Consider the following 56,606-nt stretch of genomic DNA (forward strand, 5'->3'; position numbering starts at 1 on the left):
ATCCGTTGAAGCATGAATYKWAGTGGCCAAGCTGGGTACGACCCTGACGCCCATGGGCTCGCAGAAGGAAGGCAACGCCGACGGCAGCATCCCGGCCTGGACCGGCGGCATCTCCCGCACCGCCGGCAAACTCGACGGCAAGGGCTTCCTTTCCAACCCCTTCGCCGACGAGAAGCCGCTGTTCACCATCACCGCGCAGAACGCCGATCAGTACAAGGACAAGCTCTCCGCCGGCCAGTTGGCGATGTTCAAGCGCTACCCGGATACCTACAAGATCCCGGTGTACAAGACCCACCGCACCTTCGCGCTGCCCGACGACATCTACGCCGCCATCAAACGCAGCGCCGAGTTCGTCCAGCCGATCAACGATGGCAACGGCCTGGAGAACTTCGAGAAGAGCCGCTACTACGCCTTCCCGTTGCCGCAGAACGGCGTGCAAGCGCTGTGGAACCATCTGACCCGTTACCACGGCGGTAACATTTCCCGCACGGTAGTACAGGTGGTGCCGCAGACCAACGGCAGCTACACGCCGATCCGCTTCGAAGAATCGATCGCGGTGCCGCAGAGCATGACTGACCAGGACGCCGGCAAGACCGGCAACATCCTCACCTACTTCAAGCAGCAGGTAACGGCGCCGGCACGCCTGGCCGGTAACGTCCTGCTGGTGCACGAGACCCTGGACCAGGTGAAGGAACCTCGCCTGGCGTGGATCTACAACGCCGGCCAGCGCCGTGTTCGCCGTGCACCGCAGGTGGCCTACGACGGTCCGGGTACCGCCTCCGATGGCATGCGCACCTCGGACAACTACGACATGTTCTCCGGCGCGCCGGATCGTTACGACTGGAAACTGGTCGGCAAGCGCGAGATGTACATCCCGTACAACAGCTACCGTCTGAACTCGCCGGACCTCAAGTACGACGACATCGTCAAGCCGGGTCACATCAACCAGGACCTGACCCGTTACGAACTGCACCGCGTGTGGGAAGTGGTCGGCACCCTGAAGTCCGGCGAGCGCAACATCTACGGCCAGCGGCATTTCTACCTCGACGAGGACAGCTGGCAGATCGCCGTGTCCGAGCTGTATGACGGCCGCGGCCAGCTATGGCGCGTCGGTGAAGGCCACGAGATGACCTTCTACACCGAACTCGCCACCGGCTACGCCGCTGAGTCGCTCTACGACATCCTCGCCGGCCGCTACGTGACCTTCGGCCTGAACAACGAAGAGAAGCGCGGCTATCAGTTCGGCCAGAAGGCCAGCATGGCCGACTTCACCCCCGCAGCGCTGCGTAACGCCGGCGTTCGCTGATCCCGCAGTCCGCTCCTTGGCCCCGGCATTCCAGGTGGATGCCGGGTTTCTTTTTTTGCGCTGCGGCCCAGCGGCGCGCCCTCTACTTCGGGCCTGGGCGCAGTCTGCGCTATACCGTCCCATGAGTCTGGCTGATGGTCCTTTGCCCGCTCTGCCCACGGGCATAGTCTGGCCTGCAAATGGCCGGAAGAAGCCCATGTCGACAATCGCCCAGCACAGCGCGGCGCTGCCTCGCCTGCCCCGCCAGCACCTGCCCCGCGAACGGCTGCACGCCAGCCTGAGTGCCACCGAGTGCCGCTTGCGCCTGCTGGTGGCGCCGCCCGGTTGCGGCAAGACGGTGCTGATGAGCGAATGCGCGCGCCTGGTACCGACCGGAACTCGCGTGGTCTGGCTGGGGCTGGGAGGGAGGGCGTTGCAGCCGGAGCAGTTCTGCGAGCGCCTGGGCGAGGCACTGGGCGTGCCCTGGGCCGGCGAGGCGGCACTGGCGAGCTGGCTGGAGAACGCCAGCGAGCCGGTCTGGCTGATGCTCGATGACTATCCCCGCGCGCCCGATCCCGCTCTCGACGACTGCTTCGACCGCCTGCTTGCCGTCGCTTCTCCGCTGATCGGCTGGTGGCTGGCCAGCCGTCGTCGCCCGGCCTGCAACCTGACCCGCCTGCTGCTCGAAGGCGAGCTGCTGGAGCTGGGTGCCAGCAGCCTGGCCCTGACCCAGGGCGAGCTGGACGCCTACCTGCAGACCGCCGGCCTGGAGTGGCCCCAGGCCCAGCGCCAGGCGCTGCAGGACGCGACCCATGGCTGGTTCGCCGGCGTGCGCCTTCGCCTGCTCAGCCTGGGCAATGAGCCCATCGCGCCCTGCGCTACACTGGTCGCCGAGACCGGCAACGGCCTGCTGCAGGATTACCTGCAACGCGAAGTCCTGGCGAGCCTGCCGGCGGAGCTGGCGGAGACGCTTTGCGGCCTCGCGCAGATTGCCCGCTTCAACCGCGAGCTCTGCGATTACCTGTTCGATGAGCCCGGTCTTGGCCTGGACGGCTTGCAAGCCTGGGGAGTGCTGATCGAAGCGGTGGACAACACCCAGCACTGGTTCCAGGTGGCACCCATGCTCGCGACGGCGCTGGCCAGCCTGTCACGCTGGCCGGCGGCGACCCTGCATCGGCGCGCCTGCCAGTGGTTCACCCAGTGCGGTGAGATCCACTCGGCTTTCGAGCATTCTCTGTACGCCGAGCAGCCGGATGTTTCTGCCAGCCTGCTGCAACGCCTGACCGAAGAGCAGCTCTTGCACGGTCGCAATGTCGAGCGTGTGCTGCAACTGCGCGAATCGCTGCCCGAGGAGTTGCTGTGCAGCACTCCGCGCCTGCTCATCCTCAACGCCTGGACCTTGTTGTTCGTCGGTCGCCTGGATGACGTGGAAGCGCTGCTGGCCGGCTTCGATCGTTTCCTGCCGATGCCCGGCGAGCACCGCCAGCGTGCGCTGATCGCTCAGTGGCAAGGGCTCAACGGCATGCTTACCCATGCCCGTGGCCTGCGTGGCTCCCGCGAGCAACTGCGCGAGGCATTGGCGTACCTGCCGGAGGAGGCCTGGGCGCAGACCCTGATCTGCCTGTCCGCGCTGACCCAGCAGGCCCAGGCCGAAGGGCGCCTGGCCGAGGCACGGCTGATCAACCGCGAGGCGCTGCGGCGAGCGCGCCTGCAAGGCAGCACCACATTCGAAGCGCTGCTGGAACTGGATCGTGCCCAGTGGCTGGAGCAACGCGGCGAACTGCAGCGGGCCGATGCGCTGCTGGCGCGGGTGCAGGAATACCTTGATGAGATGCGCATCACCTGCAATGCCATGGCCGGCCGTGTTGCTCTGCGCCGCGGCTGGCTGTGCCTTCGCCAGGGGCGTGACGACGAGGCCCGCGAACTGTTCATTGCCGGGTTGAACGAAACCCGCCGCAGCCACGACCCGAGCTCGATCTATGGCTTCACCGGTATGGCCTGGCTGGATGCGCTGGACGGCGACACCGACGGCGCCTTCAGTCGCCTGCTCGAGGTCGAGCGGCTGATGCAGCTGCAGCATGTCCCGGAACCCATCTACCGTGGGCCGCTGCTGCTCGCCAGCGGCGCGTTGAACCTGCGGCAGAACCGGGCGGGGCCGGCGCGGGAGGTCCTGCAACGCGTGGCCGCGCGCTACCGTAGCGACTCTCTCTGCCCGCCAGCGGCGGCGCCGGACCAGATCCTGCGGGTCGAACACCATCTGGCGCTGGCCGAGCTCTACGACGGCGACGTGGATGCCGCGCAGCAGAGGCTGCTGGCAATGTTGCCTGACCTGCTGCGTCAGGGACGCAACACCCTGGCCTGCGACGTCTGGCTGGCGCTGGCCGAAGCACATTTCATCGCCGGTAGCCTGGACGAGGCGCGCAGCGCGCTGGACGAGGGCGTTGCTCTGGCCCAGCGTTTCGGCCTGGTCTCCACCCTGCGCGACACCCAGCGCAGGCAGCCGGGCCTGTTCGGTCTGCGCCCGCATGCCGGCGAGATGGCCCCGCACAACCTGCTGAGCCTGCGTGAGCTGTCGGTGCTGGAATTGATCGCCCGAGGGTGTTCGAACCTGGAAATCGGCGAGCGACTGTACATCTCCCTGCACACGGTGAAGACCCATGCGCGCCGGATCAACGGCAAGCTCGGCGTGGAGCGACGCACCCAGGCGGTGGCGCGGGCGAAGGAATTGGGGTTGCTGAAGGTCTGAGGCGTCAGTGCAGTGCCTTGGGCGGCACGCTGATGTCGGCCAGGCGCTGGGCCAGGCGCATCTGCTCGGCGGCGTCGTCGCTGAGCAGCATGGCCCGTTCGAGGTCGTAGCGTTCCGCCTGCGGGCAGTCCAGCACGTGGTAGAGGTCGGCGCGCGCGAGGTGGTCGCTGGCGCTGGGCGGCCCCAGTTCCAGCACGCGCTGGGCATCTTTCAATGCCGCCAGCGGTTCCCCGGCGGCGAGGTGCAGTTGACGCAGATTGCGTGACAGGCGCTGGAGCATGTCGGTGGCGCTGGCCGTCCGCAGGTGCTCGGCGGACAGCTCGACGTTGGTTCCCATCTGGCGCGCCAGCAGGTCGCGGCAGTCGCGGGTATAAAGACGGCGGCCGGTGGTCGGGTCGAGCAGGTGGTCGGCACCGGGCACCCGCAGGAGGAAGCGGCCAGGGAAATTCACGCCGACCAGGGTGATGCCGTTGCGGCGCGCCATCTCCAGGGCGATCAGCGCCAATGACAGCGGTTGGCCGTGGCGGCGTTGCAAGACCTGTGGGAGCAGGGCGGCGCGCGGGTGCAAGGGGTACTCGTCATCCTCGGCAAAGCCCAGTTCGCTCAACCGGCGCAGCAGGAACTGCGCGCGCTCCGCATCGCCGGTACCCTGCGGCAGCGCCACTGCGACCTGGTGCGCGAGCGAGTCGAAGAGCCGCAGCGCATGCTCCGGCGGCAGGTGCGGCTCGTGCTCGGTGGCGATCCACAGAGCGGCTTCGAACAGGGCGGGCGGGTCCTGGGCAAGGCAGGCAAGGCAGGCTTGACGCGGGTCCATGGCGTTCTCCGGCTGACTTTGCGGTTGTAACCGGAGCAATGGGCACTCGTCCAGTGGTGCGGTCGTCGCCCGTGAAGGTGATGTGACAGGCGCTGCCTATACTCAGGAGGGTCCTTCGACGGACCGTTGTCCACCCACAGCAAGGGAGCGCCGCCATGTTCGACATGATGGAAGCCACCCGGCTCGAGTCGCTGCATCTCTTCCAGGACCCGGCCACGGGACTCAAGGCCATCATCGCCATCCACAACTCCCGGCTCGGGCCGGCCCTGGGGGGCTGTCGCTACCTGCCCTATCCGAGTCAGGATGCCGCACTGCGCGACGCCGCACGCCTGGCCCAGGGCATGAGCTACAAGGCGGCGCTGGCCGGCCTGCGCCAGGGGGGCGGCAAGGCGGTGATACTGCGCGCGCCTCACGTCAACAACCGTGGCGAACTCTTCGAGGCTTTCGGCCGCATGATCGACACCCTCGGCGGCGCCTACATCACGGCGGTGGACAGTGGCACCTCCAGCGCCGATATGGACTGCATTGCCCAGTTCACCCGTCATGTCACCAGCACCACCAGCGGTGGCGATCCTTCCCCGCATACCGCACTGGGCGTTTTCGCCGGCATTCGTGCCAGCGCCCAGGCGCGCCTGGGCAGTGATGATCTCGATGGGCTGCGTGTAGCGATTCAGGGGCTGGGGAACGTGGGCTATGCGCTGGCCGAACATCTGTCGGCCGCAGGGGCGGAACTGCTGGTCAGCGACATCGACGCAGGCAAGGTCCAATTGGCCGTGCAACAACTGGGCGCACGGCCGGTGCCCAACGAAGCGCTGCTCACCACGCCATGCGACATCCTTGCGCCCTGTGGGTTGGGCGGTGTGCTGACGTCGCAGGTGGTCGGCCACCTGCGCTGCGCTGCCGTCGCCGGGGCGGCCAATAATCAGCTGGCGCACCCTGAGGTGTCGGATGAACTGGAGGGCAGGGGCATCCTCTACGCGCCGGACTACGTGATCAACTCCGGTGGCTTGATCTACGTGGCCCTGCAGCACCAGGGCGAGTCACTGCCGACCATTACCGCGCACCTGTCTCGTATCGCCGAGCGCCTGACCGAAGTCTATGCCCACGCACAGGCCGATCATCTGTCGCCGGCCCGGGTAGCCGACAAGCTGGCTGAGCGGATTCTCTACGGGGAATATTCGGGGCACTGAGCTTCGTGCCGCCGTACGTCACTCCTCGGCGGCGCCCTCGCTGAAGATGTCGTTGAGCGCATCGGGCTGGTTCTTGAAGGCCCGGGCGAAGGCGTCGCGATTCTTGGCCATGAAGATGCCGATCTCCTCGAGCTGATCTTCCTTGAGCGAAGGCACCGCCTTCTCCAGTACCTCGGCCAGCGTTTCCGCCAGTTCCAGCATCTTGTCGTGCCGGTCGGCTTCTGCCTTATCCATGAACAGGCGCTCCGGATCGCGGCTGCTGCGGTACACCACTTCGACGGCCATTCATCACCTCTGTGCCTTCTCTTTGATTGGGGGGAGCAAATTTACTGGTTGTTTATACAGTAAATTGATTGCGCAATGCTACTGCTGGTGTGCGAATCGTTGTCAGCAGCGTAGACGCAGGAAGGGGAGGTGCCTGTATCTGGCCACCATCGGTGGGCGGCCCAAAGCGGTGCGCACGCCCTGTGGGCGCGCGCCAGCGAGCCAGGTGACTGGCGCAATGAATCGTCAGTCAGATGGCTCTGAGGGAAGCAATTCTTGCAGAGGGGAACGTCAGGACGCGATCGGCAGGCCTTTATCGCCGCGCGTCATGGCTGCCAGCAGCTGCGGCGCTGTGCCGCCTTGCTCGATGGCGATGCCGAACCGGATGCTCTGGATAAAGCGCTGGAGTTGCTCCGGGTCCTGCAGCTGGGGATTGCGGATCAGGCGGCGCGCGGTCACACCCTCTTCGGTGGAGAGGGTAAGGACGATGCTGCCGTCGGGCCGTTCAACGCTGAAGTTGACGCGGTATTGGTCCTGAAAGGCGTCGGTCAGCGTCTGAAAGGGACTATCCATCACTCGTTCCTGCCTGTTGTGGGGCGTGCCTCTGGATGGACCGGGGCGCAGCCGAAAAAGTTCGCAGTCATATTCGCGCAGTCGATCTGTGCCATGACTGTGCAAGATCAATGGCGTAGCACTTGCAGGCTTCACGCCAACCAAGCCTTGTATTGCGGAGAACCGACGAATGAAACAGAACTGGGCCGAGCGCCTGAGCGAACGGATGCACGGCTGTGCCGAATCCCTGGGCAATCTGCTGGTGGAGGGCTTCCACTACCTGGCGCTGTTCGCCATCGGGGGCACGGTGTTCTGGTCGGCGGCGGTGGCCTTCGGCGAGATGGTCGGCAAGGGCCATGCGAGCATCGACGACATCCTGCTGCTGTTCATCTACCTCGAACTGGGTGCGATGGTCGGCATCTACTTCAAGACCAACCACATGCCGGTGCGCTTCCTGATCTACGTGGCGATGACCGCGCTGACCCGCCTGATGATCGCCGACATCCAGCACAACCACGTGCCCGACGACGGCATCATCCTGGTTTCGGTGGCATTGTTGCTGCTGGCGCTGGCGATCCTCGTGGTGCGTTACGCCTCCTCGCGCTTTCCCTCGCCGAGTTCCTCGCAACGGGGGGGCGGTGAGCGCGATCTGATCAGCGACGACGAGCGCTGATCGCCCGCCGGCTTGATCCAGAGCCGCCGCTCGGGCGGCGGATGCACTACCATCGGTGCATCCGCCGCCTGAGAAGACCACTCCATGAAGGGATGGAAGCTGTTCGCACCCCTGCTGATCCTGGTGATCATCGCCATCACCCTTTACCTGCGCCTGCACACCCAGCCGCTGTTGCTGCAGGGTGAAGCGGACGCCACCAACGTCATTGTCGCCTCCAAGGCCAAGGGTCGGGTCGAAGTGCTGCATGTGCGGCGTGGCGACGACGTGAAGCAGGGCCAGGTGCTGATTTCCCTCAGCAGTCCGGAGCTAGAGGCCCAGCTGGATTCCCTGCGCGCTGCACGTAACCAGGTGCAGGCCAATCTCGACGAATCTCTCCATGGCACCCGCGAGGAAACCCTGCGCGCCCTGCAGGCCAGCCTGTCCCAGGCCCAGGCCGAGCTGCGCAATGCCGAGCTGGAGTACCAGCGCAATGAGGAACTGGCCGGGCGCGGCTTCGTTTCCCAGGCGCAGATGGACCTTTCCCGCCGCGGCCGCGACGTGGCGCGCAACCGCGTCGCCGAGGCCCAGGCCAATCTCGACCAGGGCAACCAGGGCGACCGCGAGGAGCGCCGGCAGGCGCTGGAAGCTGCCGTGCGCCGGGCCGACGCGCAAATCCTCGAGCTGCAGGCCCAGACCGACGACCTCAACGTGGTGGCACCGGTCGACGGCGAGGTCGGGCCGATCCCGGCGGAGCAGGGCGAACTGGTCAATGCCTACAGCCCGTTGCTCACGCTGGTGCGCCTGTCCGACAGTTATTTCGTCTTCAACCTGCGGGAAGACATCCTCGCGGATGTGAAGAAAGGCGATGAAGTGGCCATCCAGGTTCCGGCATTGAAGGGCGCCGAGGTGAAGGCCAAGGTCAGCTATATCGCACCTTTGGGCGACTTCGCGACCAAGCGTGCCACCCGTGCCACCGGTGACTTCGACCTGAAGACCTTCGAGGTCCGCCTTTATCCGGAGCAACCGGTGCCAGGCCTGCGACCCGGGATGAGCGCGCTGTGGCAGTGGAAGCAGTAAGAAGCAACCTGCGGCGCTTCGCCCAGGCCTTCGGTAGCGAGACGCGGGTCGCCCTGCGCAGCTGGACCATCCACTGGCTCGGCTGGCTCTGGCCGTTGCTGCTGTTCGTGGTGATCAGCGGCGTGTACCAGGCGGGCACGTTGCTGGACATGCCGGTGGCGGTGGTCGATGCCGACCACAGCAGCCTGTCGCGACGCATCGTTCGTGAGCTGGATGCCGGCTCCCACGCCAAGGTCGAGGTGCTCGGCGGCGGCCTGCAGGAAGGCCTGCGCCGCCTGCGCATGGCCGACGACTATGCGCTGCTGTATATCCCCCGCGACTTCGAGGCGGATGCGCTGTCGGGTCGCCAGCCGGTTGCCGAGCTCTACTACAACTCGCTGTTCTATTCCGCCGGCTTCTACTCGACCCAGGATTTCAGCGGCCTGATGAGCTCGGTCAACGCCGAGTTGCACCCACGCCTGGCCGTGGGCATGGATCGCAGCATGCCGGCGCTGGCCAGTATCAGCGTGTCCTATGAAAGCCTGTTCAATGCCAGCGGCAACTACATCTACTTCCAGCAGTTCGCCGCCATCGTGCATCTGCTGCAGCTGTTCGTGATCGTTGCCACGGTGCATGTGCTGGCCCGGGAGGCACCGGAGCTGCGCGCGTCCTCGCCACACATCCTGCGGGCCAAGGCCCTTGGGGCGCGTCTACTGGGCAAGATGGCGCCCTACACGTTGCTGTTCAGTACGTTGCTGATGGTCGAGCTGTTCCTGCTGGTGGAGATCAATGGCGCGCGGATCAATGGCAATCCGTGGTGGATGCTGGCGATCACCGTCTGCTATGTGGCAGCGGCGCAGAGCGTGGGGCTGATGCTGTTCATCTTTACTGCCAACCGCTTCAGCGCCTATTCGCTGATCGGCCTGCTGATCGGTGTGGCGCAGACCTATTCCGGCGTGTTGCTGCCGGAGCTGGCGATGCCGCAGATCGCCCGCATCATCTCCGAGGCCGAGCCGCTGACCCATACCCTGCACGGCCTGTTCGACCAGTTCCTGCGCAGGGCGCCGGCCGAGTCCGGGCTCTATACCTGCTGCAAGCTGCTGCTCTACCCGCTGATCGCCTACATGATCGCCAAGATGCGCCTGCGCCGGCGCCTCGACCTGAGCCCGGCGTAAGGTACCGCCATGCAGAACTTCTGGACCGTCTTCCGCCAGTCCCTGGGCAACATGCTCGGCAAGCCGCTGTGGCTGTTGATGGTGTTGTCGGTGACGCTGACCACCCTGCCATACGCCCATCGCACCATGGACGACCTGCCGGTGGCGGTGATCGACATGGATCGCAGCTCGGTGTCCCGCGAGCTGATCCGCCAGCTCGACGCCGCGCCGAAGATCGCCGTGCGTGCCTACGACCAATTGCCTGAAGCCCAACGCGATCTCGCCTGGCGCGAGCTGTTCGGGATCGTGGTGATTCCCGTGGACTTCGAGAAGCGCGTGCTGCGTGGCGAGGCGGTCACCGTGCCGATCTTCGGCGATGCCACCAACCGCATGGCCAACGGGCAGATCCAGCAGGATATCAGTGCCACCTACACCGAACTGTCGCTGCGCTACAACCGCGAACGGCTGATGCGCGGGGGCTTCTCCGAGCAGCAGTCGAACGTCCTGCTGCAACCGGCCATCGGCCAGCTCACCGACCTGTTCAACCCTGGCACCAGCTTCGCGGCCATTGTGCTGCCGGGGCTGGTGACGCTGATCCTGCAGCACAGCCTGTTGCTTTCCTGCACGCGGGTGAATCTCAACCTGCGCGGCGGCACGCCGCGTTCGCTGCGCCAGCCGGCGTCCACGCGCTTTGGCCGGTACGCCGCCCAGCTGTCGATCTGGACGGTGCTGGCGATGCTCTTCTATGTGATCTGGCCGTGGATGATGGGTTACCGGCAGACCGCGTCGTTCTTCATGCTGATGGGGCTGGTGTTGCCGTTCCTGCTGGCGGTGATCGCCATGAGCGAATTCATCGCCGAGGTGCTGCCCTCGGAAGAGGCGGTCTACCTGACCATGACCTTCATCACCCTGCCACTGTTCTACATGGCCGGCTTCACCTGGCCGCCCCAGGCCATGCCGCAGTGGGTGCAACTGCTGGCCGACGCGATACCGTCCACCTGGGCGATTCGCGCGGTGGTGGAAATGAACCAGATGAACCTGCCGCTCTCTGCCGTTGCCGACAGGATTCTCATCCTGTTCGCCATGGCGGCGGCCTACGGTTTACTGGGTACTCTGGTCTACCAGTACCGCAACTGGCGCTGGGACCAGCTCAAGGGCTGGTAGGCGGCCACTTTCGTTATCGAGAGGGAGTTTCGATATGGCGATGTCTCGTTCCTGGCCTTGCCTTGCACCCTGTATCGACAGAAGCGCGACGGCAGCATCGAGCTTCGGTAAGACTGCGCCGGACCCAGGGAGATGAACGAATGCTGACTCGTCTGTTCACAACGCTGATCCTCACTACTGCCATTGCCGGGTGCGGCTCGGTCAGGACGCTGGACAGCGATGCCCATGAGAGCGTGAAAGAGCTGAAACTGGGCAGGACCTATTGCACCGAGATTCCTCGTATCTACAGCGGCGTTGCCTATAACTTCTGCGCGCTGCATGGTGATCCGGGAGGCAGCTACCAGCGCAGTGCAGGCCTTTCCCCGCCGTTGCCGGACGCTCCGCTGGGGCTTTACTGGCCCTTGTTCGACGGCGTGCTCAGTGCCGCTACCGATACCCTGGCACTGCCGTATACGGTCTATCGCCAACAGCGCGACGGCAATATCGAGCTGACGCGCGACTGATCCGTCTAGAGTGAGAGTTCCTACCTCTGCGGGAGCTCTGTGATGAATGCATTGAACGGCAAGGTTGCAGTGGTCACCGGCGCGGCCAGTGGCATCGGCAGGCAGATTGCGCTGACGCTGGCACAGGCGGGCGCGGCCGTGGCCATTGCCGACCTGCAGCAGGGCGCCGCCCAGCGTGTGGTGGATGAGATCGGGGCATCCGGCGGAAAGGCCCTGGCGGTGGTCATGGACGTCACCGACGAGCAGGCCGTGGACAGCGGCATCGATCAGGTGGCCGCCACTTTCGGCGGCATCGATATCCTGGTCTCCAACGCCGGCATCCAGATCGTCAACCCGATCCAGGACTTTGCCTTCACTGACTGGAAGAAGATGCTCGCCATCCACCTGGACGGCGCCTTCCTCACCACCCGCGCCGTGCTGCGCCATATGTACCCGGCCAAGCGCGGCGGCGTGGTGATCTACATGGGCTCGGTGCATTCCCATGAAGCTTCGCCGCTGAAATCCGCCTACGTCACCGCCAAGCACGGCCTGCTCGGGCTGGCCCGTACCCTGGCCAAGGAGGGCGGGCCCCAGGGAGTGCGCTCCCATGTGGTCTGCCCCGGCTTCGTGCGCACGCCGCTGGTGGAGAAGCAGATTCCCGAGCAGGCGAAGGAACTGGGCATCAGCGAGGAAGCTGTGGTCAAGCAGGTGATGCTCGGCGGCACCGTGGATGGCGAGTTCACCACCGTGGAGGATGTGGCGCAGACGGTACTGTTCCTGGCCAGCTTCCCCTCGGCGGCGCTCACCGGGCAGTCGGTGCTGGTCAGCCATGGCTGGGGGATGCGCTGAAGCGCAGGTGTAGCGCCAGAAAAAAGCCCCGGCTCAATCGATAGGCGAGCCAGGGCTTGGGGACAACATCTGCGCCGGCAAGCGCTCCGGTTCTGCTGGAATTTCTGCCTGTTCCGGGGTCGGGGCTGGTTGATTCGGCGCAGCAGTAGATTCCCCTGGATCGGGGCCGAGCGATGTAGTGGGTTTACCGTTCGGCCTGTCAGGCAATTCTCCATCGGCTGGCACGTCCGATTTGCCGTCGGGCGATTGCCGCTGGCTCGTCGTCCCCGGTGACGACAAATGGCACTTCCGTCCCTGCCGATGATCGTCACGACACACATGGTGCTTGCCGTGGCGGGGCCGCCATGGCGCATCGTTTTCAAACAATAATATTTCGTATTTAAGATGAAAAGCCTGCTGCTGCTCGCCGGTACCGCGGCGGTGGTGGGCAGTGGCAGCCTGGGCCTGCGCGACTCGCCCTGGCTGGTGCAGCAGCGCACCTCGGTGGGCGAGCGCCGGCGCATCGCCCTGCCGGATGGTGGCTGGCTGCAACTCAACACCGACAGCGCCGTGGATATAGCCTACGACGCCCACACTCGACGCGTGCGTCTGTACGCTGGCGAGATGCTGGTACAGACCGCTCCGGACAGCGCCGGCCGTTCCTTCTGGGTCGATACGCCGCTGGGGCGTCTGCAGGCGCTGGGCACGCGATTCGCCGTGCGCCTGGACGGCAGCGATGCGCGGCTTTCGGTGCAGGAAGGCGCGGTAGCGGTCATGCCGGCGCTGCGCCATGAGTCGGCCGGTGTCATCGAGGCCGGCCGCCAGGCCCGTTTCGACCGCAAGGGGCTGTACGGTGAAACGACGCTGGAGGCCGATTCGCTGGCGTGGAGCGAGGGTTACCTGGTGGCGCGGCAATGGACGCTCGGCCGCCTGTGTGCCGAACTGGCGCGCTATCGCCCCGGCGTGCTGCGCTGCGATCCGGCGGTCGCCAACCTGGCCATTTCTGGCGTGTTCCCCCTGGACCAGCCCGAGCAGGCCATTGCCGCGCTGCAACGCAGCCTGCCAGTGCGCGCGCAGTACCGTACGCGCTGGTGGGTGACGCTGGTGCCGTTGGCCTGAGGCCAATGTCCAAGGCTCCCGAGGCGTTTTCCGCAGGAGCCTGTTCGTTTGCGCAACGCTCCGCTGGCAATCACACCGCCTTGGGCAGCGGTGCGAAAAGTGCGTCGATATCCGCGTCGTCCAGTTGCCAGTCGGCGCCGGTACCTTCGAGGATGCCGGCGGCCAGCGCGGCCTTGTCGCGCTGCAGCCGCTGGATCTTCTCTTCCACCGTGCCGCGGGCGATCAGCTTGTAGACGAATACCGGCTTGTCCTGACCGATGCGGTAGGCACGGTCGCTGGCCTGGTTTTCCGCGGCCGGGTTCCACCAGGGGTCGTAGTGGATCACGGTATCGGCGGCGGTAAGGTTCAGGCCCACACCACCGGCCTTCAGGCTGATCAGGAACAGCGGCACGCGACCTTCCTGGAAATCCTTCACCGGCGCGCGGCGGTCGCGGGTGTCGCCGGTGAGCAGGGCGTATTCCAGGTTGCGTTCGGCCAGCGCCTCGCCGATCAACGCGAGCATCGAGGTGAACTGCGAGAACACCAGTACGCGGCGGCCTTCGGCGAGCAGCTCCTCGAGCATGTCCAGCAGGTAGACCAGCTTGCCCGAGGTCACCGCGCGGGCGGATTTGCCGGTGGGCGGCGGCGCTTCCTTGTTCACCAGGCGGATGTCGCAGCAGACCTGGCGCAGCTTGAGCAGCGCCTCGAGGATGATGATGCGGCTGCGCGCCAGGCCTCGGCGAGCGATCTCGTCGCGGACCTTGCGGTCCAGCGCCAGGCGCACGGTTTCGTAGAGGTCGCGTTGCGCCTCGCTGAGTTCGATGTGCTGGATGAACTCGCTCTTGGGCGGCAGCTCCGAGGCGACCTGTTCCTTGGTGCGGCGCAGCAGGAACGGGCGGATGCGCGCGGCCAGGTGCGCCAGGCGGCCCTGGTCGCCGTGGCGCTCGATGGGCGTGCGATAGTCCACGGCGAACTGCCGGGCGTCGCCCAGCCAGCCCGGCAGCAGGAAGTGGAACAGCGACCACAGCTCGCCCAGGTGATTCTCCAGCGGCGTGCCTGTCAGGCACAGGCGATTGCGCGCGCGCAGGTGGCGCGCGGCCTGGGCCGCCTTGGTGGTGGCGTTCTTGATGTTCTGCGCCTCGTCGAGGATCAGCAGGTGATACTCGTGCTGCCCGAGCTTCTCGGCATCGCGCGGCAGCAGGGCATAGGTGGTGAGGATCAGGTCGTGCTCGGCGATCTTCGCGAACGCCTTGCGCCGGCCGGCACCATGCAGCGCGAGCACGCGCAGCTCCGGCGTGAAGCGCTCGGCTTCGTCCAGCCAGTTGGGGATCAGGCTGGTGGGCATGATCACCAGCGCCGGGCTGGTCAGGCGCCCGGCCTGCTTTTCCAGCAGCACGTGGGCGAGGGACTGCAGCGTCTTGCCCAGGCCCATGTCGTCGGCGAGGATGCCGCTGGCGCCGACTTCGCGCAGCGTCTGCATCCAGCTCAGGCCCTCGTGCTGGTAGGCGCGCAGCTCGGCGTTGAGGCCGGTGGGGATCTGCGCCGGTTGCGCGCGGTAGTCGCGCAGGCGATGGGCGATCTCACGTAATTGCTCGCCGCCCTGCCAGGTCAGCGGCAGTTCTTCCAGTTCGGTCAGGCGCGCGGCATCCGGCGCGCCCATGCGCAGGCGGCGTACCGGCAACTGTTCGCCGAGGTAGAACTCGGACAGCGTGCCGAGCATCGGCTTGAGCTTGCCGAAGGGCAGCGAGACGCGCAGCGGTCGGTCGGAAGCGGTCTGCCAGGTGTGGATCGGGTTGCGCCCGGCATCCAGGCGCAGCACCAGTTGTTCATCGTCGGCATGGCGGGCGAGGGCGACCGGGTCGAGCAGCGCCGGCATGCGCCGGATCAGTTCGATCAGCGCCGGCAGCAGGCTGATGCGCCGGCCTTCCACCTCGATGCCCAGTTCCAGGTCGAACCACTGGCGGTCGTCGGTTTCCTCGATCTCGGCGTACCAGTTCTCCACCGGTGTCAGGTCGAAGACGAACTCCGGGCGGATGTCGATTTCCCAGCCCTGCTCGCGCAGGCGGGGCAGGCCCTCGCGCATGAATTCCTGCCAGGCGCTGTCGTCGGGCAGTTCGAACATTTCCCCGGCGCTGTCTTCCAGGGCATCGCTGCGGCGCATCGCCGGCTTGAAGCCGAGTTCGCGCAGGTCCAGGCGCCAGGCATGCTCCAGTTCCAGTTCGCGGCTGACACGGACGATCTGGTCATCGCGGAATACCCGGATCTCGCGGCCCGAGCGCGGAGTGACGCTGCCCGAGACCGGCATGTCGCCATACAGGAAGGCCAGCGCCGCGCGGTGCCGGGAGATGTTCTGCATGCGCCCGCTGCGCAGGTCGAAGCCGCTGTGCACGTGGCTGCCCAGGGTCAGCCGTGGCCGGGGCGCGAGTTCGTCGCGCTCCACGGCAGGCAGTGGAGATTCGGCGGGTGGCTTCATCCGAGTGTCCTTCCGGCAGTCCAGCCGAGTACGCAAACGCCCGATGATACCGCGATTTTTCTCGGGCGGGACGCGGAAGGAAACCGGCGGTCAGCGGGCGAAGCGTTTCGCCCCGGCGACGCACAGCACCACGGCGACGGTGGCGCCGGCCATCAGCGGGCTGATCTGCTCGTGCAGCAGCAGGCCGGCCAGTGCCAGGCCGAAGAAGGGTTGCAACAGCTGCAGCTGGCCGACCGCGGCGATGCCGCCGGTGGCCAGGCCGTGGTACCAGAAGAAGAAGCCGATCAGCATGCTGAACAGCGACACGTAGCCCAGGCTCAGCCAGGCCGGCCAACTGGCGCCGCTGAAGGTCTGCGGCTGGGTATACCAGGCCAGCGGCAGCATCAGCGGCAGGGACAGCACCAGCACCCAGCAGATCACCTGCCAGCTGCCCAGGTGACGGGCGATGCGGCCACCTTCGGCGTAGCCCAGGCCGCAGACGACGACGGCGGCCAGCATCAGCAGGTCGCCGGTGAAGTTGCCCGCGCCGCTCTGCGACAGGGCGAAGCCGGCCACCACGGCGCTGCCCAGCAGCGAGCAGATCCAGAACGCCGGGCGCGGCTGCTCGCCGGCGCGGATCACGCCGAACAGCGCGGTAGCCAGGGGCAGCAGGCCGACGAAGACGATGGCGTGGGCCGAGTTGACGTGCTTGAGCGCGAGCGCGGTGAGCAGCGGGAAACCCACCACCACGCCGCCGGCAACCACCAGCAGGGGGATCAGGTCCTTGCGCGCCGGCAGCTTCTGCCGCAGCAGGATGAGGATCGTCGCCGCCAGGAGGCCGGCGATGCTGGCGCGGGCCAGGGTGAGGAAGGTCGGATCGAAGTCGGCCACCGCTACCCGCGTCGCCGGGAGCGAGCCGCTGAAGATGAGTACGCCGAGGAAGCCACTGAGCCAGCCGCCGAGGTAGCTGTTCGAGGCGGCAGTGTGGGAGTTGTTCATGGGGAGCATCCGGCAGGAGAGCGAGCCTGGAGGATGCGCGCAGAGTCGCCCGGCGGCCAGTGACAGAAAGGTACAATTTGCGCAAACTGTCCGTAAATTATCCCGGTACAAAATCCAGGGGCGGGCGAGGGCGACATGGGCAGGCCAAAGAGCACACGGGTCGATTCGGTGATGCAGCATGTTCGCGAGCGCCTGGCGGCGCGGGCGCTGGTGCCGGGTGAACGGCTGCCGTCGATTCGCCAGCTGGCCGAGCAGCTGGAGGTGTCCAAGACCACCGTCGTGGAGGCTTACGACCGGCTGGCCGCCGACGGTGTGATCGCTGCGCGGCGTGGCTCCGGTTTCTATGTGGCCGGCCATGCGCCGCCGCTGTCCCTGGCGGACGTCGGCCCGACGCTGGACCGCAGCATCGACCCGCTGTGGATTTCCCGGCAATCCCTGGAAGCCGCAGATACCTCGCTCAAGCCCGGTTGTGGCTGGCTGCCGCCGTCCTGGCTGCCGGAAGAGGAGCTGCGCCGCGCGTTGCGGCAGATTGCCCGCGCGCCGCACTCCAGCCTGCTGGAATATGGTCGCCCCTACGGTCACTCCGGCCTGCGCGAACAGCTGGCGCGGCGGCTGGGTGATTACGGCGTGCCGGTGGGCCCGCAGCAGATAGTGCTGACCGATAACGGCACCCAGGCCATCGACCTGATCTGCCGCTTCCTGTTGGAGCCCGGCGACTGCGTGCTGGTGGACGACCCGGGCTACTTCAACTTCCAGGCTCTGTTGCGTGCCCATCGGGTGCAGGTCGTCGGTGTGCCCTATACGCCGACCGGGCCGGACGTCGCCGCCATGGCTGGCCTGCTGGAGCATCACCGTCCGCGCCTGTACATCACCAACTCGGCCTTCCATAACCCCACCGGCGCAGTGCTCTCGCCGCTGGTCGCCCATCGCCTGTTGAAGCTGGCCGAGGCCCATGACCTGCTGATCGTCGAGGACGATATCTTCGGCGACTTCGAGCACGAAAGTGCGCCGCGCCTGTCGGCCTTCGACGGGCTGGAGCGGGTGATCCAGGTCGGCAGCTTCTCCAAGACGCTGTCGGCTTCGGTGCGCTGCGGCTACATCGCCACCCAGCCGGAATGGTGCGAGCGCCTGGTGGACCTGAAGCTGGCGACCAGCTTCGGCAACAGCCCGTTCAGTGCCGAGATGCTCTTCGAACTGCTGCGCAAGGGCAGCTACCGCCGCCACCTGGACAGCTTGCGCGGGCGCCTGGCCGACGCCATGGGCGAGACGCTGCTGCGCTTGCGCGCGCTGGATATCCAGCCCTGGCTGGAGCCACGCGGCGGGGTGTTTGTCTGGGCCTGCCTGCCGGGAGGGCTGGACGCCGCCGAAGTCTCGCGCGCGGCCCTGGCGGACAACCTGGTGCTGGCGCCGGGCAACGTTTTCAGCCTGAGCCAGAGCGCCACCGGTTACTTGCGCTTCAACGTCGCGCAGTGCCTGTCGCCTCGTGTGTTCGAGGGGCTGGAGCGGGCCATGGGGCAGGTGGCGAATCGCCCGTAAAGGCGATAACTCCTGTATCGACCGAAACGGCTGCGGAAAATTGAACAGTTGTACAAGGGAATCTGAAAAATACCACTTCACGGTCGAACGGGTGGGTGAACTGCCAGCAGGAGCGAAGCTCTAGGATTATCGATTCAGCCGTTCGGGGCGCACTGAGCATCCCGAGGTGAATCGTTGGATCAGAAAAAGAGGACACCCCATGGCCGAGCCGTGCCAGTTGTACCTGAAGGTTGCCATCAGCCGCTTCAGGTTTGAGGCCTTTCTTTCCCAGGAGGCGGGTTCCGCCGCCTGTTTTGGCGATCTCGAGCGATGGCTGGATGGCGATCACCACCGGCGAGGCGGCCTCACCTGGAGCGAACTCTGCGAACTGGGGCAGGGCACCACCGCGGCGGCCTGGGTGGCGGGCTGGAGCCGGCACCTGCGCTCGCCGGCCTGGAACCACTACGACGATGCGACCCAGACCTGGAGCCTGGGCGTGCTGGAGTTCACCGAAAGCCGGGACTGGATCATCGGCGCGATCAACGTGTTGCGCAGAGTCGCGGAGTACAAGGACCAGCCGGACACGGACTACCTGCTGATCTACGGATACCTGTTCGGCAAGGGCTCGGTGGTGGCTGCCGTCGAACTGACACCCGGTGCTTCCCGGATACTGCCGGGGCCGCCGCCCCTGCGTGTCACGGCCGAGGCCGACCTGATGATGAACAGTCTGTTGCGCGCCATGGATGTGACCGCGGCCTATGCCGTTCAGCGAATTTCCGACACAGATACTCACAAACGGCGCTGCTGAGTTCTTTTAATTGAGAAGCAATATCATATAATTCCGTTTTTCAATCGCGCGCCTGGGCTGTGCCCGGGCCGCCTCGCAGGATTCACCTCGATGTGCGTCTCACCGCGCCTGAACCGTTCGAGCACCCAACCATGAGCGCAACCCAGGCCGGCGTCATCGCTGCCCGCATCCTCAGCGCCGTGGTCGGCGGCTATGCCCTGGCCTACACCGCCACTGCCTTCTTCAGCGTCTACCTGCCGATGTCGCGCTCGGATCGCGTGTCGCTGGCCAGCCTGGCCTGCTTCATCGTCTGGGTCGCGGCGATCCTCTACGCTTTCGGCGCGAAAAGCCCGTGGCGCGCGGTGTGGGTGCCGGTGGCGCTGAGCGTCGTGCTGGGCCTGGCCGCCTTCCTGCCGACCGCCTACGGGGTGCGCCCATGAGCCTGCGCCAATCCATGTCCGGCCTGCACACCTGGAGCGGGCTGCTGGTCAGCTGGATTCTCTTTGTCGTGCTGTTCTCCGGCACCGTCGCGGTGTTCGACAAGGAACTCACCCGCTGGATGACGCCGCAGTTGCACACGCTGGACGAAGTGAAAGTCGGTGCCGACCAGGTACGTGAGCTGATCGTCGAGCGTGCGCCCAAGGCCCACGGCTACTGGATGCACCCGCCCACCGAACGCATGCCGTACTGGACGGCTGGCTGGGAGCCGGCGGACTTCAGCGAGTTCCAGTCGTTCCTGGTGGACGCCCAGAGCGGCGAGGTATTGCCCAGGACTGTCGGCGGCAACTTCTTCCTCGAACTGCACTACGAGCTGCATGGCGGGATGATCGGCCTCTACGTGGTCGGCGTGGCCGGTGTGTTCATGCTGGTGGCGCTGGTCAGCGGGGTGATCGTCCACCGGCGCATCTTCAAGGACTTCTTCACCCTGCGTCCGAAGGCGGCGAAGCAGCGCGCTTGGCTGGATGCGCACAACGTGCTGGGCGTGCTTGGCCTGCCGTTCCATCTGCTGATGGCGTACACGGGGCTGGCGATCTTCATCACCTTCTACATGACCGCCGGCATCAAGGTGGCCTACAAGAACGACATGGAGCATTTCTTCCATGATGTGCAGGGCGCCTTCGACCGTGAAGCGCTGGGCAAGCCGGCGAAGGCGACCAAGTCCATCGACAACATGATCCTCAAGGCCCGTGAAGCCTGGGGCGACGACAGCCAGGTCGGCTGGATCAACATCGAGAACCCGGGCGACGCCGGCGCGATGGTGCAGATCCGCAAGGCGGTGGACAAGGGCATGGTCAACGACCAGCGCACCGTGTCCTTCGACTCCGGCAGCGGCGCGCTGCTGCATGTGCAGAAGCCCTACAAGCCGGGCTACAAGACCTACGCCTGGTTGACCGGCCTGCACATGGCGCAGTTCGGCAACGACCTGCTGCGGGTGATGTATTTCGTCCTCGGCCTGGTGGGCTGCGTGATGGTGTTCGGCGGCCTGCAGGTCTGGGTGAGCAAGCGTGAAACCCGTGGCCACCGGGGTGTGGCGCTGGTGCGCACGCTCAACGGCGCGGTGTGCGGGGGGCTCCCGATCGCGTCGCTCGGCCTGCTCGCGGCTTCGCGGCTGTTGCCGGCCGACCTGCTCCAGCGCACTCGTTGGGAGGCCACCGCCTTCGTGGTGATCTGGCTGCTGGCGCTGCTCCACGCGTTGCTGCGCCGCGGCAGCCGGGCCATGGCTCGTGAGCAGTTCGTCGCCCTGGCGGCGCTGGCGTTGCTGTTGCCGGTGCTGAGCCTGTTCGGCCCCGAGCCGGGACGGGTATCGACGCATTTCGCCAATGGCGACTGGATGATGGTCGGCATCGATCTCGGCCTGCTGCTGATCGGCGGGTTGTGCGCCTTCCTCGGCTGGCGATTGGGCCAGGAGCGCGCCGAGCCCGCGCGTGCACGTCGTGCCCGTAACGAGGAGTTCGCCTGATGCTGCTGGTGTTCGGTCTCAACCTGCTGGCGCTGGCGGCGGCCTGCCTGTCGCTGTCGCGCCATCACCGCGATCTGTTCGGTAATGCGCCCTCCGAGTCCCGTGTGCGTCTGCTGCGTATCGTGGCGTTGGTGGATGGTGCGCTGGCGCTGGCTTATGCGATCCACGTCATCGGCATGGAACTGGGCATCGTCTATTGGGCGTGCCTGTTGATGATCGCGGGGGCTGTGCTGGTCCTGCTGCTGGCCTGGCGGCCCCGCTGGGCGCTGCCGACGGCGGCGGCGATGCCGGTGATTGGTGGTGTGTTGGCCGTACTCGGCTGACGCTTCAAGCTTTTATAGGAGCGAGCAAGCTCGCTCCTATAGGTCGGGTGTTCGCGCAGGATCGGCCAGCGGCCTACTCCTCGAACGCCTGCCGATATTCCCCCGGTGTGCCACCCACCACCGACCTGAAACGGTTGGCGAAATGACTGGCGCTGGAGAACCCGCACGCCAGCGCCACCTGGCTCAGCGGCTGGCGCGTATCGCGCAGCAGGCGCTGCGCCAGGGCCACGCGGCGGGCCAGCACGTACTGGTGCGGCGGCATGCCGAAGCTTTCGCGGAACATCCGCGCGAAGTGGTATTCCGACAGCGCCGTCTGCATCGCCAGCTCGCCCAGCGACAATGGCTGGTCCAGGCGCTGCTCGATGTACTCGGCAACCCGCCGGCGCATCACCGGTGCCAATCCGCCCTTGAGCTTCAAGCCTTCCCGCAGGCCGACCTGATTGAGCAACAGATGATCGATCAGGTCATGGGCCAGGGTACTGGTGCGGATGCGTTCGCCCGGCTCGTGCCAGTCCAGCTTCACCAGTTGGCGGAATCGCGCAGCCTGCTGCGGGTCATCGAGGAAGGTGCGTTCGTGCAGTTGCAGTTCGCGCGGCTCGCGGTCGAGCAGGCGGATGCAGCCGAGGGAGAACTGTTCCTGGCCGATATAGAGGTGCGCCAGGCGGATGTCGCCGTTGACGATCCAGGCCGACTCGGCGCCGGCCGGCATCACACAGAGTTTGTCTGGCGCACCCTTGCTGCCCGGCGCGCCGCGGCGAAAGGTGCCGGTGCCGTCGTTCAGGTAGCAGGACAGCGTGTGGTGGCTGGGCGCGTGGTAGTCGCGGGCATCGTGGCTGTTGCTCCAGATCGCCGCGGACAGCCCGTCGCCCAGCTCCGCGCAGCGCTCCAGGCGGGCGTTGGGCGAGGCGTTCATCGACTGAAAGACTTCGAGCTGCGAAATGGCTGACATGGGCGTTCCTCTGCTGCCTTCACTCTACCCGCGCGGGCGCGCCTTGCCAGCCCGGCTGTCGCAATAAGCGCAAGAATCTGCAAGCCGGTCCCGGGCCTGGGCGGGAGACTGTTTCTCCAGTCATCCGGAGATCGCCATGAATCTCTCGCTCTACCTGCTCACGGTGCTCATCTGGGGCACCACCTGGATCGCCATCAAGCTGCAGGTCGGCGCCGTCGCCATTCCGTTGTCCATCGCCTACCGCTTCAGCCTGGCGGCGCTGGTGCTGTTCGTCCTGCTGCTGGTGTCGCGGCGGCTGCAACCGCTGGGCCGGCGCGGGCAGGCGATCTGCTTCGCCCAGGGGTTGTGCCTGTTCTGCGTGAACTTCCTGTGCTTCTACACCGCGAGCCGATGGATCCCCAGCGGGCTGGTCGCCGTAGTGTTTTCCACCGCCACGCTGTGGAATGCGCTGAATGCGCGGATTTTCTTCGGCCAGCGCATTGCGCCCAACGTGCTGGGCGGCGGCGCATTCGGCCTTGCAGGGCTGGCGCTGCTGTTCTGGCCGGAGCTGTCGGGGCACCAGGCGACGCGGGAGACCTTCTACGGCCTGGGCCTGGCGCTGCTCGGCACCTTGTGTTTCTCGGCGGGCAACCTGTTGTCGAGCCTGCAGCAGAAGGCCGGGCTGCGGCCGCTGTCGACCAATGCCTGGGGCATGCTCTACGGCTCGCTGATCCTGCTGGGCATCTGCCTGGTGCGGGGCGTCCCGCTGACCTTCGACAACAGCCCGCAGTACGTCTGGTCGCTGCTGTACCTGGCGATTCCCGGCTCGGTGATCGGCTTTACCGCCTACCTGACGCTGGTCGGGCGCATGGGGCCGGAGCGTGCGGCCTATTGCACCGTGTTGTTCCCGGTGGTGGCGCTGAACGTCTCGGCCTTCGCCGAAGGCTACCAGTGGAGCCTGCCGGCGTTGGCCGGGCTGGGGCTGGTGATGGCCGGCAACGTCCTGGTGTTCCGCAAGCCCAGGCCAGTGCTGCAGCCAGCACGGGCGTGAACCTGTAGGAGCGAGCTTGCTCGCGAACAGCCTCACTGCGGGGCTGGTTCGCGAGCGAGCTCGCTCCTACATGGATATCCTGGCTTCAGCGCTGGGACATCAGCTTCGTAGGGCGAATAACGCGCCAGCGTTATCCGCCGCCGAGGTGTCGGCGGATAACCTGTTCCAGGTTATGCGCCCTACGAAAAGCGCATCAGGCCTTCCACGACTGCGGGTTGACCAGGTTCTTCGGTCGCTCGCCACGCAGCGCCGCCTCGAAGTTGTCCAGCGCGCACTCGGCCATGGCCTGGCGGGTTTCGTGGGTCGCCGAGCCGATGTGCGGCAGGGTCACGGCGTTGGGCAGGGCGAACAGCGGCGACTCGGCCAGCGGTTCCTTCTCGTAGACGTCCAGGCCGGCGGCGAGGATGCGCTTCTCCTGCAGCGCTTCCACCAGCGCGGCTTCGTCGATCACCTGGCCTCGGGCGATGTTCACCAGGATGCCGGTGGGCTTCATCAGTTCCAGCTCGCGCTTGCCGATCAGCTTGCGGGTCTTGTCCGACAGCGGTACCACTACGCAGACGAAATCCGCCTCGCCCAACAGTTCATCGAAGCCGCAGAAACGCGCGCCCAGTTCCTGTTCCAGCTCCGGCTTGCGGCTGTTGCCGTGGTAGAGGATGTCCATGTTGAAGCCGAAGTGGCCGCGGCGGGCGATGGCGGCGCCGATGCGACCCAGGCCGAGGATGCCGAGCTTCTTGCCATGCACGTCGACGCCGAACTGCTGGGCGTCCACGGTGCGCTTCCACTGGCCGGCCTTGGTCCAGGCATCCAGCTCGGCGGTGCGCCGGGCGGCGGCCATCATCAGGGCGAAGCCGAGGTCCGCAGTGGTTTCCGTGAGCACGTCCGGGGTGTTGGTCAGCGGGATGCCGCGCTGGCTCAGGTAATCCAGGTCGTAGTTGTCATAGCCCACCGAGACGCTGGAGATGACTTCCAGCTGCGTGGCCTGGGCCAGTTGCTTCTCGCCTAGCGGCCGACCGACGCCGATCATGCCGTGGGTTTCCGGCAGGGCCGCGGCAAGCTGCGCGTCGACGTCGCCCTGCTTGGGGTCGAGCACGGTGACGTTGAACTGGGCGCGCAGGCGGTCGAGGTGTGCCGCGGCAAGGCGGCTGAAGACAAAGACGTTCTTTTTCATGGCTCTCGGACGGCAGGGAGGCGGGGGGGCTTAACCCTACCACTGCCGGGCTAGAGCGGCACAAGGCTTACGTGTGGGCTGGGCGGTTATCGAACGACGAACACCCCGGGTGGTGCGGGGGAAAGTGGGTCGCGGGCAAGCTCACTGAACACCGGGGTAGGGAGTTACACAGTGAGCTTGCCCGCGAAACACGACGAAAGAGGGTGGTCAGGGTCCCACATCGGCGAGGCCGGCGCCATCGGCCTGGAGCACGCCGGGGAGGTTCTCGCGCAGGTAGGCTACCCAGGTCTTGATCTTCGCGTCCAGGTACTGCCGCGACGGGTACAGCGCGTAGACGTTGAGGATCTGCAGCTTGTAATGCGGCAGCACGCGCACCAGCGAGCCATCGCGCAGGCCGTCGATCGCCGAGTAGACCGGCAAGGCGCTGATGCCCATGCCGGAGCCGATGGCCTCGGTCATGGCGTCACCGACATTCACCTGGAAGGGCGAGGGGCCGAGGGTGATCATTTCCTGGCCGTTGGGACCGTCGAACAGCCATTTGTCCAGCGGCAGCACCGGGCTGATCAGGCGCAGGCAGTCGTGCTCCATCAGTTCGGTGGGTGTCTTCGGCGTGCCGCGTCGGGCCAGGTAGTCGGGCGAGGCGCAGAGGATGCTGTAGGTCTCGCCGATGCGTTGGGACACCAGGCCCGAATCGGGCAGTTCCGAGGCGACCACGATGGCCACGTCGAAGCCTTCGTCGAGCAGGTCCGGCACGCGGTTGGCCATGGTCAGCTCGAAGGTCACGTCCGGATGCAACTGGCGATAGTTGGCGATGGCGCGGATCACGTAGTGCTGGCCGATGCCGGTCATCGAGTGCACGCGCAGGCGGCCGGCAGGGCGGGCGTGGGCATCGCTGGCCTCGGCCTCGGCTTCCTCGACATAGGCGAGGATCTGCTCGCAGCGCAGCAGGTAGCGCTGGCCGGCCTCGGTCAGGGCGATTCGCCGGGTGGTGCGGTTGAGCAGGCGGGTCCGCAGGTGGGACTCCAGATTGGCGACCGCGCGGGATACGTAGGCGGTGGTGGTGTTCAGCTGCTGCGCGGCGGCGGTGAAACTGCCGGTTTCCGCGACACAGGCGAACGCACGCATGGTCTGCAGTGTGTCCATTGGGGCCTCGTCAGTGGGGCGTCTGTCCCGGGTGGCGACGTCGATGCAGCGATACGTCGCCGTCGCCGGCATGTCCTTGATGGGTGGCAATGCGCGGAGCAGAGCGGGGGCGGCCTATTGTCACATGGATGACGACACACATTGTTTCATTATCGGTAATAAACAATCACAAAACAGCCGGCTTATCCGTTCCCTTTCCCGTCCCTAGAATTCAATCGCCGCAACTGGCTTTGCCGGCTCTCCACGCTTAAAAGCCCCACGCTGAAAAGCTAGACCACTTCCAGGACCTCCACCGTGTCGCGTCACCTCGTGAAAGGACTGACGTTCGTCGGCTCCTTTGTCATTTTTTCAACAATCGCCGGATGTATCAGCACCAACGGCATCGCCCCGCAGGAACAGCGCATGGGCGACACCGAGCTGGCCACCGACGCCGCCATCGCGCACGCCAACCAGGAAGCTGGCTGGCCGGCCGAGCAGTGGTGGCGTGCCTATGGCGATCCGCAGTTGAATAGCTGGGTGCAGACTGCGCTGGACGGCAGCCCGACCCTGGCCCAGGCCGAGGCGCGGGTGCGCATGGCCATGGCCATGGCTGGCGTCGCCGAGTCCGCCGAGTCGCCGCAGATCAGCGGCGATGCCTCGCTGACCCGCCACCGCTGGCCGACCGACTATTTCTATGGCCCGGGCGACCTGGCCGATACCACCACCTGGAACAACAACGCCGCCCTGGGCCTGAGCTATTCGCTCGACCTCTGGGGCCGCGAGCGCAGCAACACCGAGCGCTACCTCGACATCGCCAAGATGACCGCCGCCGAGGCACGGGTCGCCCAGCTGGAGCTGGAGAGCAATATCGTCCGCGCCTACATCCAGCTGTCGCTGCAATACGCCGAGCTGGACATCGGCAAGGCCATGCTGGCTCAGCAACAGGGCATCCTCGCGCTGGCCCAGCGTCGCCTGGCCGGCGGCATCGGCACGCATTTCGAAGTCAGCCAGGCGGAAGTCCCGCTGCCGGAGACCGAGCGCAAGATCGAAGCGGTGGACGAGGAAATCCAGCTGACCCGCAACCAGATCGCCGCCCTGGCCGGCAAAGGCCCCGGCGCCGGCGCCTCGATCCAGCGCCCGAGCTTCAAGCTCGCCGAAGGCCCCGGCCTGCCCAGCAAGCTGCCGATGGAGTTGCTCGGGCACCGCCCGGACGTGGTCGCCAGCCGCTGGAAAGTCGCCGCCCAGGCCAAGGGCGTGGACGTCGCCCGCGCCGACTTCTACCCCAACGTCGACCTGGTCGCGAGCATCGGCTACAGCGCGGTCGGCGGCGGCATGCTGGAGTTCCTCAATGCCGAGAAATTCACCTACGGCGTCGGCCCGGCCATCTCCCTGCCGATCTTCGACGGCGGTCGTCGCCGCTCGCAGCTGAGCCAGGAAGCGGCGGGCTACGACGCCGCCGTGGCGCAGTACAACCAGACGCTGATCAACGCGCTCAAGGGCATCTCCGATCACCTGATCCGCATGCACTCCATGGAGCTGCAGCAAGGCTTCGCCGCCAAGTCCGTGGCCTCGGCCCAGCGCACTTACGAAATTGCCACCAAGGCGTATCGCGGCGGCCTGACCGACTACCTCAACGTGCTCAACGCGCAGACCCGCCTGTTTCAGCAGCAACTGGTGGAGCAGCAGGTACGTGCCGCGCGCCTGGCGACCCATGCCGGCCTCGTCGTTGCCCTCGGCGGCGGCCTGATGGACAAGCAGGAAGGCCCGCGGGAGCAAAAGATGGTCCCGGAGACAGTCGACGTGCGTGCGGCACAGGGCGCCGGACGCTGATATGGCGGCGAACGACTTCAGCGCCCACCCGGCGCCGCTGGACGCCCTGCGTCGCGCGCTGCTGGAATGGGGCCGCAGCGACGGCATCACCTGGATCTATATCGCCAAGGTGCTGCTCGCCGCGCTGCTGACCCTGTGGCTGGCGATGCGCCTGGAGCTGCCGCAGCCAAGCACGGCGACCATCACCGTGTTCATCGTCATGCAGCCGCAGAGCGGCCAGGTGTTCGCCAAGAGTTTCTACCGGATTCTCGGCAGCCTCGTCGGGCTCTCCGTGATGGTTGCGCTGATTGCCATCTTCGCCCAGCAGCGCGAGCTGTTCCTGCTGGTCTCGGCGCTGTGGATCGGCCTGTGCACCGTGGGCGCCGCGCGCTACCGCGACTTCCGCTCCTACGCCTGCGTGCTCGCCGGCTACACCGCCACGCTGATCGGCCTGCCCGCCACCCTGCACCCGGAAGCCGCGTTCATGTCGGCCATCTGGCGCGTGCTGGAAATCAGCCTGGGGATTCTCTGCTCCATGGTGGTCAGCGCCACGCTGTTCCCGCAGACCTCCAGCACGGCCATGCGCAGCGCGCTGTACCAGCGTTTCGGCGCCTTCGCCGGCTTCGTCCTGGACAACCTCGGCGGCGGTGATCGGCGCAGGTTCGAGGCATCCAACGTCGCCTTCGCTTCCCAGGCCGTGGGCCTGGAGGCGCTGCGCAGCGTTACCCGCTTCGAAGACCCGCACATGCGCCTGCGTTCGGGTCGCCTGTCGCGCCTGAACAACGAGTTCATGGTCCTCACCACCCGTTACCACGCGCTGCACCAGTTGCTCTCGCGCCTGCGTGCGCAGGAGGCCGAGGCGGTGCTGCGCGCGTTGCAACCGTGCCTGGATGAACTGACTCAGGTGCTCGCTCCATGGCGCGGCCAGTCGGTTAGCGACCGTGATGCCGAATACCTAGCCGCGCAGCTGGAAAGCCACCGCACGCGGATGATGCAACGCATCCGTTCCGGCCGCGCGCAGTTGCTCGCGGAGCAGGACGAGCCCTCCGCGCTGCTGGACTACAACACCGCCGGCGAGCTGCTCTACCGCCTGGCCGACGACCTCTACAACTACGCCCTGACCCACGCCTCCCTGGCCGCGCACAAGCACGAGCGGGAGAACTGGAAGCACGGCTTCTCGCCCAAGGCCAACCTGGTCGCCTCGCTGGTGGCGGGCGGGCGTACCGCGCTGATGGTGCTGGTGTTCGGCCTGTTCTGGATCGAGACCGCCTGGCCCAGCGGCAGCACCTTCGTGCTCAACGCCGCCGCCGTCGCCGCGCTGGTCTCGGCCGCGCCGGACCCGGCGAAGATGGCCATGCAGATGGCCGTGGGCACCTTCTTCGCGGCGATTCTCGGCTTCTCGGAAACCTTCTTCGTGTTCCCGCACCTGGACGGCTTCGCCCTGCTGGCCTTCGCCCTGGCGCCGGTGTTCGCGGTGGGCGCGTTCTTCTCGATCAAGCCCAAATACGCCGGCTACGGCCTGGGCCTGCTGGTGTTCTTCAGCTTCGGCGCGATCCCGGCGAACCTCACCGTCTACGATCCGGGCCGCATGCTCAACGAGTACATCGCCCTGGTGCTGTCGCAGAGCCTGGCCGCGGTGGTCGCCGCGGTGATCATGCCGCCCACCAGCGCCTGGCTCTGGCGGCGCCTGGAGAAGGACCTGCGCCTGCGCGTGGTGGAAGCCATCAGCGGTAAGCTCGACGGCCTTGTCTCGTCGTTCGAGAGCGGCACCCGCGACCTGCTCAACCAGGCCTACGGCGTGGCCGCGCGCAGCCCGCAGATGCAACGCCGCCTGCTGCGCTGGACCTTCGTGGTTCTGGAAATCGGACATTCGATCATCGAACTGCGTGTCGAGCAGGAGAACCTGCCAAGCGAGCCCTGCTATGCGCAATCGTCGCCCTGGCGGCAGTCGATCCGCGCCATGGGCCGTGCGCTGATCCGCCTGTTCGTCAAGCCCTGCGAAGCCAACCTTGAGCGCGCCCTGGTCGCCGTGGAGCAGGCCATCGATTGCGTGAAGACCACTGACGAGCCGCGCGCGCCGGACTTCGAAAGCTCGCCGCTGCGCCGCGTGCTCAGCTACCTGCACTTCATCCGCAGCAGCCTGCTCGACCCGCAGTCGCCGCTGCGCGATGGCGAAACCTCTTCTGGAAGATCGACTCATGTTGCCTGACCTGCCCCGCGAGATCGCGTTCCACGGGGTCTACATGCCGACCCTGACCCTGATGTTCCTCGTCGCCGCGGTGATCTGCTGGGGCATCGACCGCATCCTCGCTTCGGTCGGCCTGTACCGCTACACCTGGCACCCGGCGCTGTTCCGCGTGTGCCTGTTCGCCTGCCTGTTCGGCGGGCTGTCCCTCACTGTCTATAAGTAACGAGCGTGCACCCATGACTCTCAAATCCATCATCAGCCTGCTGGCGACCCTGATCATCCTGGCGGTCGCCGCGTTGATCGGCCGCGCCCTCTGGGTGAACTACATGGATACGCCCTGGACCCGCGACGGCCGGGTACGCGCCGATATCATCAACGTCGCCGCCGACGTCTCCGGCGTGGTGGTCGACGTACCGGTGCGCGACAACCAGCAGGTGAAGAAAGGCGATCTCTTGATGCAGATCGACCCGGACCACTACCAGATCGCCGTGAAGCAGGCCGAAGCCCTGGTCGCCTCGCGCAAGGCCACCCTGCAGATGCGCCAGCTCAACGCCAAGCGCCGCCGCGCCATGGATGAAGAAGTGGTCTCCCGCGAGAGCCTGGACGATGCCAGCAACACCGCCGCCGCCTCCGAGGCCGACTACCAGCAGGCCCTGGCCGCGCTGGACGCCGCCAAGCTGAACCTGGAACGTACCCAGGTGCGCGCCTCGGTGGATGGCTACGTGACCAACCTCAACGTGCACCGTGGCGACTACGCCCGCGTCGGCGAGGCGAAGATGGCCGTGGTCGACGAGAACTCCTACTGGATCTACGGCTATTTCGAAGAGACCAAGCTGCCGCACATCCGCGGCGGCGACCCGGCGGAGCTGCAACTGATGAGCGGCGAGCGCCTGAAGGGCCACGTCGAAAGCGTCGCCCGCGCCATCTACGATCGCGATAACCCGGAAAGCCGGGAGCTGGTGGCCGACGTCAACCCGACCTTCAACTGGGTGCGCCTGGCCCAGCGCGTGCCGGTGCGCATCCATATCGACGAGGTACCGGACGGCGTGCTGCTGGCGGCGGGCATCACCGCCACCGTGATCGTCAATCCGCAGAGCCGCAACGCGGAGCATTCCGACGGCGCAGCTGCGACGGCGCAGTGATCTGATCCAATGAATGACAACGGGAGCTTCGGCTCCCGTTTTCGTTGGCGGCCAGATCGCGGCGCTCTTACGGCGGCATGCAAGTCGCGTAGGGCGGAGCGGAGCCCTGGGGCTCTTCGTAGGAGCGAGCTTGCTCGCGAACAGCCCAGCTGCGGTGCCATGCGGTTCGCGAACCAGCTCGCTCCTGCTAAAGCGGCTCAACCCTCGGCATGCTCGCGCTTGCGGTTCTTGTAGCTGCCACGGATGTTCATCGCCGCCAGGCACAGCTGCAGGATCACCAGCGCGTAAGCGTGGGCGGGCAGGCCCCAGGCGATCCACAGCGCGTTGCTGGCGATGAATACCCAGAAGCCCACCTTGCGCCGCTTTCGGTCGCGGGAACCCACCAGCCAGGCGGCGAGGACGGTGACCAGCATGGCCGGCCATTGCAGCAGGTCGATCAGTTCGTTCATGGGGGCAAGCTCAGGCGTTTGTCCTGAACTCAGACCAGCCCCGGCGCGGCAAAGTGCGGACGAATTGGATAGCCATCGAGCAGAGCGTTCGTCCTTTCCGGGTCCAGCCCGCCGTTGAAGGGCACGCCCAGCGCCTGGCGATGGATGCCGGTGGATGCCAGCCACAAGGTGTCGATGCGCGCGGCCAGCGCGCCGGGGACGTCGGTCACCAGCGAATCGCCGACGAACAGGATGTGCTTCGCGCCGCGCGCTTCCAACTGCCGTTGGGCGATGCGGAACGCGGAAGGATCGGGTTTGCCGTACCAGTGCACCTTGCCGCCTTCTTCGGCGAAGGCTTCGGCGAGGCGACCGGCGCCGAACACCGTTTGCCCACCGGAGACCACCACGCGGTCCGGGTTCGCGCACAGGAAGGGTTTTTCGGTGGCGCCGCGCAGCGGGGCGAAGCGCTCTTCCAGTTCGTCCTGCGGGAAGCTGCCGACGCCCAGAATCAGCGATGCAGCGTGGATGTCATCGCAGAAGCGCTCGCGGATGTCTGCCGGCCAGGTGGTCAGCGCATCGCCCACACCGACGGTATAGATGCCGCCGCGCTGGAATTCGCGTTCATGGGTGAAGGCGTCGATGGCCAGTTGGCCGGAGGTGGTGATACCGGCGAACAGCTCGCGGGAGACGCCCAGCCGCACCAGGGTGTCGGCCATCTCCGGGACGCTGCGCGAGGCGTTGCTGAGGAACCACACCGGCTTGCCTTCGGCGGCGCGGCGGGCGAGCCAGGCGAGGGCGCCGGGGAAGACGTCGACGCCGTCGATCAGTACGCCCCAGAGATCGAGCAGGAAGCCGTCGTAGTCGGCGCAGAAGGCATCCAGGCCGGCGTGGTCGATATAGCGGGTGTGGGTAACGGCGCTGAAGCGGGAAGCGGTCATGGCGAGCCTGTGAAACGGTAAAGGTGCGGATAAGCTACCGCACTCTCGCCGATTCGGTGTGACAGGTCGCCGATCAGTGCGCCGGGTGCGGCGACCGTTCCTCGCCGAAGGTGTCCGCCAACCAGCCCTTGAGCTGGCAGCCGGCGAAGGCCGAGGTGCTGCATTCGCCGCTGGCCAGGGCCTGTTGCAGCTGGCCGATGTCGGCCTTCTGCACATAGGCGATGGCATCCTGCATGTCATCCTCGGTGCCGAAGCCGCCCTGGGTCATTTCCTTGAGCGCGTCTTCCTTGCTCCAGCCCTGGATCACGGTACGGTACATGGCGGCGAACAGGCCGGTGCGATCACGCCCGTGCTTGCAGTGCATCAACACCGGGCCGTTCTGCTCGGCGCTCTGCAGGATACGCAGGACCTTCAGCACGTCGGCGTCATCGACGCGGTCGGCGTGGGTCGGGAAGCTCACTGCCTCGATGTTCTGCTGGCCGATCCATTCGCGGTCGTCGTCCTTGATGAAGCTCACCACGGTCTTCACCTGCAGGCGCTGCAGTTCGGGCAGGTCGGCACTGCCGGGCAGTGCGCTGCGGTAGAGCGTGGGCGACATCTGGTAGAGGTTGAACGACGGGTCCACCGGCCTGGCCCAGTCGGACGGATTCTCGCCGGCGGCCAGGGCGAGTGGGCCGAAGGTCAGCAGGGCAGCGGCGATGGCGCCGCGAAGGGAACGGGGCAGGGACATGGGGACTCCTCCAAGGTCTGCGTCACCTTAGGCGGGGTCGGGTCGTGCCGGGATGAAATGCAGGTGAAGAAAGCGTGAAGTCCGCTCAGCGCCTGTCGGCTGGCAGGAAGCGCAGCAGCACGCCGGGGCGGAAGAACCACCAGACGCACAGCGGGTAGCACAGGTAATTGAGGAAGTAGAGCAGCAGTGCTGCCGGGCTGGGCGTGTTCTTCCACGCCGCCATGCCCACCAGGAGGGTGTAGAGCAGGGCCAGGCCGCCGCCATACAGCGCAGTCAGCCGCCAGCGTTCACCGGTTTCCGCCAGGCGCTTGTGCCGGCGGGCGAACCAGAAGGCCATCGCGGCGGCGATCACCGCCGCCACCAGCAGGGTCGCCGGCACGCCACCGACCCGCAGCAACCCGCGCGCTACCACATTGAGGAAGAAGGCGGCGAGGATACCGGCAAGGGCGAGGTAGCGGACCTGGTATGTCATCAGAGTTGTCCATCGAGGCCGAAGCGCTTCTTCAGCACCTTATCCAGCAGGCCGGTGGGCAGCCAGCGCGAGAGCAGCGGCAGGGCGCGGCTGCCGTTGCCGATGCGCACCAGGCGCGGACGCGGGGACTTCTGCGCGGCGGCCAGCAGCTTCTGCGCGAAGTCGCTGGTTGGGGTGGGCTTGTCCTGGGAGGCGGCGGCGCGCGCCTGGATGAATCGGCGCAGCGGCCACCAGGCGGAGTCCTCGCCGACCAACGCGGCCATCTCGCGGCTGGCGTTGGCGCCGAAGTTGGAGGCGATGGCGCCGGGCTGCACCTCCATCACCTCGATGCCGAAAGGCGCCAGTTCCAGGCGCAAGGCGTCGTTCAGTGCGTGCACAGCAGCCTTCGACGCGCAGTAGGCGCCGGCAAAAGGCGTGACCAGCACACCGGACACGCTGCCGATGTTCACCACCAGCCCGCGACGTGCGCGCAGCGCCGGGAACAGCGCGCGGGTGACGCCGACCACGGCGAACACATTGGTTTCGAACTGCCGGCGGATCGCCTGGCTGCCGCCATCGAGCAACGGCCCCATGGCGCCGTAGCCGGCGTTGTTGATGAGCACGTCGAGCCCGCCGGCTTCGCGCTGCAACTGCTCGGCGAGACGTTCGACGGCGGGCTCGTCATTGACGTCCAGCAGCACGCCGCGAAGGCCGGCCTGGCCGAGTGCGGCGACGTCTTCATCGCGGCGGGCGGTGGCCCAGACCTGGTACCCGGCGGTCTGGAAGGCTTCGGCTAGAGCGCGGCCGATACCGCTGGAGCATCCGGTGATGAGGGCGACGGGCTGGGGCATGGTCTGGTAGTCCGTGTCTGTGGGCGGGACTACCGTACCGGATTGTGCGGGGCAGGTGAATCAGTCGCCAAAACGGCCGTTCACCCGCTCGGCGCGGAATTCCAGGGTGCTGGCGCGGTAGCCGGGCCGCAGCGGCGGCAAGGGGAGGCAGTCGCTCCAGCTGTCGCCGGCGAGCAGCGCGCCGGGGCCGCGGTAGCGCGGAGCTTCGTAGAGGTTTTCGGCAAGATCGGTGGTATCGCCAGGGCGGTAGGCGGCGACCTTCCAGCGCAGTTCCAGCAGCGGGCGGGAAGAGCCGTTCTTCAGGCTGACGGCCAGCGGGCGGCCGGGCTGGCACTGCTCGGGCTGGTAGGCGATGCGCAGTTCCAGGTGCTCGAGTTGGCGTGCGTCACTGTTGTCCTGCCAGATGGCGATGGCGATCACACAGGCCAGCCCGACCAGTCCGGCACCGGAGATCGGCAGGGCGCGGGAGGGGTAGCGGATCAGCAGGATGATCCAGGTGACGATCAGCAGGATGCCGTACAGCATGGAGCGCTCCGCGGGGGATGTGTGGATACCTTAGCAGGAGCTTCGTGGCGGTGGGTTGATGTGGCGCCGGCAAAGCGCCAGCCCATAAAAAAGCCCCCGCACCGAATGGTGCGGGGGCATTGGCGCCGATGGGGGGAAGCGCCGGGGCCCGGGGCTTAGCGAACTACAGCCTGGAGTTCCACGTTCTCCGTGGTGCGGCCGTAGACGTCCTCCAGACGCTCGATGTCGTCCTCGCCCAGGTAGCTGCCCGATTGCACCTCGATGATTTCCAGCGGGATCTTGCCGGGGTTGGCCAGGCGATGGACCGAGGCGATCGGGATGTAGGTGGACTGGTTTTCGGTGAGCAGGAAGGTCTTGTCGTCACAGGTCACCTGCGCGGTGCCGGAGACGACGATCCAGTGCTCGGCGCGGTGGTGGTGCATCTGCAGTGACAGGCGCGCGCCCGGCTTGACCGAGATGTGCTTGACCTGGAAGCGGCCGCCCATGTCCACCGAGTCGTAGGAACCCCACGGACGATAGACCTGACAGTGGTTCTGGGTCTCGCTGCGGCCGGCGGCGTCGAGCTGGTTGACCACCTTCTTGACGTCCTGCACGCGGTCCTTGTGGGCGATCATCATGGCGTCCTTGGTCTCGACGACCACGATATCCTCCAGGCCGATCACCGAGACCAGCTTGCCGTTGCCGTGCACCAGGCAGTTGTGGCTGTCGTGGACCATCACGTCGCCCATGGTGACGTTGCCGTCATCGTCCTTGTCGTGCACTTCCCAGATCGACGACCAGCTGCCGACGTCGTTCCAGCCGGCGGACAGCGGCACCACGCAGGCGCGGCGGGTCTTTTCCATCACGGCGTAGTCGATGGAGTTGTCCGGGCAGCACTCGAAGGTGGCGGCGTCGATGCTGATCAGGTCGCCATCGTGCTGGCTGCGCTCCAGGGCCAGCAGGCAGGTGTCGTAGATGTCGGCGTCGTGCTTCTTCAGTTCCTCGAGGAAGCGGCTGGCGCGGAACAGGAACATGCCGCTGTTCCAGAAGTAGCCGCCGTCCTCGACGAACTGCTGGGCTCGGGCTTCGTCGGGTTTCTCGATGAAGCGCTCGACGCGGATGACGCCGTCCGGCAGGCCGCGCTCGTCGCCGGCCTTGATGTAGCCGTAGCCGGTTTCCGGGCGGTTGGCAGGGATGCCGAAGAGCACCATCTCGCCCTTCTCGGCGGCGTTGGTGGCCAGCGCCAGGGCACGCTGGAAGGCGCGCTGGTCGTCGATCACATGGTCGGCCGGGAGGATCAGCAGCAGTTCGTCGCGGCCTTCGGCGAGCAGCTTCATGGCGGCGATGGCGACCGCTGGGGCGGTGTTGCGGCCGAAGGGTTCGAGGAGGATGGACTGGGTCTTCAGGTTCAGCGCTTCGAGCTGCTCCTGGACGATGAAACGGTGTTCCTGGTTGCTCACCACGACGGGCGGCTCCATGCCTTCGAACACCAGGCGTTCCAGCGTCTGCTGGAACAGGGTGTGGTCGCCGGTCAGGGCCAGGAACTGCTTGGGATACTGTTTGCGCGAAAGAGGCCAGAGTCGCGAGCCGCTGCCACCGGAAAGAATTACTGGGATCATCGGGTTTCTCCTTAAGCGTTTGCGTTCTGTCTGCCGAGCCGCGTCGTGCGGACCGGCCTGCGGTTTGGGTGACCTCTCCAGTGCTTGCCGTCGCTGCGGCGCACGGGTTCTTCTGCCGGTGCTGGGCCGGTCTTGTTGTTCTGGGTGGAGCGGGGCGCGTCAATTGCTCGCGCGCCCCAGGACCCTCGCCAAGGGGAGGGCAGGCAGTTCGTGCCGGCGGGAGGTGTGGCGCCTCGCGCGCACTCCGGTTGGGAGTGGCCATGCAGCATCCGCCGGCGCATGGATCAGTCCGCCTTCACCGGGCGCTTGACCCACACCGGGTTCAGCTTGCTGTCACCGGTGACGTAGAGGCAGACCACTTCGCCGCGCTCGAGGGTGACGGGCTTGAGGTCGCTGACTTTCTTCGCGCCGTCGAACAGGGCGAGGTTGACTTTCACCGGGTTGATCTCGCGGTCGCCGTGGCTTTGCGGGGCGACGTTGCTGACCACTTCGGTCTTGCCGTCGGCGGTCTTCAGGGTGAGGGCCTTGCCGCTGAGGTTCTGCACGCGGACCAGGGCCTTCTGCTTGTTCTTGAACGGCGGCTCGGGCACCAGGCGCGGCTGGCCGCCGGGCTGGCTGACGAGGGTGTAGTAGGCGTCCGGATCAAGCTTCACCGGCAGGCTCTGGGAGCCGACCTTGGCGGTGTAGTTGCCCGGCGGGAGGAACTTGAAGTCGCTGGAGCCCAGCGGCGAGATGTCGTTCAGGGTGGCGTTGCCGACGCTGACGGACAGCTCCGAGCTGCCGGCGTTGTAAGCCCGCACGAAGGTGGAGCCCTTGGGTGCCTGCGGGCCGTAGAGCGCGCCTTCACCGCCGGCGAAGGCGCCGAAGGAAGCGGCGCCCAGGGCGAGGGCGAGGGCGGACGACTTCAGGGTGCGAATGCTCAGTCGGTTCATGGGGTGTACCTCCGTCTTTCTCTCTTGGGGGGCACAAGAGGTGCCCAGTTCCAGCGCTTGGTGCGCCGTGGGTGTTCGGGTCAGTGAGCGGCCTGGTTGGAAGCCAGGCGTTCGTCGCGGTTACCGTCCGCACGCAGTTGCGCCAGCCAGTCCTGGTTGAACTGGCTGAGGTCGCTGTGCATCGGCAGGTAGCGTTCGGGGAATTCCCAGACCAGCAGCTTGGCCGGGGCTTTCTTGAAGCCTTCGTCCTGCAGCAGTTCGAGCATCGGTTCCAGGGGGCCCTTGCCCTCCTTGGCGTAGTTGATGACGTCTGCCGACAGCGCCTGCTTCAGCGCGCCAGCGAAGTTCCAGCGCGGGTTGGCGCTGTAGCTGGTGCCGACCAGGGCGATCTGCGGCTGGGCGCTGTCGCCGAACAGGTCGCCGCCACCTTCGGATGCCGCCGTGGCGTCGTCGGCCGGATGGGTCTGGCGCTGTTCCAGCTGGTCTTCGGGCGGCAGCAGCTCGGTGAACAGCGGGTCCAGCGGCAGGAAGGTGAGCAGGTCGCCCTTGTGCGCGCCGCTCTTGCCGGCCTCGGTGACGAAGGTCTGGGTCGGCAGGTCGGCACCCTGGCCCTGGCGGATGCTTTCGCCCAGGCGCTGCGCCACGGCCTCGGCGCCCAGTGGAGTCCAGTGGGTGTCGGTGCGCAGGAACACCTGGCCGTTGTCCTTGGCTTTTTCCAGCGTCCCCAGCAGCTCGGGCGCGGCCATGCCGGCCTGGCGGGCGCGTTGCAGGAAGTCGCTGTAGAGCGATGCGTGCAGGGCGGCGGGTTGTTCCTTGCCGACGAACTCGGGATACAGGCGGGTCTTGGCCGGGATGATCGCCAGCACCAGCTTCACGCCGCGGCGTTCCAGCTCCTGCTGCACGCCGCGCACCAGCGCCCAGTTGTCTTCCAGCTGCTGCTGGGTCGGCGCGGGCTTGAACTCTTCATCGGTGAACAGCCAGCCGTCCTTGCCGATCACCACGCCGGGGCGGCCCTCGTCGAAGACGGTGTAGTCCAGCGCGGCCCAGAGGTTGGTGCCCAGGCGCTTGATGGGGAATTCGTCGTCGTAGTGGCCTTCGAAGGCGTGGGCCAGCTTGCCGTTGAGCACGGTGGTGCCTTCGGCGGCGGAGAAGCTCGGGAAAGCCTTCAGCGACCAGCCGGCCAGGCCCAGCAGCATGCCGCCGAAGGCGGCGATGTAGGCGTACTGCAGGGGTTTGCTGATCTTGGGTTGAGTGGTCGATTGCATGATCCGGCCTCGCTCAGAACTGGAAGTAGAGGAACGGCGAGTAGCTCTGCGCCGAAAGCTTGAGCACCGAAGCGGCGAACAGCAGGAGCAGGGCGAGTCGGGTGGCCAGTACCGGCAGCTGGGACATCCAGTGCGGCTGGTAGACGGCGGCGCCGCTGGGCGAATAGGCGATGGCGGCCGGGTCCTGCCGGGCCATGGCCGGGGTACGCGGCTGGGCGCTGGCCGGGCCGTCGGCGTTGACCTGTTCGGTCTTCGCGGCGGCCTTGGGTGCCTTGTCCTGCATCGGCTGGTTGTAGAACTGGCGGATGCCGAAGAAGGCCAGCACGAGGTAGGCGATCACCAGGGTGCCGACCTGCAGGCCGGTGAGGCTGGCGCGGTTGAGCTCGGAGAGCTTCCAGTCGCCGAAGCTGAACATGGCTTCGTACATGCGCCAGGCCACGTGCAGGTTCTCGGCGCGGAAGATCACCCAGCCGACGATCACCAGCAGGAAGGTGAAGGCCCACTTCAGCGGGTTGAGCACGCGCGGCGCGGCGTTCACCCCCAGGGCGCGTTCGATGGCCAGCCACACGCCGTGCCAGGCGCCCCAGATGATGTAGGTGACGTTGGCGCCGTGCCACAGGCCGCCCAGCAGCATGGTGAGGATCAGGTTGCGGTAGGTCTGGAAGGTGGTGCCGCGGTTGCCGCCCAGGCTGATGTACAGGTAGTCGCGCAGCCAGGTGGAGAGGCTGATGTGCCAGCGCCGCCAGAACTCGGTGATCGACTGGCTGATGTAGGGCTGGTTGAAGTTCTCCATGAAGCGGAAGCCCATCATCAGGCCCAGGCCGATGGCCATGTCGCTGTAGCCGGAGAAGTCGAAGTACAGCTGCGCGGTGTAGGCCAGCGCGCCGAGCCAGGCGTCACCCGTGGTGGGGTTCTGCAGGGCGAAGCAGTGGTCGGCCACCGCGGCCAGGGTGTCGGCGATGAACACCTTCTTGACGAAGCCCTGCATGAAGCGGGTGCAGCCTTCGGCGAACTTGTCGACGGTGTGGGTGCGGTGGTTGAACTGGTCGACCAGGTCCTTGAAGCGCAGCACCGGGCCGGCGATCAGGTGCGGGAAGATCGCCACAAAGGCCGCGAAGTCGATCAGGTTGTGCGTGGCCGGGGTATCGCCGCGGTACACATCGATGATGTAGCTGATCGATTCGAAGGTGTAGAAGCTGATGCCAATGGGCAGCAGGATGTGGGTCAGCACGAAGGGCTGCATGCCGAACGAGGTGATGATCTCGTTGAGGCTGTCCACGCCGAAGTTGGCGTACTTGAAGTAGCCCAGCACGCAGAGGTCGACCACCACGCCGAGCAGCAGCCAGCGCTGGGCGGCCTTGGTGCGTACGCCGGCGGCGCCGATGCGCAGGCCGATCCAGTAGTTGAATACGGTGACGCCGGCGAACAGCAGGAGGAAGTCCACCCGCCACCAGGCGTAGAAGATGTAGCTGGCGACCAGCAACAGAAGGTTCCGGTAACGGTTCCCGCTCAGGTAGTACAGGCCGAGGAAGACCGGCAGGAACAGGAACAGGAACACGTTGGAAGAAAAGACCATTCCGCGTCTCTCTCTGGAGCTTCAAACCTTGAGTGGCTCCGGACCTTCCGGCGTCTTCTCGACGCCTTGAGGAAAGGCCGGGGCAACCCGCCAATTCCTCCCCATGTGGTGCTCAATCTGTTGCGCCCGCTCACGTCTTTATTGCGTGGGTCGGGTGGTGTTGCTGTTGCTTCGGAGCGAGGGTTTGCCCTCACCCCAGCCCTGGCTGCGCGCCCCGCTCCGAAGGGAGAGGGGGTATCCGTGCGGCGGTTGTTTTCGCGCTCGCCGGCTGGCTCAGTGCTGCCCGAATGCTCGGACGGTCCCCTCTCCCTCCGGGAGAGGGTCAGGGTGAGGGGCTCTGGCCTCCTCAAGGAGGCGGGCGCTGCTTCAGCTCCCCGCCCCCTGACGGTTGAAAACCTTGGTCACTTCACCCCCCAGGCGGAAGCTGTTGAACGGCTCCATCTTCTTCTTCCAGTCCTGGGTCTTCGGTGCGCAGCTGTAGAGCGCGCAGTAGGGCTCCAGCCAGGCGAACTTGCTGTTCTCCTTCAGGTCGCCCATGTCCTGGTCGTTGCCGGTCTTCTCGTCGAATGCGTCCTGGTCATCCACGCCTTGCATCACGCGGTTGGCCAGGCGCTGCAGGGCGCCGTTGTTTTCCTGGCGCAGGTCGACGCCGTTCACCTGGGCGAAGGCGGCGATCATGGTCAGCGGCGGCAGCGAGTAGTTGTGGTACGACAGGGCGCGCTGGCGGCGCTTGAGTTCATTGGGCAGGTAGCCGTCGTTGTCCACCTGGTTGGCGGCGACCTTGAACTCCTGCACCGACCAGTCGAACAGGTCGCGGCGGTTGGTCACCACGGCGGTGGACATCACCGACCAGGCGGCCCAGTAGGAGTGGTTGTTGATCTTCTTCAGCGGCAGGTCGCTCCAGTCGCGCACCACCTGGCTGCCCAGGGTGCTGAACCAGTTCTCGATCTCCTTCGACTGGTCGCCATAGGCGGCCAGCGGCCGGCTGCTGGAGAACTTCAGGCGCATGTAGGACGACGACAGGCTGCCCAGTGCCCATTTGCGCATGGACTTGCCGGTGTGGTTGTAGTCGCTGCTTTCCAGCGCACCGGCCTTGGCCCAGCTAACGAGCCAGCTCATCGCGCAGTCCAGGTCGCCCTTGTTGCCGCTGCGCATGTACTGGGTGATGAGCTTGGTTGCGCCGCGCTCCATGTCGGTGATGTCCTTGATCTGGCTGCGGAACTCTTTCTCCGCATCCACGTTCAGCGTCGAGCGTGCCGAGTCCGAGCCCTTGTACTTGCTGGTGAACTGCAGGCTGCCGGTGTAGGGCGTCGGGGCGGCAGGGCAACTGTCCGCGTCCTTCTTGCTGCCCTTGTCGCCGACGGCGGAGAAGTAACCCGGCGGCGGCATCAGGTCGGCGGCGTAGGTGGTGCTCTCGCCGAACAGCGCGCCGAGGACCGCGATGGTGAGGCCGATGCGGGCGACAACGGGTGTCTTGATCTTGTGGAGGCTGGGCATGGTTCTCGTCCCTCGCTTCAGTTGGCGGCCACGTCGGCCGACTTGGCTTTGGGCGTCTGACAGAGCTTGGCCTCGACTTCCAGGCCCGCCGGCATGTCATCCGGCGCCTCGATCTCCAGGGAGAGGAACTGCTGGTTCGACCAGTCTTCGTCGTTGCGCAGTTCGAAGACGTAGCGTCCGCCGGTATCCACGGCCTTGGACTGCTCGATCTTCAGCTGCTCGCGACGACCGTTCATGTACCAGATGGTGTTCTTGAGTTCGTGTACGCCGGGGTCGGAATAGGTGACGTCGGCGGTGTAGCTGCCCGAGCGGATCGGCAGGGCGCCGCTGTTGAGCAGCACCTCGTTGCTGCCCGCGTGCAGCTTGACCTTGCGGCTGATGGCCGGCTTGCCGTCGGCGCAGCCGTTGTCCACCAGCGGCATGGCCTGGCGGTAGAAGCTCTTCTGCGCCATGTCGTAGTGGGTGGCGAATTCCCAGATGAGGATCTTCGGCGGCTTGTCGTGGAATTCCTTGCTGGTCATGTAGGCCAGCAGGGAGCTGTCGAAGCCGCCACCGGACACGGCGTTGTTGAGGATGTCGACCTTGCCGTACTGCTCCAGGAAGCCGGCGAAGTTGTAGGCCGGGCCGCTGTTGGACGTACCCACCAGCGCAACCTGGGCATCGCCGCCCTCACCGAACAGGTCGCCGCCGCCCGAATCGCCCACCGGCTCGGTCTCGAAGCGGTCGACGTACTGCGGTGCGTAGCTGCTGCCGCACAGCTGCGCGGCGGCCTTGTGGAAGGTACCCAGCTTGGACAGCAGGCCCACGCGCTTGCTCTCGAATTCCTTCTTCGGGATGTCGTTGTAGGCGGGGATTTCCTTCAGGGTTTCGGCGACGATCTTCGCGCTGCGCATCGCGCCATATGGCGTCCAGTGGTGGTCGCCCTTGAAGTAGTAGGGGTGCTCCTGCTTCTCGTCGAACAGCGGCGAGAAGTCCGGGGTGTAGATGCCGGCCTTGCGGAACTGGGCGATGGCCGCCTGGTAGTTCTTTTTCGCCAGGTCGTAGTTGAAGCTGGCCTTCTCCTGCGGGTTGAGCTTCTCGCGGTTCACCAGCCCACGGGTGGGCTGGTAGACGACGACCAGGTCGATGCCCTTGCGCTTGAGTTCGTCGCGCAACTGCTTGAGCTCGCGCCAGCCTTCGGCGCTGGTGCCGAAGTCGGTGCGCAGGTCGTAGGTGGTACGGAACAGCCAGTCTTCCTGGGCCGGCACCAGGTGCGTGAAGAAGCCCAGGTACTTGGTGTTGTACGCCGCGTCGTTGGACGCGGTGGGGCACAGGCCGGCGGCCGGTTGAGCGGTGTAGCTCGGCGCGTCGGCGGCCAGGGTGTGGTGGGCGAGCAGCAGGCCGGCGGTGAGGCCCGACAGGCGCAGGAAATTGACGGTCATACGTTTCATGGTCGGTCCTCAGTTCTGCAGTTCGGCCTGGCTTTCGACGGGGTCGATCAGCACCGCGCGTTGCTGGCGCACCAGCAGGTCCAGGATCTGGTCCTGCTTCTCGCCGAGCACGCCGTTGAAGCTGATGCCGGAAGATTTGGTCGGGCCGAGCATGGCCACCTTGTAGAGCTCCAGCGACAGCGGCGAATCCACCGACAGCGGGCCCGAGCCATTGCCGGCCAGCTTGCCGCCGACCACGATCAGCGAGACCTTGGTGTCGAAGGGGTCGAGGTCGATGTTGCGGTCGGTGTCGGTCAGGTCCTTGATGTGGCCGTAGACGCCGATCAGCTTGTTGCCGGCCGCGAGGTTCTCGTACAGGCGGATGTTCACGCTGTTACGGATGCGGATGCCGTGGCGCAGGTTGGCCAGCACCTGATTGCCGTAGATGAGGTTGTCGCCGGACTCGTAGAGCGTGATGCCGTCGGAGTGGTTGCGGTACACCTCGTTGTAGGCCACCAGGTTGCGCTCGGAATTACGGTCGAGGACGATCCCGGAAAGGTGGTTGTCGTAGGTCTTGTTGTGGATGATCCAGCTGTCGTTGACCTCACGGGAAACGATGATGCCGTGCTTCTTCTTCGTCCCGTAGACGGTGTTCTCGGCGATGATCAGACGGTGCGAGCGGTCATGCGGGTCGATGCCGTAGACGATGTTGTTCTTGTAGGTGTTGCCGCGCACCACCAGATCGTCGGCCTCGTAGCAGTAGAAGCCGTACCAGGCGTCCTCGAAGGTCGAGTCGAGCACCCAGCCCTGCGGGCGCGGACGCTTCATGGTCTTGTCCATGCCCGGGCTGTACTGCGAGATGGAGATGCCGTAGGCCTTCGAGGCGTTGTAGCCGAAGCTGGTGAAATGGCTGTTCACCAGGTAGGCCTCGGCGCCGCCCCAGGAGATCAGGAAGGGGCGGAACTCGTTGGGCGTCTTGAACCAGGCCGGTTCGTTTTTCGCCTCGTTCCAGGCGGTGACCTTGGTGTCGCGCACGAACAGCTTGCCGTCGTTGACCAGGAACGATCCGCGGTCCTGGGACAGCCGCAGTTCCTTGACCTTGCCGTCGACTTCCAGGGTCGCGCCCTGGCTGACGACGATGGGCAGGCGGGCGATGTAGACGCCCGGCTCGGTCTGTTCCAGCGCGGTCTTGGGCAGTTTGCCGACGAGGTCTGCGAGGTTGACGTAGCCGCCGTCGATGAAGATTGCCTGGGGCATCTGGCGCTGGCGTTTCACCCATTCGGCGAGACGGTTCTTGCCGCCGGTGAATTCCTTCAGCGGCTGTTGCTGGACCATCCGCTCGATGTGGGCCCGGCCGGGCTTCTTGCGCTCGATCTTGTTCTCCACCGCTTCGGCGGTGTAGCCGCTGAGGTCGGGCAGCTTGGGCGGTTCCAGGTGCAGCGGTTCGCTGGGCGCGGCGGTCACGGTGTAGTTGCCCGACTGCTTGAGCGTCTGGGTGTGGCCCGGCTCGGCGCCCGGTTGTTCGGCCGGGGCGTTTTCGTCCTCGGTGGCCTCGCCTGTTTTTGCGGCGTCGGCCTTCTTGGCCTGGGCGGCGCTGGCTTGGGCCTTGGCCGCGGGCTGCGCCGCCCAGGCCGGAGTGGTGGCCAGCAGCACGCTGCCCAGCAGCAGGGTGGACCACTGCACGGCGCTGGACTTGCGCAGGCCTTGCGCCCCCCTCACCCCAACCCTCTCCCGGAGGGAGAGGGAGCTGTTCGGAGCGATCGGCTGGCACGGCACGCAACCCAACGCCAGAGCGCCCCCTCTCCCCCTGGGAGAGGGCTGGGGTGAGGGTGTTGGAGCGGGGAAGGGTGCTCGGATAGTCATCGCTACAGTCCTCAGAAGCGCCAGATCACATCGACGAAGGCGTGGTGCATGGTCGAGTCGACATGGCTGCCGTAGGCATCGCCGGGCTTGAACACGCCGCCACGGAAGCGGATCAGCGCCGACGGCTCGTCGATCGCCTGGCTCATCGAGGCCGGCAGCAGGCCCTGCTTGAAGTACTTGGTGACGACCAGGTCGACTTCCTGGCCGATGTCCTTGGAGTCATTGACCAGCGGCGCGGTGATGCCGCTGTTGCCGATGTCCGAATCGCTGTCCACGCGGCGGAACTTGTTGTAGATGACGCTGGCGTCATAGTCGTCGCGCAGCTGCCAGGAGCCGAACAGCGTGGCGGCCTCAAGGTTCGACAGCTCACCGCGGAAGGCTTCGCCGAAGCGGTGCGCGCGGGCCCGGGTGCCGGTGAAGTTGGAGCGGTTGCTCTCCAGGCCCGTCTGTTCGAACTGGTCTTCGCCGTTCTTGCCGCCGCCGCTGCCACGGGCGTAGGCGCCACCGACGCGCCACTGCTCGTCGATGTTCCAGCGCAGGCCCAGGTCCGCGCCGTAGGCATCCACATCGCCACTCTGCTTGCCGGCGGCGACACGCTCGCCGTTTACCGGGACGGTGGTCAGGCGGTCGCGGTTACCGGTGAGCCAGGTGGCGCTGGCCCAATAGTTGATGGGCATCTGCGAGCGCCAGTTGTAGCCGTCGCCGTTGGCCTCGATGCCAACCCAGGTGAGGTCGCCGGTGGAGCGCTTGTCCAGCGAGTCGACGGTTTCACCCGGGTCCGGCAGGCTGCCGCTGTCGTCGGCGTGGTGCACGCGCAGGCCGACCCAGTGCTGGGGCATCCACTGCGTGGAGATGTCGCCGAACACGTGAGTGCGGTCCTTGTCGTCCGGCGCCAGGTCAGTGATGTCGGTACGGTAGTCGGAGAAGCGCTGGGCGGCGCCAAGGTGGGCGCGCAGCAGGGTGGTGTCGAAGGTCCAGTTCAGGGCCTCGATGTTGGTGTCCTGCCACATGCCGCTGTCTTCGCGCAGGCGCTGGCGACCGAAGCGCAGGTGCTCGCCGGGGTACTGGGTGAGGCCGGCGTAGTCCACCCAGAATTCGCGCAGGGCGAGGTAGGCGTCGTCCGGCTCGCGCTTGTTGTCGCTGCGACCGCTGCTGTCGTTGTTGACGTCGTCGTTCTGCAGGGTGTCGGTCTGAATGGTGTCGGTGGCGGCAACTGCCTGGCCCATCACATAGGCGCTCCAGTTGCCCCACTGGCCGAAGGCCCAGGGGCGCAGGTCCAGGCCGATGCCGTTGAGGTCGCCGCCGTGGGCGGTACCCAGGTCGCGATCATCCTCGGATTCGGCGGTGACCTTGATGTCGATGCCGACGTTCTTCGGCGGCTCTTCTGCCGCATGGGCGAGGCTGCCGAACAGGGTGCCAGCCAGGCTCAGGCCGACGCCGAACATGGCAGGGAACAGGCGGGCGCGGCGAACAGCGGTAGCCAGAGCTCGCGGCTTAATCCCTTCGATAAGAGCAAACGGCGGGGTGGTCATCGGATCGATGCGCTTCATAGGTTTTCTTGTTCCTGGTTGTTCTGCAGAAGGCTGACGGTGGCTTGCCAGTTGGCGCCGCGAGCCTGTTCTTCACGCTTGAGCAGTTGCTGCGCGGCGCTGCGGTCGGCCGGCTGGATCTGCGGTTCGAGCTGCGCCATCAGGTCGCTGGCGGTGGGCACCTGCTGGCGCTGGGCGAGTTCGCCGAAGACGTAGGCGTTGACCAGGTTCGGGCGCACGCCACGGCCCTGCGAATACAGCTGGGCGAGGGCCATGTCGGCGCTGGCCTGACCGGCGCGGGCGGCGATCAGCAGGTGATCCACGGCCTTCTGCGGGTAGACCTGGCCGAGGAAGCCGCGGCGGTAGATCTGGCCCAGGTAGTAGTGCGCCTGGGGTTCGCTGGCGGCGGCCTTGAGCAGGTGCTGCTCGGCTTTCTGCGGCTCCTGCGGGGCCCACTTGCCGTCGTAGTAGAGGCGCCCGAGCAGCAGCTCGGCGCGGGGCTGGGCGGCGTCCTGGGCTTTCTTCAGGTAGTCGAGCATCTGGTCGAGGTCGCCCAGGTCGGGGTTGTCGTACTGCAGCTTGGCGAGGCTTACCCAGGCGGCCGGGTAGGTCGGCGCGATCTCGGTGAGCAGCGCCTGCGCGGCCTGCGGGTCGGCGGTACCGATGTTCGGATCGGCCAGCACGCCGGCCACCGACTCGACGCGCTCGGACGGCACGCGGCCGGCCTTCCAGCCTGCCTTGAGTGCTTCGATGTGGGCCTTCTGCTTATCCGCGTTGCCCTGCTTCTGGTACACGGTGGCCAGTTCCATCCAGCACACGTCCATGCGGTTCAGCCAGCGCTGGCAGACCTGCTCGACTTCGGTGAGGTGCTGGTCGTAGGTGCCCTGGGTGCGGTACAGGATGATCTGCGCCAGGTCCGCCTGCGGCAGTCCCTGGGCGCGCCACTGGTCGATGCGCTGCTGCGGGTTCACGTTCGGCCAGGCCTGCGGGTACTGCAGGTAGAGGACCACCAGCGGCACCAAGGCGCTGTCCTCGCCTTCGTCGAAGGCACGGGTCAGCAGTTGCTCGGCTTCGCGGTGCTCGGCGTCGGTGCCGCCGGGCTTGGCTGCCAGCCACTTGCCCAGGCGGGCGCGGGCGCGCGGCGAGCTCTCGGCGGCTTCGCGGTAGAGCTTTTCGGCGCGGGCCTGCTCGTCAGGGTCGCCGGTGGCGGCCTGCATGTCGGCCAGTCCGACCTGTGCGTCGGCGTAACCCATGGTCGCCAGGGCCTGGAAGTTGGCCTGGGCGGTGGCGATGTCGCCGCGCTCCAGGGCTTCCTGGGCCAGTCGCTGGTCGGGCAGGCCGGCGCAACCGGCGGCTGCGGCGATGGCCAGCGCCAATCCAAGGTGTCGGGCCAGGTCCGGGGCGTGTCGCAAGACAGGTCGATTCATGCGGGCGGTCCTCTTAGCGAGCGGTGGCCAGGGCCATCGCCTTGTTCAGCAGGGTGCGGCCCGGCAGGCCGCCGATGCTGACTTCAGTCGGGCGGCCAGCCATCTGGCTGTCGAGCGGCTGGTCGGGGGTGATCTGCACGCGGATTTCCGAGGACAGGTCACCGTCCACCGGTGCGGTGCGCAGGATGCGGCCGCCGCGTACTTCGCTGTCGCCGGCGACCTGGAAGTTCACGTGGGTGCCAGGGGACAGCTCGGCGGCGTTGCGGTAGGGGAAGCGCGCCTCGACGGTGGCGGTGCTGTCGCGCGGGGTCAGGGTGAAGATCACGTCGCCCTTGTTGGCGAACTGGCCGTTGGCGACGCGCTGCTCGACCACGCGGCAATCGCACGGGCTGGTCAGGGTGCCTTTCATCTGGTGGCCGAAGAGCTTCTCGATGTTGCTCGGGTTGAGCTGTTCTTCGGTCAGGTTGCCCTTGAGCAGGTCCAGCAGGTTGGCGGAGAAGGAGGCGATCGGCGCGCCCTTGGCGACTTCAGCACCGGGTTCGACCAGGCTTTCCACGGTGCCTTCGCGGGGCATGGTGATCTGCTGGTTGGCCACGCTGACCACGCCCGAATCGGCATGGGTGACGAAGTACAGGTTGTAGATCTGGTTGAGGATCACCGCGAAGGCGCCGACGCCGACCACGAAGATCGCGGTGCTCACGGTGACCGCGCGGAAGCGCCCGAAGAAACCCATGCCGCCCGAACCTGCGCCGTGCTTGCGGGCCTTGGTGAAATTCTCGCGCTGCAGGGTGTTGAGCATGTCGCCCACGCTGATCACTTCACCTGCCAGGTAGGAGGTGATCAGGTAGCGCAGGGCGGCGATCTCGCGCGGCTTCAGGTGCTGGAACTCACACCCCACGCGGCCGCTGTCGCGGTCGTAGGAGCGCACCTGGAATTCCACTTCCAGGGAGAAGCTGATGCTGTCGATCTGGAACAGCAGCTTGCCCTTGTGCAGGTCGCCGACCTGGACCGGGGTGTTGTTCGCCGAGCTGAAGGCGAAACCGCCGGCGGACAGGTCCAGCAGGCGCGCATCGACGCCTTCGCGGTTGCCACCGATGTAGCGGATGCGCGCGGGCAGCTTGACCCGTGCGTGCTGGCGCTGGGCTTCGGATTCATGCACGACATTGACGTTGACGGCGGTATTCATGGGGTCGAGTCCTGTTCGTAGCTAAAAGGGGCGTGGCTAAAGGGAGCCTTCAGACGATGGTCAGCAGTACGGCGACGAAAACGCTGGCCGCGGAAAAGGTCATGGCGCGCGAGGACCAGGTGTTGAACCAGCGCTGGAAGCTGGCCAGGCCGCGATCGAGCTTGGTGTTCTGGCGGGTCCAGGACTGCTGGTCGAGGCGGAAGAACACGTAGATCTTCACCAGGGCGCCGACGATCTGGTTGTAATAGAGAATCGCCGGGTAGGCCGGCCCGATGTGGTGGCCCGACAGCGACAGCAGCAGGGTCAGCACGAAGCGGGTGATGCCGATCCACAGCAGGTAGATGAGCAGGAAGGCGATGCTGTACTTGATGCTGGCGATGATCGCGGCGACCAGGCCGAGCAGGCAGGTCCACATCGACAGGCGCTGGTCGAACAGCACCACGCTGGTGAACCAGCCCAGGCGTTGCGGGCCCAGGGCCAGGGCGCGGGAGTTCTGCCGCAGGTTGTTGCCGTACCAGCGGAACATCAGCTTGCGGCTGGCCTTGATGAAGCTCTTCTCCGGCGGGTGCTCGACCGTGTTGATCGCCGCGTCCGGCACGTAGAAGGTGTCGTAGCCCAGGCGCATCAGGCTGTACCAGCTGGACTTGTCGTCGCCGGTGAGGAACTGGAAGCGGCCCAGGCGCCAGTGGTCGAGGTGGTCGCTTTCGACGTCGGTGATGAAGTCCGGGTCGGTGACTACGGCAGCGCGGAATACCGACATGCGTCCGGTCATGGTCAGCACGCGCTTGGACAGGGCCATGGAGCACATGTTGATGTGGCGCTGGGCGAAGCGCAGCTTGTGCCACTCGCTCATCACGTAGCTGCCGCGCACTTCGCAGAATTCGTTGGTGGTCAGGCCGCCGACGTTGGGGAAGAGCTTGAACCAGGGCACGGTCTTCTTCACCACGCCGGGTTCGAGCACGGTGTCGCCATCGATCACCGCGACCACCGCGTGTTCATCCGGCAGGTGGCGGGAGATGGCACGGAAGCCGTGGGCCAGGCCGTCGCGCTTGCCGGTGCCGGGGATACGCACGAAGTCGAGCTTGACGTGGTCCGGCGGGTTGAGCTTCTGCCACTGCTGCTTGATCAGCACCTCGTCGGACATCTCGACGATGGAGCACACCACGGTGGTGGGGTAGCCGCAGGCAATGGCTTCTTCGATGACCGAGCGATAGACCATGGAGGTGGTCAGCGCGTCGATGCGGAAACTGGTGACCATCAGGTAAACGTGCGACGGGTCGGCCGCGTCGCCGAGCTTGCGGACCTTGCGCCGGTAGTGCGGGTAGACCAGGTAGAGGAACAGCATGCCGCGCAGGAAGTGCAGGCCGCCCATGGAATAGCGCCAGATACCGACCGCGCCGATCAGCAGCAGGAAGTCCTTGGACTCGGCGTCGAATACGGTCGGTGGCACCATCAGCGCCAGCAGCATCAGCAGGCTGAGAAAGACCAGCCAGCCCGTGGCTTCACCGATCACTCGTTTGTAGGTTTCCATCGTCGTCTATCCGTCTGGTGGGGCTTGGTTACCGGTCCGCCTGGGCGGGCCGGTAACCGGCGCTTTGGGGTTCTGAAGGCATGGACTCGATTGAGCGAGCTAGAGTCCGGTTAGGCGGAGAGGGACGAGGAAGCGGAGTTCACTGAAGTGAATGAGCATTTCCGAGTTCCTCTCCAACGACACCGGGCCGACGCGCAGCCAATCGAAACCCAATTACCAGCAGATGCCTTCGGCGCGGTCGTCTGTGACGCTCGGCATGAAGCCGATCAGGTCGACGACCTTCTTGCCCTCGGGCGCCTGCTTGACGACGTCGACGAACAGCTCGTCGCCGTTGCCCAGCACCAGCACGTCGGAGGACTTCACGACCGCGTCCAGGTCCGAGACCAGCAGCGAGGAAACGTGCGGGATCTTCGATTCGATGTACTCCTTGTTCGCGCCATGGACGCGGGCGTACTCGACGTTGCGGTCGAAGATCTGCAGCTCGTAGCCCTTGCCGATGAGCATCTCGGCCAGCTCCACCAGCGGGCTTTCGCGCAGGTCGTCGGTGCCGGACTTGAACGACAGGCCGAGCAGACCGACCTTGCGGCTGCCGTGGGCGGCGATGATGTCGAAGGCCTTCTGCACCTGGTGCTGGTTGCTGCGCATGATCGAGCCGAGCATCGGGTGTTCGATGTCCAGCTGGCTGGCGCGGTAGGTGAGGGCGCGGACGTCCTTGGGCAGGCAGGAGCCGCCGAAGGCGAAGCCGGGCTTCATGTAGTAGCGCGAGAGGTTCAGCTTGCGGTCCTGGCAGATCACGTCCATCACCTCGCGGCCGTCGACGCCGACTGCCTTGGCGATGTTGCCGATCTCGTTGGCGAAGGTGACCTTGGCGGCGTGCCAGACGTTGCAGGTGTACTTGATCATCTCCGCGACCTCGATGGTCTTGCGGATGATCGGCGCGTCCAGTTCGCGGTAGATTTCTTCCAGCAGGTCGCCGGTCTGGGCGTCCAGCTCACCGATGACGGTCATGGGCGGGAAGTCGTAGTCCTTGATCGCGGTGGATTCGCGCAGGAACTCCGGGTTGGTGCCCACGCCGAAGTCGGCGCCGGCCTTCTTGCCCGAGCAGTCCTCGATGATCGGGATCACCACGTTGTTCACGGTGCCCGGCAGCACGGTGCTGCGCACGACCACGGTGTGGCGCGCTTTCTTCTCGCGGATGGCGTAGCCGATCTCGCGGCACACGGACTCGATGTAGCCCAGGTCGAGGTCGCCGTTCTTCTTGCTCGGGGTGCCGACGCAGATGAACGACACGTCGGTGTCCAGTACGGCCTTCTTGAAGTCGGTGGTGCCCGACAGGCGACCGGTGCGGATGCCTTGCTCCAGCAGAAGCTCCAGGCCCGGTTCGACGATGGGCGACTTCCCGTTGTTGATCAGATCGATCTTGGTGGTGGAGACATCCACCCCAACGACTTCATGGCCTCGTGCGGACAGGCAGCCGGCACATACTGCGCCAACATACCCAAGACCAAAGATGCTGATACGCATCGCATTCACCTCTTCAATGGTCGAACTGTTTAAGTTGCCCCGTGGGCGTTTTTAAAAGGGTGCAAGAACCCTCGGAAGATGCTCTTTCGAGTTCTTCCGTACTTCCTTCCAGGCAGGCATGGGAATCGAGTGCTAAACTTTCGAGCACAGTCTTGGGGCGAACTTTTAATAGTTGCCCTGTTATGTTTCAGGCGGATTGCAAAGTTGGTGCGCTCTCCGTCCTGGCGTGCTCAAGTCTGGTTAGATGATTGCCTCGTCATCTGAAAAGTTCAGTTTTTTCATTGGGTTAGGTGCTTAGTTCAATCGCTGATTGCCAATCGAAATAACCTTGGAACCTAATCTCCGATTTCTCACCGAGGCACTTTCTGGTCGCCGTCGATGATCGTTGCGCAAATAGGATTTATCTCAAATGCGGTTAGTTCCTTCCGCTCATCCCGCCTCGGAAATGATTTGAAATATCCAATTGATATCACTTGATGCTGGATTAATGGCCATTCGCGACTTGGCCTTTCCAGTGCAAAGTGCATGGTCGGGAAAAGTTCCATTGAATTTTTCGTTAAAAACGACCGTGTATCGTCGGTAAGACATTCGTTCAGCTGCCGTTCAGCTTTCTCTCTTGCAAAGTGCAATCGTGAAATGCATGTCATGGCCAAGGGCTGTTAATGGCCAATGGATTACAAGGGCAGGAGCGAATCGGGACGATTTCCATCCATCCGGTCGGTTCGGATGGCGGAAAAAATTTCTCACGATTAATCCCGAAGCAGACGAACGGTCATTTTGACCATTTCCACTGTGTGGACATTAGGGGGTGTTTTGAGCAGTAAACGTACAGTTCAGGCCCCCGTGACCGAGCAGTTCCATGGTCAATGGCTTACAGGCCACTTGGTATCAGGCAGGTTTTTGCGGGGCGTGCGGGCTCAGTAACCGGCGTCACCGCACCATCGAGGCGCCCCACCGAAGCTCGCGCGCCCGACAGGAAGGGGGGATCGAAACGAAAACGGGAGCCTCAGGGCTCCCGTTCGGTGCAGCAGGTGGGGCAACTTAGTCGTCGGCGTGGTCGCGCAGGAACACCAGCTGGTCCGCCTTGGAGTGCTCGGCACTGTAGGCGTAACCCGCGTAGTTGAAGTCCTTCAGGCCTTCGGGGTTGCTCAGGCGCTCCTTGATCACGTAGCGCGCCATCATCCCGCGGGCCTTCTTGGCGTAGAAGCTGATGATCTTGTACTGGCCGTTCTTCAGGTCCTTGAACTCGGTGTCGATCACCCGCGCGTTCAGCGCCTTGCGCTTCACCGCGCCGAAATACTCGTTGGAGGCCAGGTTGAGCAGCACATCGTCGCCCTGTTCGGCCAGGGACTCGTTCAGCCAGCCGCTGATGCGCTCACCCCAGAAGGCGTAGAGGTCCTTGCCGCGGGCGTTGGCCAGCTTGGTGCCCATCTCCAGGCGGTAGGGCTGCATCAGGTCCAGCGGCCGCAGCACGCCGTAAAGGCCGGAAAGCATGCGCAAGTGCTGCTGGGCGAAATCGAAGTCGTCTTCGCTGAAGTCCTCGGCCTGCATGCCGGTGTAGACGTCGCCCTTGAAGGCCAGCAGCGCCTGCTTGGCATTGGCCTGGGTGAACTCCGGGTGCCAGCTGCCGAAGCGCGCGGCATTGAGGCCGGCCAGCTTGTCCGACAGGTGCATCAGTTCGGCGATCTGTGCCGGGGCCAGTTCCCGCAGGATGCCGATCAGCTCCTGCGCGTCGTCCAGGTGCTCGGGCAGGGTGAAGCGCTGCGTCACCGGCGCGGTGTCGTAGTCCAGGGTCTTGGCGGGGGAAATCACCATCAGCATCGTGCGGTCTCCTACAAGCGAGCGGCGATTGTAAGGAGTCGCGGGCGTTGGCTCCACCTATGGGGACGATTAGCCTCTCTATAGAGGAGGGCGCGGACGCAGAGGCAGGGCCTGGCGCGGCGCAAGTTGCTGTGGCGAAGGGCTAAGGGACTGATCCGTCGAGGGAAAGGCAGGGAAACGCGGGAGGTGGGACCCCTAAAACTAGCGCTGTCCGAGGCCCTCGCCAAGGTATTTCGTCGTACGACGAAAAAAACTTCCTTAGGAAGGAAAAAGACTTTTTATCGTCATGTTTTTTCCTGTATTTGTTGAGACGTAGACCGCCGAACCCTGCAGACAGGTGGCGGCCCCGGCCCGGCCCGTCCTCTTCTTGCAGTTCTCTCGATTCCTGCCCTGATCCCAGGCTTCGAGAGCAGGTGGTTCGCAGCGCGGCGGAGCGCTGTAGCGGCATTCCGTCGAACGCCCCCACAAGAGGTGACCCGCGTATGGATGACCACGGACGCTCCCGCCCCACCCAGCCCACCCTGTACGTCCTCGACACCAACGTCCTGATCCACGATCCCAACGCCTTGCTGAATTTCCAGGAGCACCACGTCGCCATCCCGATGACGGTGCTGGAGGAACTGGACAAGCTCAAGACCGGCAAACACACCGTGGCCGCGGAATGTCGCCAGGCGATCCGTCTGATCGACTCGGTACTGGGCGAAGCCTCGCCCGAGCAGGTAGAGGATGGCGTGCCCATCCAGCGCGGCAAGAGCGGCCCCTGCGGCAGCCTGTCGATCCTCATGAGCAAGCGCGCCGAGCCGATCACCTGGCTGCCCGAGCACCTCAACGACAACAAGATCATCAACCAGCTGGTGGAGCTGAAGAGTCGCCATAGCAGCAAGCGCGTGGTGCTGGTCACCAAGGACATCAACATGCGCCTGAAGGCGCGTGCCTGCGGGGTATTTGCCGAGGACTACCACACCGACCAGCTGGTCGATGACATCAATCTGCTGTCGCGTGGCTACCACTCGCTGAGCGGATCGTTCTGGGACCGCGTCAGCAAGGTGGAGACCCGCCAGGACCGCGGGCGCACCTGGCACCGCGTGCAACTCACCGACAACCTGCCGGCGGTGCACATCAATGAGTTCATCGTCGATGAGCAGGGGTTCGTCGGCTGGATCAAGGGCATCGACCAGGACGAGCTGACCATCCTCGACCTGCACCAGGAGCCGCTGCTGCACCAGGAAGCCTGGGGCCTGCGTCCGCGCGACGTGTACCAGTCGCTGGCGCTGTATGCGCTGCTGGACCCGGACATCCACCTGGTCAACCTGTCCGGCGCTGCCGGCTCGGGCAAGACCATCCTCGCCCTGGCCGCCGCCATCGAGCAGACCATGGTCACCAAACGCTACAAGCGCATCATCGCGACTCGCAGCGTGCAGGGCCTGGACGAGGACATCGGCTTCCTGCCCGGCACCGAGGCGGAGAAGATGGAGCCCTGGCTCGGCGCGATCACCGACAACCTCGAGGCCCTGCATTCGGACGACGAGTGCACCCACGGCAGCGTCGACTACATCCTCAGCAAGGTGCCGCTGCAGTTCAAATCGCTGAACTACATCCGCGGCCGCAGCTTCCAGCAGAGCCTGATCCTGATCGACGAGTGCCAGAACCTCACCCCGCACCAGATGAAAACCATCATCACCCGGGCGGGCAACGGTTCGAAGGTGATCTGCCTGGGCAACCTGGCGCAGATCGACACCCCCTACCTGTCGGCCACCAGCTCCGGCCTGACCTACCTGACCGAACGCTTCAAGGACTTCCCCCACGGCGTGCACGTGACCCTGCAAGGGGTGCCGCGCTCGGTGCTGGCAGAGTTCGCCGAAGCGCACATGTAGGCCACTTCCACCCACTCAACAGGGCCCGCCATCTGGCGGGCCTCTTTATTCCTGCTTCCAGGTTGTTCGCGAGCACGCTCGCTCCCCAAGGTCCGGCGCGACATGCTCTTGTAGGAGCGAGCTTGCTCGCGAACCCTGGCGACGCCGGCGGTAGCCCGCGCATACCTCTTCTTGTATACAATCCTCCCCCCAACGCGCCGCTCGCCGGTCTGCCAGCCCCGCGTGTCGGGGTTAAACTGTTCCCCTGATTCTCCGGAGAGTGCCCACCCGTGCTGACCCATCTCGATTCCCAGGGCCGCGCCAATATGGTCGATGTCACCGAAAAAGCCGTGACGTCCCGTGAAGCCGTGGCCGAAGCCCGGGTGCGCATGCTCCCGGCGACCCTGCAACTGATCCAGGACGGCGGCCACCCCAAGGGCGACGTGTTCGCCGTGGCGCGCATCGCCGGCATCCAGGCAGCCAAGAAGACCCATGAACTGATTCCGCTGTGCCACCCGCTGCTGCTCACCAGCGTCAAGGTCGAACTGGCCGCCGAGGGTGAAGACACCGTGCACATAGTCGCCCGCTGCAAGCTGGCCGGGCAGACCGGCGTGGAGATGGAAGCGCTGACCGCCGCCAGCGTCGCTGCGCTGACCATCTACGACATGTGCAAGGCCGTCGACCGCGGCATGACCATCGACAGCGTGCGGGTGCTGGAGAAGCTCGGCGGCAAGAGCGGCCATTACGTGGCGACAGACAGTTCCGCAGGAGACACCCCATGATCCGCGTGCAGTACTTCGCCCGTTACCGCGAAGCCCTCGGTCTCGATGGCGAGCAACTGAACTGGAGCGCTTCCCTGGCCAGCCTCGACGACCTGCGGCGCGTGCTGCTGGAGCGCGGCGGCGCCTGGGACGTGCTCGGCGAGCAGAACCTGATGTGCGCA

At 65.8% G+C, this 56,606-nt stretch carries 50 protein-coding genes (1 of these 50 running past the window's edge); 23 read left to right on the plus strand and 27 right to left on the minus strand.

The genetic code is table 11. The features are described from left to right. Window positions 1–52: 52 nt before the first annotated feature. Window positions 53–1,306, plus strand: coding sequence for a DUF1329 domain-containing protein (locus A9513_RS34275; RefSeq protein ID WP_083196274.1), 1,254 nt, complete (start codon window positions 53–55; stop codon window positions 1,304–1,306). A 196-nt stretch (window positions 1,307–1,502) separates the two neighbouring features. Continuing rightward, window positions 1,503–4,031, plus strand: coding sequence for a LuxR C-terminal-related transcriptional regulator (locus A9513_RS34280; protein ID WP_024762708.1), 2,529 nt, complete (start codon window positions 1,503–1,505; stop codon window positions 4,029–4,031). 4 nt (window positions 4,032–4,035) lie between these two features. Here A9513_RS34280 and A9513_RS34285 read toward each other — a convergent pair whose 3' ends face one another. Beyond that, a complete protein-coding gene (locus A9513_RS34285) occupies window positions 4,036–4,845 on the minus strand; it encodes a SirB1 family protein (protein ID WP_065086657.1) in 810 nt (269 codons plus the stop codon). 155 nt (window positions 4,846–5,000) lie between these two features. On the opposite strand from A9513_RS34285, the gene A9513_RS34290 reads away from it, so the two are divergent. Next, a complete protein-coding gene (locus A9513_RS34290; RefSeq protein WP_024762710.1) occupies window positions 5,001–6,035 on the plus strand; it encodes a Glu/Leu/Phe/Val dehydrogenase dimerization domain-containing protein in 1,035 nt (344 codons plus the stop codon). A gap of 18 nt (window positions 6,036–6,053) precedes the next feature. Here the strand turns inward: A9513_RS34290 and A9513_RS34295 are convergent, their stop codons facing one another. Together A9513_RS34295 and A9513_RS34300 are read right to left on the minus strand one after the other, a co-directional pair. Next, window positions 6,054–6,320, minus strand: coding sequence for a YebG family protein (locus A9513_RS34295; RefSeq protein ID WP_024762711.1), 267 nt, complete (start codon window positions 6,318–6,320; stop codon window positions 6,054–6,056). A gap of 270 nt (window positions 6,321–6,590) precedes the next feature. After that, window positions 6,591–6,872 (minus strand): DUF3509 domain-containing protein, encoded by a 282-nt coding sequence (locus A9513_RS34300; protein ID WP_024762712.1) that lies wholly within the window; start codon window positions 6,870–6,872, stop codon window positions 6,591–6,593. A 169-nt stretch (window positions 6,873–7,041) separates the two neighbouring features. Between A9513_RS34300 and A9513_RS34305 the strand changes: the two genes are divergently transcribed. The 7 genes from A9513_RS34305 (at window position 7,042) to A9513_RS34335 (ending at window position 13,306) form a co-directional block, all read left to right on the plus strand. Next, the gene (locus A9513_RS34305) at window positions 7,042–7,524 is read left to right on the plus strand and encodes a phosphate-starvation-inducible protein PsiE (protein WP_024762713.1); all 483 of its coding nucleotides are present in this window, start codon (window positions 7,042–7,044) and stop codon (window positions 7,522–7,524) included. A gap of 84 nt (window positions 7,525–7,608) precedes the next feature. Beyond that, window positions 7,609–8,580, plus strand: a complete 972-nt coding sequence (locus tag A9513_RS34310) for an HlyD family secretion protein (protein ID WP_065086658.1) — start codon at window positions 7,609–7,611, stop codon at window positions 8,578–8,580. After that, complete coding sequence (locus A9513_RS34315) at window positions 8,562–9,734, plus strand: ABC transporter permease (protein WP_065086659.1); 1,173 nt, start codon at window positions 8,562–8,564, stop codon at window positions 9,732–9,734. The genes A9513_RS34310 and A9513_RS34315 overlap by 19 nt, the downstream gene beginning before the upstream one ends. A 9-nt stretch (window positions 9,735–9,743) precedes the next feature. After that, window positions 9,744–10,877: an ABC transporter permease gene (locus tag A9513_RS34320; RefSeq protein ID WP_065086660.1), complete on the plus strand. Its 1,134-nt coding sequence runs from the start codon at window positions 9,744–9,746 to the stop codon at window positions 10,875–10,877. 140 nt (window positions 10,878–11,017) lie between these two features. Continuing rightward, on the plus strand, window positions 11,018–11,380 hold the full coding sequence (locus tag A9513_RS34325; protein WP_065086661.1) for a YceK/YidQ family lipoprotein: 363 nt from the start codon (window positions 11,018–11,020) through the stop codon (window positions 11,378–11,380). A gap of 42 nt (window positions 11,381–11,422) precedes the next feature. Continuing rightward, the gene (locus tag A9513_RS34330) at window positions 11,423–12,208 is read left to right on the plus strand and encodes a 3-hydroxybutyrate dehydrogenase (RefSeq protein WP_065086662.1); all 786 of its coding nucleotides are present in this window, start codon (window positions 11,423–11,425) and stop codon (window positions 12,206–12,208) included. Window positions 12,209–12,592: 384 nt separating this feature from the next. After that, window positions 12,593–13,306, plus strand: a complete 714-nt coding sequence (locus A9513_RS34335; RefSeq protein ID WP_065086663.1) for a FecR domain-containing protein — start codon at window positions 12,593–12,595, stop codon at window positions 13,304–13,306. Window positions 13,307–13,376: 70 nt separating this feature from the next. On the opposite strand, the gene A9513_RS34340 is transcribed toward A9513_RS34335, so the two are convergent. Beyond that, window positions 13,377–15,407, minus strand: coding sequence for a DEAD/DEAH box helicase (locus A9513_RS34340; protein WP_141678576.1), 2,031 nt, complete (start codon window positions 15,405–15,407; stop codon window positions 13,377–13,379). 441 nt (window positions 15,408–15,848) lie between these two features. Next, window positions 15,849–16,736 carry a DMT family transporter gene (locus A9513_RS34345; protein ID WP_065086665.1) on the minus strand — a complete coding sequence of 296 codons (888 nt, stop codon included), beginning with the start codon at window positions 16,734–16,736 and terminating at the stop codon, window positions 15,849–15,851. Between the two features lie 135 nt (window positions 16,737–16,871). On the opposite strand from A9513_RS34345, the gene A9513_RS34350 reads away from it, so the two are divergent. The 5 genes from A9513_RS34350 to A9513_RS34370 all read left to right on the plus strand — a co-directional run bounded on the left by A9513_RS34350 (window position 16,872) and on the right by A9513_RS34370 (window position 21,321). Beyond that, window positions 16,872–18,272, plus strand: a complete 1,401-nt coding sequence (locus A9513_RS34350; protein ID WP_065086666.1) for a PLP-dependent aminotransferase family protein — start codon at window positions 16,872–16,874, stop codon at window positions 18,270–18,272. Window positions 18,273–18,471: 199 nt separating this feature from the next. Next, the gene (locus A9513_RS34355; RefSeq protein WP_065086667.1) at window positions 18,472–19,059 is read left to right on the plus strand and encodes a hypothetical protein; all 588 of its coding nucleotides are present in this window, start codon (window positions 18,472–18,474) and stop codon (window positions 19,057–19,059) included. Window positions 19,060–19,190: 131 nt separating this feature from the next. Then, on the plus strand, window positions 19,191–19,478 hold the full coding sequence (locus A9513_RS34360; RefSeq protein WP_065086696.1) for a DUF3649 domain-containing protein: 288 nt from the start codon (window positions 19,191–19,193) through the stop codon (window positions 19,476–19,478). Further along, complete coding sequence (locus A9513_RS34365; RefSeq protein WP_065086668.1) at window positions 19,475–20,998, plus strand: PepSY domain-containing protein; 1,524 nt, start codon at window positions 19,475–19,477, stop codon at window positions 20,996–20,998. Before A9513_RS34360 ends, A9513_RS34365 begins: the two co-directional genes overlap by 4 nt. Beyond that, window positions 20,998–21,321, plus strand: a complete 324-nt coding sequence (locus tag A9513_RS34370; protein ID WP_037016593.1) for a DUF3325 domain-containing protein — start codon at window positions 20,998–21,000, stop codon at window positions 21,319–21,321. The genes A9513_RS34365 and A9513_RS34370 overlap by 1 nt, the downstream gene beginning before the upstream one ends. Window positions 21,322–21,394: 73 nt before the next feature. On the opposite strand, the gene A9513_RS34375 is transcribed toward A9513_RS34370, so the two are convergent. Further along, window positions 21,395–22,270, minus strand: coding sequence for a helix-turn-helix domain-containing protein (locus tag A9513_RS34375; protein ID WP_024762725.1), 876 nt, complete (start codon window positions 22,268–22,270; stop codon window positions 21,395–21,397). Between the two features lie 136 nt (window positions 22,271–22,406). On the opposite strand from A9513_RS34375, the gene A9513_RS34380 reads away from it, so the two are divergent. Continuing rightward, window positions 22,407–23,300: a DMT family transporter gene (locus A9513_RS34380; protein ID WP_065086669.1), complete on the plus strand. Its 894-nt coding sequence runs from the start codon at window positions 22,407–22,409 to the stop codon at window positions 23,298–23,300. Window positions 23,301–23,493: 193 nt separating this feature from the next. On the opposite strand, the gene A9513_RS34385 is transcribed toward A9513_RS34380, so the two are convergent. After that, a complete protein-coding gene (locus tag A9513_RS34385; RefSeq protein ID WP_065086670.1) occupies window positions 23,494–24,468 on the minus strand; it encodes a D-glycerate dehydrogenase in 975 nt (324 codons plus the stop codon). A 207-nt stretch (window positions 24,469–24,675) separates the two neighbouring features. Beyond that, complete coding sequence (locus tag A9513_RS34390; RefSeq protein ID WP_017519048.1) at window positions 24,676–25,611, minus strand: LysR family transcriptional regulator; 936 nt, start codon at window positions 25,609–25,611, stop codon at window positions 24,676–24,678. Window positions 25,612–25,920: 309 nt separating this feature from the next. On the opposite strand from A9513_RS34390, the gene A9513_RS34395 reads away from it, so the two are divergent. Genes A9513_RS34395 through A9513_RS34410 form a run of 4 tightly spaced genes read left to right on the plus strand, consistent with a single transcriptional unit; the run spans window position 25,921 to window position 30,729 of the window. Further along, entirely contained in the window at window positions 25,921–27,420 is a 1,500-nt protein-coding gene (locus A9513_RS34395; RefSeq protein ID WP_065086697.1) for an efflux transporter outer membrane subunit, read from the plus strand. A 1-nt stretch (window position 27,421) separates the two neighbouring features. Next, entirely contained in the window at window positions 27,422–29,608 is a 2,187-nt protein-coding gene (locus tag A9513_RS34400; RefSeq protein WP_065086671.1) for an FUSC family protein, read from the plus strand. Window position 29,609: 1 nt separating this feature from the next. Continuing rightward, window positions 29,610–29,810 carry a DUF1656 domain-containing protein gene (locus A9513_RS34405; RefSeq protein WP_024765858.1) on the plus strand — a complete coding sequence of 67 codons (201 nt, stop codon included), beginning with the start codon at window positions 29,610–29,612 and terminating at the stop codon, window positions 29,808–29,810. Window positions 29,811–29,823: 13 nt separating this feature from the next. Continuing rightward, window positions 29,824–30,729 (plus strand): HlyD family secretion protein, encoded by a 906-nt coding sequence (locus A9513_RS34410; protein WP_065086672.1) that lies wholly within the window; start codon window positions 29,824–29,826, stop codon window positions 30,727–30,729. A 197-nt stretch (window positions 30,730–30,926) separates the two neighbouring features. On the opposite strand, the gene A9513_RS34415 is transcribed toward A9513_RS34410, so the two are convergent. From A9513_RS34415 to yaaA, 19 genes are all read right to left on the minus strand, one after another. Beyond that, entirely contained in the window at window positions 30,927–31,178 is a 252-nt protein-coding gene (locus tag A9513_RS34415; RefSeq protein ID WP_024765856.1) for a hypothetical protein, read from the minus strand. A 29-nt stretch (window positions 31,179–31,207) separates the two neighbouring features. Continuing rightward, the gene (locus A9513_RS34420) at window positions 31,208–32,095 is read right to left on the minus strand and encodes a TIGR01459 family HAD-type hydrolase (protein ID WP_024765855.1); all 888 of its coding nucleotides are present in this window, start codon (window positions 32,093–32,095) and stop codon (window positions 31,208–31,210) included. 73 nt (window positions 32,096–32,168) lie between these two features. After that, window positions 32,169–32,825, minus strand: a complete 657-nt coding sequence (locus A9513_RS34425; protein WP_065086673.1) for a dual specificity protein phosphatase family protein — start codon at window positions 32,823–32,825, stop codon at window positions 32,169–32,171. 85 nt (window positions 32,826–32,910) lie between these two features. Then, window positions 32,911–33,297, minus strand: coding sequence for a hypothetical protein (locus A9513_RS34430; RefSeq protein WP_024765853.1), 387 nt, complete (start codon window positions 33,295–33,297; stop codon window positions 32,911–32,913). Then, the gene (locus A9513_RS34435; RefSeq protein ID WP_065086674.1) at window positions 33,297–34,127 is read right to left on the minus strand and encodes an SDR family oxidoreductase; all 831 of its coding nucleotides are present in this window, start codon (window positions 34,125–34,127) and stop codon (window positions 33,297–33,299) included. Before A9513_RS34435 ends, A9513_RS34430 begins: the two co-directional genes overlap by 1 nt. Window positions 34,128–34,187: 60 nt before the next feature. Then, entirely contained in the window at window positions 34,188–34,652 is a 465-nt protein-coding gene (locus A9513_RS34440) for a multidrug transporter (RefSeq protein ID WP_065086675.1), read from the minus strand. A gap of 155 nt (window positions 34,653–34,807) precedes the next feature. Further along, window positions 34,808–36,250 carry a mannose-1-phosphate guanylyltransferase/mannose-6-phosphate isomerase gene (locus tag A9513_RS34445; protein ID WP_065086676.1) on the minus strand — a complete coding sequence of 481 codons (1,443 nt, stop codon included), beginning with the start codon at window positions 36,248–36,250 and terminating at the stop codon, window positions 34,808–34,810. Between the two features lie 284 nt (window positions 36,251–36,534). Continuing rightward, on the minus strand, window positions 36,535–37,182 hold the full coding sequence (locus A9513_RS34450; RefSeq protein ID WP_024765849.1) for an alginate O-acetyltransferase AlgF: 648 nt from the start codon (window positions 37,180–37,182) through the stop codon (window positions 36,535–36,537). 80 nt (window positions 37,183–37,262) lie between these two features. Then, on the minus strand, window positions 37,263–38,447 hold the full coding sequence (locus tag A9513_RS34455; protein WP_065086677.1) for an alginate O-acetyltransferase: 1,185 nt from the start codon (window positions 38,445–38,447) through the stop codon (window positions 37,263–37,265). 13 nt (window positions 38,448–38,460) lie between these two features. Then, a complete protein-coding gene (locus A9513_RS34460) occupies window positions 38,461–40,023 on the minus strand; it encodes an MBOAT family protein (protein ID WP_024765847.1) in 1,563 nt (520 codons plus the stop codon). A 366-nt stretch (window positions 40,024–40,389) separates the two neighbouring features. After that, window positions 40,390–41,502, minus strand: a complete 1,113-nt coding sequence (locus A9513_RS34465) for a mannuronate-specific alginate lyase (protein ID WP_065086698.1) — start codon at window positions 41,500–41,502, stop codon at window positions 40,390–40,392. Between the two features lie 35 nt (window positions 41,503–41,537). Continuing rightward, on the minus strand, window positions 41,538–42,950 hold the full coding sequence (locus A9513_RS34470) for an alginate O-acetyltransferase (RefSeq protein ID WP_037015972.1): 1,413 nt from the start codon (window positions 42,948–42,950) through the stop codon (window positions 41,538–41,540). A gap of 9 nt (window positions 42,951–42,959) precedes the next feature. Continuing rightward, a complete protein-coding gene (gene algG / locus A9513_RS34475) occupies window positions 42,960–44,648 on the minus strand; it encodes a mannuronan 5-epimerase AlgG (protein ID WP_065086678.1) in 1,689 nt (562 codons plus the stop codon). Window positions 44,649–44,803: 155 nt separating this feature from the next. Next, entirely contained in the window at window positions 44,804–46,237 is a 1,434-nt protein-coding gene (locus A9513_RS34480; RefSeq protein ID WP_065086699.1) for an alginate export family protein, read from the minus strand. A 101-nt stretch (window positions 46,238–46,338) separates the two neighbouring features. Beyond that, window positions 46,339–47,748: an alginate biosynthesis TPR repeat lipoprotein AlgK gene (algK, locus tag A9513_RS34485; RefSeq protein WP_038803576.1), complete on the minus strand. Its 1,410-nt coding sequence runs from the start codon at window positions 47,746–47,748 to the stop codon at window positions 46,339–46,341. A 13-nt stretch (window positions 47,749–47,761) separates the two neighbouring features. Continuing rightward, entirely contained in the window at window positions 47,762–48,934 is a 1,173-nt protein-coding gene (locus tag A9513_RS34490) for an alginate biosynthesis protein Alg44 (protein ID WP_054910083.1), read from the minus strand. A gap of 49 nt (window positions 48,935–48,983) precedes the next feature. Beyond that, complete coding sequence (gene alg8, locus A9513_RS34495; protein WP_065086679.1) at window positions 48,984–50,465, minus strand: mannuronan synthase; 1,482 nt, start codon at window positions 50,463–50,465, stop codon at window positions 48,984–48,986. 213 nt (window positions 50,466–50,678) lie between these two features. Further along, window positions 50,679–51,989, minus strand: coding sequence for a GDP-mannose 6-dehydrogenase (gene algD / locus A9513_RS34500; RefSeq protein WP_065086680.1), 1,311 nt, complete (start codon window positions 51,987–51,989; stop codon window positions 50,679–50,681). Window positions 51,990–53,030: 1,041 nt separating this feature from the next. Beyond that, window positions 53,031–53,810, minus strand: a complete 780-nt coding sequence (gene yaaA, locus A9513_RS34505; protein ID WP_024765839.1) for a peroxide stress protein YaaA — start codon at window positions 53,808–53,810, stop codon at window positions 53,031–53,033. Window positions 53,811–54,292: 482 nt separating this feature from the next. Between yaaA and A9513_RS34510 the strand changes: the two genes are divergently transcribed. From A9513_RS34510 to A9513_RS34520, 3 genes are all read left to right on the plus strand, one after another. Then, window positions 54,293–55,684, plus strand: coding sequence for a PhoH family protein (locus A9513_RS34510; RefSeq protein ID WP_024765838.1), 1,392 nt, complete (start codon window positions 54,293–54,295; stop codon window positions 55,682–55,684). Window positions 55,685–55,953: 269 nt separating this feature from the next. Further along, window positions 55,954–56,445, plus strand: a complete 492-nt coding sequence (gene moaC / locus A9513_RS34515; protein ID WP_024765837.1) for a cyclic pyranopterin monophosphate synthase MoaC — start codon at window positions 55,954–55,956, stop codon at window positions 56,443–56,445. Continuing rightward, window positions 56,442–56,606, plus strand: the 5' portion of a protein-coding gene (locus A9513_RS34520; protein ID WP_065086681.1) for a MoaD/ThiS family protein. It continues 84 nt past the right edge of the window; the window shows 165 of its 249 coding nt (coding positions 1–165); it begins with the start codon at window positions 56,442–56,444; the stop codon falls past the right edge of the window. The genes moaC and A9513_RS34520 overlap by 4 nt, the downstream gene beginning before the upstream one ends.

Origin of the sequence: Pseudomonas sp. AU12215 (assembly GCF_001675465.2) — a bacterium.
GTDB lineage: Bacteria > Pseudomonadota > Gammaproteobacteria > Pseudomonadales > Pseudomonadaceae > Pseudomonas > Pseudomonas nitroreducens.

Bases quoted from the DNA above. Each gene is read 5' to 3' on its own strand.
- A9513_RS34275 (WP_083196274.1), top strand. From the start codon at position 53: ATGGGCTCGCAGAAGGAAGGCAACGCCGACGGCAGCATCCCGGCCTGG.
- A9513_RS34280 (WP_024762708.1), top strand. From the start codon at position 1,503: ATGTCGACAATCGCCCAGCACAGCGCGGCGCTGCCTCGCCTGCCCCGC.
- A9513_RS34285 (WP_065086657.1), bottom strand. From the start codon at position 4,845: ATGGACCCGCGTCAAGCCTGCCTTGCCTGCCTTGCCCAGGACCCGCCC.
- A9513_RS34290 (WP_024762710.1), top strand. From the start codon at position 5,001: ATGTTCGACATGATGGAAGCCACCCGGCTCGAGTCGCTGCATCTCTTC.
- A9513_RS34295 (WP_024762711.1), bottom strand. From the start codon at position 6,320: ATGGCCGTCGAAGTGGTGTACCGCAGCAGCCGCGATCCGGAGCGCCTG.
- A9513_RS34300 (WP_024762712.1), bottom strand. From the start codon at position 6,872: ATGGATAGTCCCTTTCAGACGCTGACCGACGCCTTTCAGGACCAATAC.
- A9513_RS34305 (WP_024762713.1), top strand. From the start codon at position 7,042: ATGAAACAGAACTGGGCCGAGCGCCTGAGCGAACGGATGCACGGCTGT.
- A9513_RS34310 (WP_065086658.1), top strand. From the start codon at position 7,609: ATGAAGGGATGGAAGCTGTTCGCACCCCTGCTGATCCTGGTGATCATC.
- A9513_RS34320 (WP_065086660.1), top strand. From the start codon at position 9,744: ATGCAGAACTTCTGGACCGTCTTCCGCCAGTCCCTGGGCAACATGCTC.
- A9513_RS34325 (WP_065086661.1), top strand. From the start codon at position 11,018: ATGCTGACTCGTCTGTTCACAACGCTGATCCTCACTACTGCCATTGCC.
- A9513_RS34330 (WP_065086662.1), top strand. From the start codon at position 11,423: ATGAATGCATTGAACGGCAAGGTTGCAGTGGTCACCGGCGCGGCCAGT.
- A9513_RS34335 (WP_065086663.1), top strand. From the start codon at position 12,593: ATGAAAAGCCTGCTGCTGCTCGCCGGTACCGCGGCGGTGGTGGGCAGT.
- A9513_RS34340 (WP_141678576.1), bottom strand. From the start codon at position 15,407: ATGTTCGAACTGCCCGACGACAGCGCCTGGCAGGAATTCATGCGCGAG.
- A9513_RS34345 (WP_065086665.1), bottom strand. From the start codon at position 16,736: ATGAACAACTCCCACACTGCCGCCTCGAACAGCTACCTCGGCGGCTGG.
- A9513_RS34350 (WP_065086666.1), top strand. From the start codon at position 16,872: ATGGGCAGGCCAAAGAGCACACGGGTCGATTCGGTGATGCAGCATGTT.
- A9513_RS34355 (WP_065086667.1), top strand. From the start codon at position 18,472: ATGGCCGAGCCGTGCCAGTTGTACCTGAAGGTTGCCATCAGCCGCTTC.
- A9513_RS34360 (WP_065086696.1), top strand. From the start codon at position 19,191: ATGAGCGCAACCCAGGCCGGCGTCATCGCTGCCCGCATCCTCAGCGCC.
- A9513_RS34365 (WP_065086668.1), top strand. From the start codon at position 19,475: ATGAGCCTGCGCCAATCCATGTCCGGCCTGCACACCTGGAGCGGGCTG.
- A9513_RS34370 (WP_037016593.1), top strand. From the start codon at position 20,998: ATGCTGCTGGTGTTCGGTCTCAACCTGCTGGCGCTGGCGGCGGCCTGC.
- A9513_RS34375 (WP_024762725.1), bottom strand. From the start codon at position 22,270: ATGTCAGCCATTTCGCAGCTCGAAGTCTTTCAGTCGATGAACGCCTCG.
- A9513_RS34380 (WP_065086669.1), top strand. From the start codon at position 22,407: ATGAATCTCTCGCTCTACCTGCTCACGGTGCTCATCTGGGGCACCACC.
- A9513_RS34385 (WP_065086670.1), bottom strand. From the start codon at position 24,468: ATGAAAAAGAACGTCTTTGTCTTCAGCCGCCTTGCCGCGGCACACCTC.
- A9513_RS34390 (WP_017519048.1), bottom strand. From the start codon at position 25,611: ATGGACACACTGCAGACCATGCGTGCGTTCGCCTGTGTCGCGGAAACC.
- A9513_RS34400 (WP_065086671.1), top strand. From the start codon at position 27,422: ATGGCGGCGAACGACTTCAGCGCCCACCCGGCGCCGCTGGACGCCCTG.
- A9513_RS34410 (WP_065086672.1), top strand. From the start codon at position 29,824: ATGACTCTCAAATCCATCATCAGCCTGCTGGCGACCCTGATCATCCTG.
- A9513_RS34415 (WP_024765856.1), bottom strand. From the start codon at position 31,178: ATGAACGAACTGATCGACCTGCTGCAATGGCCGGCCATGCTGGTCACC.
- A9513_RS34420 (WP_024765855.1), bottom strand. From the start codon at position 32,095: ATGACCGCTTCCCGCTTCAGCGCCGTTACCCACACCCGCTATATCGAC.
- A9513_RS34425 (WP_065086673.1), bottom strand. From the start codon at position 32,825: ATGTCCCTGCCCCGTTCCCTTCGCGGCGCCATCGCCGCTGCCCTGCTG.
- A9513_RS34430 (WP_024765853.1), bottom strand. From the start codon at position 33,297: ATGACATACCAGGTCCGCTACCTCGCCCTTGCCGGTATCCTCGCCGCC.
- A9513_RS34435 (WP_065086674.1), bottom strand. From the start codon at position 34,127: ATGCCCCAGCCCGTCGCCCTCATCACCGGATGCTCCAGCGGTATCGGC.
- A9513_RS34440 (WP_065086675.1), bottom strand. From the start codon at position 34,652: ATGCTGTACGGCATCCTGCTGATCGTCACCTGGATCATCCTGCTGATC.
- A9513_RS34445 (WP_065086676.1), bottom strand. From the start codon at position 36,250: ATGATCCCAGTAATTCTTTCCGGTGGCAGCGGCTCGCGACTCTGGCCT.
- A9513_RS34450 (WP_024765849.1), bottom strand. From the start codon at position 37,182: ATGAACCGACTGAGCATTCGCACCCTGAAGTCGTCCGCCCTCGCCCTC.
- A9513_RS34455 (WP_065086677.1), bottom strand. From the start codon at position 38,447: ATGCAATCGACCACTCAACCCAAGATCAGCAAACCCCTGCAGTACGCC.
- A9513_RS34460 (WP_024765847.1), bottom strand. From the start codon at position 40,023: ATGGTCTTTTCTTCCAACGTGTTCCTGTTCCTGTTCCTGCCGGTCTTC.
- A9513_RS34470 (WP_037015972.1), bottom strand. From the start codon at position 42,950: ATGAAACGTATGACCGTCAATTTCCTGCGCCTGTCGGGCCTCACCGCC.
- A9513_RS34480 (WP_065086699.1), bottom strand. From the start codon at position 46,237: ATGTTCGGCGTCGGCCTGAGCCTGGCTGGCACCCTGTTCGGCAGCCTC.
- algK (WP_038803576.1), bottom strand. From the start codon at position 47,748: ATGAATCGACCTGTCTTGCGACACGCCCCGGACCTGGCCCGACACCTT.
- A9513_RS34490 (WP_054910083.1), bottom strand. From the start codon at position 48,934: ATGAATACCGCCGTCAACGTCAATGTCGTGCATGAATCCGAAGCCCAG.
- alg8 (WP_065086679.1), bottom strand. From the start codon at position 50,465: ATGGAAACCTACAAACGAGTGATCGGTGAAGCCACGGGCTGGCTGGTC.
- algD (WP_065086680.1), bottom strand. From the start codon at position 51,989: ATGCGTATCAGCATCTTTGGTCTTGGGTATGTTGGCGCAGTATGTGCC.
- yaaA (WP_024765839.1), bottom strand. From the start codon at position 53,810: ATGCTGATGGTGATTTCCCCCGCCAAGACCCTGGACTACGACACCGCG.
- A9513_RS34510 (WP_024765838.1), top strand. From the start codon at position 54,293: ATGGATGACCACGGACGCTCCCGCCCCACCCAGCCCACCCTGTACGTC.